51 protein-coding genes and 1 riboswitch (1 of these 52 only partly in view) are annotated in these 55,352 nt (G+C 72.8%); of the genes, 34 read left to right on the forward strand and 17 right to left on the reverse strand.

The window, feature by feature from the left end; genetic code table 11:
* Positions 1-136 precede the first annotated feature (136 nt).
* The 5 genes from ACGFJ7_RS24135 to ACGFJ7_RS24155 all read left to right on the forward strand — a co-directional run bounded on the left by ACGFJ7_RS24135 (position 137) and on the right by ACGFJ7_RS24155 (position 6,905).
* A complete protein-coding gene (locus ACGFJ7_RS24135) occupies positions 137-874 on the forward strand; it encodes an SIS domain-containing protein (protein WP_392643884.1) in 738 nt (245 codons plus the stop codon).
* The gene (locus ACGFJ7_RS24140) at positions 871-3,501 is read left to right on the forward strand and encodes an alpha-mannosidase (protein WP_392643886.1); all 2,631 of its coding nucleotides are present in this window, start codon (positions 871-873) and stop codon (positions 3,499-3,501) included. Before ACGFJ7_RS24135 ends, ACGFJ7_RS24140 begins: the two co-directional genes overlap by 4 nt.
* 190 nt (positions 3,502-3,691) lie before the next feature.
* Positions 3,692-5,068, forward strand: a complete 1,377-nt coding sequence (locus tag ACGFJ7_RS24145; RefSeq protein WP_392643888.1) for an extracellular solute-binding protein — start codon at positions 3,692-3,694, stop codon at positions 5,066-5,068.
* A 5-nt stretch (positions 5,069-5,073) separates the two neighbouring features.
* A complete protein-coding gene (locus ACGFJ7_RS24150; protein WP_360255543.1) occupies positions 5,074-5,988 on the forward strand; it encodes a sugar ABC transporter permease in 915 nt (304 codons plus the stop codon).
* On the forward strand, positions 5,988-6,905 hold the full coding sequence (locus tag ACGFJ7_RS24155; RefSeq protein WP_392643890.1) for a carbohydrate ABC transporter permease: 918 nt from the start codon (positions 5,988-5,990) through the stop codon (positions 6,903-6,905). Before ACGFJ7_RS24150 ends, ACGFJ7_RS24155 begins: the two co-directional genes overlap by 1 nt.
* Here ACGFJ7_RS24155 and ACGFJ7_RS24160 read toward each other — a convergent pair.
* Genes ACGFJ7_RS24160 through ACGFJ7_RS24175 form a run of 4 tightly spaced genes read right to left on the reverse strand, consistent with a single transcriptional unit; the run spans position 6,887 to position 9,585 of the window.
* Positions 6,887-8,554: an MFS transporter gene (locus tag ACGFJ7_RS24160; RefSeq protein ID WP_392643892.1), complete on the reverse strand. Its 1,668-nt coding sequence runs from the start codon at positions 8,552-8,554 to the stop codon at positions 6,887-6,889. The genes ACGFJ7_RS24155 and ACGFJ7_RS24160 overlap by 19 nt on opposite strands.
* Before the next feature lie 28 nt (positions 8,555-8,582).
* Positions 8,583-8,942 carry an STAS domain-containing protein gene (locus tag ACGFJ7_RS24165; protein ID WP_360249962.1) on the reverse strand — a complete coding sequence of 120 codons (360 nt, stop codon included), beginning with the start codon at positions 8,940-8,942 and terminating at the stop codon, positions 8,583-8,585.
* Positions 8,939-9,208 (reverse strand): GlsB/YeaQ/YmgE family stress response membrane protein, encoded by a 270-nt coding sequence (locus ACGFJ7_RS24170; RefSeq protein ID WP_360249959.1) that lies wholly within the window; start codon positions 9,206-9,208, stop codon positions 8,939-8,941. The genes ACGFJ7_RS24165 and ACGFJ7_RS24170 overlap by 4 nt, the downstream gene beginning before the upstream one ends.
* A complete protein-coding gene (locus ACGFJ7_RS24175) occupies positions 9,205-9,585 on the reverse strand; it encodes an SPW repeat protein (protein ID WP_392643895.1) in 381 nt (126 codons plus the stop codon). Before ACGFJ7_RS24175 ends, ACGFJ7_RS24170 begins: the two co-directional genes overlap by 4 nt.
* Before the next feature lie 100 nt (positions 9,586-9,685).
* Here ACGFJ7_RS24175 and ACGFJ7_RS24180 point away from each other — a divergent pair, with 100 nt between their 5' ends.
* From ACGFJ7_RS24180 to ACGFJ7_RS24190, 3 genes are read left to right on the forward strand one after another with little or no spacing between them, the layout of a single operon-like run.
* Positions 9,686-10,369, forward strand: a complete 684-nt coding sequence (locus tag ACGFJ7_RS24180; protein WP_360249953.1) for a response regulator transcription factor — start codon at positions 9,686-9,688, stop codon at positions 10,367-10,369.
* Entirely contained in the window at positions 10,366-11,691 is a 1,326-nt protein-coding gene (locus ACGFJ7_RS24185; protein WP_360249950.1) for a HAMP domain-containing sensor histidine kinase, read from the forward strand. The genes ACGFJ7_RS24180 and ACGFJ7_RS24185 overlap by 4 nt, the downstream gene beginning before the upstream one ends.
* The gene (locus ACGFJ7_RS24190) at positions 11,688-12,239 is read left to right on the forward strand and encodes a GerMN domain-containing protein (protein ID WP_360249947.1); all 552 of its coding nucleotides are present in this window, start codon (positions 11,688-11,690) and stop codon (positions 12,237-12,239) included. Before ACGFJ7_RS24185 ends, ACGFJ7_RS24190 begins: the two co-directional genes overlap by 4 nt.
* A 15-nt stretch (positions 12,240-12,254) precedes the next feature.
* Here ACGFJ7_RS24190 and ACGFJ7_RS24195 read toward each other — a convergent pair whose 3' ends face one another.
* The 3 genes from ACGFJ7_RS24195 to ACGFJ7_RS24205 form a co-directional block, all read right to left on the reverse strand.
* Positions 12,255-13,127, reverse strand: a complete 873-nt coding sequence (locus ACGFJ7_RS24195; RefSeq protein ID WP_360249944.1) for an alpha/beta fold hydrolase — start codon at positions 13,125-13,127, stop codon at positions 12,255-12,257.
* An 85-nt stretch (positions 13,128-13,212) separates the two neighbouring features.
* Positions 13,213-13,575, reverse strand: coding sequence for a hypothetical protein (locus ACGFJ7_RS24200; protein ID WP_360249941.1), 363 nt, complete (start codon positions 13,573-13,575; stop codon positions 13,213-13,215).
* 59 nt (positions 13,576-13,634) lie between these two features.
* On the reverse strand, positions 13,635-14,315 hold the full coding sequence (locus tag ACGFJ7_RS24205; protein ID WP_392643898.1) for an alpha/beta hydrolase-fold protein: 681 nt from the start codon (positions 14,313-14,315) through the stop codon (positions 13,635-13,637).
* A 146-nt stretch (positions 14,316-14,461) separates the two neighbouring features.
* On the opposite strand from ACGFJ7_RS24205, the gene ACGFJ7_RS24210 reads away from it, so the two are divergent.
* From ACGFJ7_RS24210 to ACGFJ7_RS24265, 12 genes are all read left to right on the forward strand, one after another.
* Complete coding sequence (locus ACGFJ7_RS24210; RefSeq protein ID WP_392643900.1) at positions 14,462-15,262, forward strand: alpha/beta hydrolase family protein; 801 nt, start codon at positions 14,462-14,464, stop codon at positions 15,260-15,262.
* A 159-nt stretch (positions 15,263-15,421) separates the two neighbouring features.
* Positions 15,422-15,622: a hypothetical protein gene (locus ACGFJ7_RS24215; protein WP_360249932.1), complete on the forward strand. Its 201-nt coding sequence runs from the start codon at positions 15,422-15,424 to the stop codon at positions 15,620-15,622.
* A 39-nt stretch (positions 15,623-15,661) separates the two neighbouring features.
* Complete coding sequence (locus tag ACGFJ7_RS24220; RefSeq protein WP_360249929.1) at positions 15,662-15,982, forward strand: metalloregulator ArsR/SmtB family transcription factor; 321 nt, start codon at positions 15,662-15,664, stop codon at positions 15,980-15,982.
* Positions 15,979-16,491 (forward strand): SRPBCC domain-containing protein, encoded by a 513-nt coding sequence (locus tag ACGFJ7_RS24225; protein WP_392643902.1) that lies wholly within the window; start codon positions 15,979-15,981, stop codon positions 16,489-16,491. The genes ACGFJ7_RS24220 and ACGFJ7_RS24225 overlap by 4 nt, the downstream gene beginning before the upstream one ends.
* 58 nt (positions 16,492-16,549) lie before the next feature.
* On the forward strand, positions 16,550-17,062 hold the full coding sequence (locus tag ACGFJ7_RS24230) for a SigE family RNA polymerase sigma factor (protein ID WP_360249923.1): 513 nt from the start codon (positions 16,550-16,552) through the stop codon (positions 17,060-17,062).
* A complete protein-coding gene (locus ACGFJ7_RS24235; protein WP_392643904.1) occupies positions 17,059-18,279 on the forward strand; it encodes a hypothetical protein in 1,221 nt (406 codons plus the stop codon). The genes ACGFJ7_RS24230 and ACGFJ7_RS24235 overlap by 4 nt, the downstream gene beginning before the upstream one ends.
* A 61-nt stretch (positions 18,280-18,340) precedes the next feature.
* Positions 18,341-19,915, forward strand: coding sequence for a gluconokinase (locus ACGFJ7_RS24240; protein WP_360249917.1), 1,575 nt, complete (start codon positions 18,341-18,343; stop codon positions 19,913-19,915).
* A gap of 44 nt (positions 19,916-19,959) precedes the next feature.
* Positions 19,960-20,082, forward strand: a riboswitch (cobalamin riboswitch).
* A 29-nt stretch (positions 20,083-20,111) separates the two neighbouring features.
* On the forward strand, positions 20,112-22,181 hold the full coding sequence (locus tag ACGFJ7_RS24245) for a VWA domain-containing protein (RefSeq protein WP_392643906.1): 2,070 nt from the start codon (positions 20,112-20,114) through the stop codon (positions 22,179-22,181).
* Between the two features lie 229 nt (positions 22,182-22,410).
* Positions 22,411-23,010: a cob(I)yrinic acid a,c-diamide adenosyltransferase gene (gene cobO / locus ACGFJ7_RS24250; RefSeq protein WP_392643908.1), complete on the forward strand. Its 600-nt coding sequence runs from the start codon at positions 22,411-22,413 to the stop codon at positions 23,008-23,010.
* Entirely contained in the window at positions 23,004-24,356 is a 1,353-nt protein-coding gene (locus ACGFJ7_RS24255) for a cobyrinate a,c-diamide synthase (RefSeq protein ID WP_360249908.1), read from the forward strand. Before cobO ends, ACGFJ7_RS24255 begins: the two co-directional genes overlap by 7 nt.
* A gap of 1 nt (position 24,357) precedes the next feature.
* Entirely contained in the window at positions 24,358-24,744 is a 387-nt protein-coding gene (locus ACGFJ7_RS24260; RefSeq protein ID WP_360249905.1) for a cobalamin biosynthesis protein, read from the forward strand.
* 154 nt (positions 24,745-24,898) lie between these two features.
* A complete protein-coding gene (locus ACGFJ7_RS24265; RefSeq protein ID WP_392643911.1) occupies positions 24,899-25,552 on the forward strand; it encodes a hypothetical protein in 654 nt (217 codons plus the stop codon).
* A 19-nt stretch (positions 25,553-25,571) separates the two neighbouring features.
* On the opposite strand, the gene ACGFJ7_RS24270 is transcribed toward ACGFJ7_RS24265, so the two are convergent.
* A complete protein-coding gene (locus ACGFJ7_RS24270) occupies positions 25,572-26,432 on the reverse strand; it encodes a PhzF family phenazine biosynthesis protein (RefSeq protein WP_360249899.1) in 861 nt (286 codons plus the stop codon).
* Positions 26,433-26,637: 205 nt separating this feature from the next.
* Here ACGFJ7_RS24270 and ACGFJ7_RS24275 point away from each other — a divergent pair, with 205 nt between their 5' ends.
* From ACGFJ7_RS24275 to ACGFJ7_RS24285, 3 genes are read left to right on the forward strand one after another with little or no spacing between them, the layout of a single operon-like run.
* A complete protein-coding gene (locus ACGFJ7_RS24275) occupies positions 26,638-27,459 on the forward strand; it encodes an alpha/beta hydrolase fold domain-containing protein (protein WP_392643913.1) in 822 nt (273 codons plus the stop codon).
* Complete coding sequence (locus ACGFJ7_RS24280) at positions 27,432-28,382, forward strand: sigma-70 family RNA polymerase sigma factor (protein WP_392643915.1); 951 nt, start codon at positions 27,432-27,434, stop codon at positions 28,380-28,382. Before ACGFJ7_RS24275 ends, ACGFJ7_RS24280 begins: the two co-directional genes overlap by 28 nt.
* Entirely contained in the window at positions 28,312-29,103 is a 792-nt protein-coding gene (locus ACGFJ7_RS24285) for a DUF72 domain-containing protein (protein ID WP_360249890.1), read from the forward strand. The genes ACGFJ7_RS24280 and ACGFJ7_RS24285 overlap by 71 nt, the downstream gene beginning before the upstream one ends.
* Here ACGFJ7_RS24285 and ctaD read toward each other — a convergent pair.
* Positions 29,100-30,845, reverse strand: coding sequence for a cytochrome c oxidase subunit I (ctaD, locus tag ACGFJ7_RS24290; protein WP_360249887.1), 1,746 nt, complete (start codon positions 30,843-30,845; stop codon positions 29,100-29,102). The two genes, ACGFJ7_RS24285 and ctaD, sit on opposite strands and share 4 nt — an antisense overlap.
* 82 nt (positions 30,846-30,927) lie before the next feature.
* On the opposite strand from ctaD, the gene ACGFJ7_RS24295 reads away from it, so the two are divergent.
* Complete coding sequence (locus ACGFJ7_RS24295; protein WP_360249884.1) at positions 30,928-31,179, forward strand: DUF3040 domain-containing protein; 252 nt, start codon at positions 30,928-30,930, stop codon at positions 31,177-31,179.
* 229 nt (positions 31,180-31,408) lie between these two features.
* The gene (locus ACGFJ7_RS24300; protein WP_392643918.1) at positions 31,409-31,879 is read left to right on the forward strand and encodes a GNAT family N-acetyltransferase; all 471 of its coding nucleotides are present in this window, start codon (positions 31,409-31,411) and stop codon (positions 31,877-31,879) included.
* A gap of 206 nt (positions 31,880-32,085) precedes the next feature.
* Here ACGFJ7_RS24300 and ACGFJ7_RS24305 read toward each other — a convergent pair whose 3' ends face one another.
* Positions 32,086-33,348: an NAD(P)/FAD-dependent oxidoreductase gene (locus ACGFJ7_RS24305; protein ID WP_392643920.1), complete on the reverse strand. Its 1,263-nt coding sequence runs from the start codon at positions 33,346-33,348 to the stop codon at positions 32,086-32,088.
* Entirely contained in the window at positions 33,345-33,866 is a 522-nt protein-coding gene (locus tag ACGFJ7_RS24310; protein ID WP_392643922.1) for an Lrp/AsnC family transcriptional regulator, read from the reverse strand. The genes ACGFJ7_RS24305 and ACGFJ7_RS24310 overlap by 4 nt, the downstream gene beginning before the upstream one ends.
* Before the next feature lie 94 nt (positions 33,867-33,960).
* On the opposite strand from ACGFJ7_RS24310, the gene ACGFJ7_RS24315 reads away from it, so the two are divergent.
* Complete coding sequence (locus ACGFJ7_RS24315; protein ID WP_360249870.1) at positions 33,961-35,139, forward strand: saccharopine dehydrogenase C-terminal domain-containing protein; 1,179 nt, start codon at positions 33,961-33,963, stop codon at positions 35,137-35,139.
* Between the two features lie 102 nt (positions 35,140-35,241).
* On the opposite strand, the gene ACGFJ7_RS24320 is transcribed toward ACGFJ7_RS24315, so the two are convergent.
* From ACGFJ7_RS24320 to ACGFJ7_RS24330, 3 genes are all read right to left on the reverse strand, one after another.
* Positions 35,242-38,670: an AAA family ATPase gene (locus ACGFJ7_RS24320; protein ID WP_392643924.1), complete on the reverse strand. Its 3,429-nt coding sequence runs from the start codon at positions 38,668-38,670 to the stop codon at positions 35,242-35,244.
* Positions 38,667-41,366: a LuxR family transcriptional regulator gene (locus tag ACGFJ7_RS24325; RefSeq protein WP_360250024.1), complete on the reverse strand. Its 2,700-nt coding sequence runs from the start codon at positions 41,364-41,366 to the stop codon at positions 38,667-38,669. Before ACGFJ7_RS24325 ends, ACGFJ7_RS24320 begins: the two co-directional genes overlap by 4 nt.
* Before the next feature lie 188 nt (positions 41,367-41,554).
* Positions 41,555-42,988, reverse strand: a complete 1,434-nt coding sequence (locus ACGFJ7_RS24330; RefSeq protein ID WP_360249864.1) for a gamma-aminobutyraldehyde dehydrogenase — start codon at positions 42,986-42,988, stop codon at positions 41,555-41,557.
* Between the two features lie 182 nt (positions 42,989-43,170).
* Between ACGFJ7_RS24330 and ACGFJ7_RS24335 the strand changes: the two genes are divergently transcribed.
* Genes ACGFJ7_RS24335 through ACGFJ7_RS24360 form a run of 6 tightly spaced genes read left to right on the forward strand, consistent with a single transcriptional unit; the run spans position 43,171 to position 52,899 of the window.
* Positions 43,171-44,649, forward strand: coding sequence for a serine protease (locus ACGFJ7_RS24335; RefSeq protein ID WP_360249861.1), 1,479 nt, complete (start codon positions 43,171-43,173; stop codon positions 44,647-44,649).
* An 8-nt stretch (positions 44,650-44,657) separates the two neighbouring features.
* Positions 44,658-45,632: an AAA family ATPase gene (locus tag ACGFJ7_RS24340; RefSeq protein ID WP_392643927.1), complete on the forward strand. Its 975-nt coding sequence runs from the start codon at positions 44,658-44,660 to the stop codon at positions 45,630-45,632.
* Positions 45,632-47,221: a trypsin-like peptidase domain-containing protein gene (locus ACGFJ7_RS24345; protein ID WP_392643929.1), complete on the forward strand. Its 1,590-nt coding sequence runs from the start codon at positions 45,632-45,634 to the stop codon at positions 47,219-47,221. The genes ACGFJ7_RS24340 and ACGFJ7_RS24345 overlap by 1 nt, the downstream gene beginning before the upstream one ends.
* Positions 47,218-51,807, forward strand: a complete 4,590-nt coding sequence (locus ACGFJ7_RS24350) for an AAA family ATPase (RefSeq protein ID WP_392643931.1) — start codon at positions 47,218-47,220, stop codon at positions 51,805-51,807. The genes ACGFJ7_RS24345 and ACGFJ7_RS24350 overlap by 4 nt, the downstream gene beginning before the upstream one ends.
* Complete coding sequence (locus ACGFJ7_RS24355; RefSeq protein ID WP_360249849.1) at positions 51,807-52,310, forward strand: hypothetical protein; 504 nt, start codon at positions 51,807-51,809, stop codon at positions 52,308-52,310. The genes ACGFJ7_RS24350 and ACGFJ7_RS24355 overlap by 1 nt, the downstream gene beginning before the upstream one ends.
* A 13-nt stretch (positions 52,311-52,323) precedes the next feature.
* Positions 52,324-52,899 (forward strand): DUF6518 family protein, encoded by a 576-nt coding sequence (locus tag ACGFJ7_RS24360; protein WP_360249846.1) that lies wholly within the window; start codon positions 52,324-52,326, stop codon positions 52,897-52,899.
* On the opposite strand, the gene ACGFJ7_RS24365 is transcribed toward ACGFJ7_RS24360, so the two are convergent.
* From ACGFJ7_RS24365 to ACGFJ7_RS24375, 3 genes are read right to left on the reverse strand one after another with little or no spacing between them, the layout of a single operon-like run.
* A complete protein-coding gene (locus ACGFJ7_RS24365; RefSeq protein ID WP_360249843.1) occupies positions 52,832-53,452 on the reverse strand; it encodes a cation transporter in 621 nt (206 codons plus the stop codon). The genes ACGFJ7_RS24360 and ACGFJ7_RS24365 overlap by 68 nt on opposite strands.
* Positions 53,452-53,778: a metalloregulator ArsR/SmtB family transcription factor gene (locus tag ACGFJ7_RS24370; protein ID WP_360249840.1), complete on the reverse strand. Its 327-nt coding sequence runs from the start codon at positions 53,776-53,778 to the stop codon at positions 53,452-53,454. The genes ACGFJ7_RS24365 and ACGFJ7_RS24370 overlap by 1 nt, the downstream gene beginning before the upstream one ends.
* Before the next feature lie 45 nt (positions 53,779-53,823).
* Positions 53,824-54,537 (reverse strand): LLM class flavin-dependent oxidoreductase, encoded by a 714-nt coding sequence (locus tag ACGFJ7_RS24375; RefSeq protein ID WP_392644025.1) that lies wholly within the window; start codon positions 54,535-54,537, stop codon positions 53,824-53,826.
* Positions 54,538-54,608: 71 nt separating this feature from the next.
* On the opposite strand from ACGFJ7_RS24375, the gene ACGFJ7_RS24380 reads away from it, so the two are divergent.
* On the forward strand, positions 54,609-55,226 hold the full coding sequence (locus ACGFJ7_RS24380; protein ID WP_392643936.1) for a helix-turn-helix domain-containing protein: 618 nt from the start codon (positions 54,609-54,611) through the stop codon (positions 55,224-55,226).
* Positions 55,223-55,352 carry the 5' portion of a DUF2637 domain-containing protein gene (locus ACGFJ7_RS24385; RefSeq protein WP_392643938.1) on the forward strand. The gene runs 530 nt beyond the window's last position, so the window shows 130 of its 660 coding nt (coding positions 1-130); the start codon lies at positions 55,223-55,225; the stop codon falls past the right edge of the window. The genes ACGFJ7_RS24380 and ACGFJ7_RS24385 overlap by 4 nt, the downstream gene beginning before the upstream one ends.

Below are 55,352 nucleotides of genomic sequence, written 5' to 3' on the forward strand. Positions count from 1 at the left end.
CGCGGCCTCAAGCCCACCGCGGGGCGAGCTCGCGGCCTCAAGCCCACCGCGGGGCGAGCTCGCGGCCTCAAGCCCACCGCGGGGCGAGCTCGCGGCCTCAAGCCCACCGCGGGGCGAGCTCGCGGCGGGAGGGTCGGTGGAGGCCGGAACGCCGACCGGGTTCGAGGCCGCGCGAATCGAAGTTTCGGCCGGGCTAGAAGGCGGGCTGGAGGCCGGGCTGGAACGCGGGCTGGAGGCCGGGCTGGAACGCGGGCTGGAGGGCGGGCTGGAGGGCGGGCGGGGGCGGATGGCGCCGGCCATGGTGCACTGGCTGGAGAACCATCTGGACGAGCACGTCGCCGTGGCGTCGGCGCTGGGGGAGCTGACCGCTGAGATACGGGCGGCCGGCGAGCTCATCTGCCGGCGGCTGGCCGGTGGTGGCACCGTCTACACGCTCGGCAACGGGGGCAGTGCGGCCGACGCCCAGCATCTCACCGGGGAACTGGTCGGGCACTTCAAGCGGGAGCGGCGGCCGCTGCCGGCCGTCACCCTCAGCACCGACCCCAGCGTTCTCACCTGTGTGGCGAACGACTTCGACTACGCCGACGTCTTCGCGCGCCAGATCGAGGCGCTGGCCCGGCCCGGCGACGTCGTGGTCGCCTTCACCACCTCGAGCCGGTCGCCCAATGTGGTCTCGGCGCTGGACACCGCGCGGGCGCGCGGGGCCGCCACGGTGCTGTTCGCGGGCGGAGCACCGGGCGCCGCCCGGGCCGACCGGGTTCTGCTCGTGCCGTCCAAGAGCACCCAGCGTGTCCAGGAGATGCACACCCTGATGCTGCATGTGATCAGCGAGATGGTGGACGCGTGGGCCGCCGGTGAGGAGCCGGGGCCGTGACCGCGCCGATGGCCAACGCGCCCAACGGCGACCAGCCGTCCTGCGGTCCCGGGGCCGAGCGGCCGCTGGCCACCCCGCACCGCACGCTGCACATGGTCGGGCACGCCCACCTGGACCCGGTGTGGCTGTGGCCGTGGCAGGAGGGTTACCAGGAGGCCCGGGCCACCTTCTGGTCGGCCATCCACCGTATGGACGAGTACCCCGACTTCGTCTTCACCTGCGACCAGGTCGTGCTCCTGTCGTGGGTCGAGGAGTCGGATCCGGAGCTGTTCGCCCGCATCCGGGCCCGGGTCGCCGAGGGCCGCTGGCAGCTGACCGGCGGCTGGTGGGTGGAGCCCGACTGCAACCTGCCGGCCGGGGAGTCCTTCGTGCGGCAGGGGCTGTACGGGCAGCGCTACCTCCGCGAGAAGTTCGGCGTCACCGCGAGCGTCGGCATGAACGTCGACCCCTTCGGCCACCACGGCATGCTCCCGCAGATCCTGCGGGGACAGGGCCTGAGCTCGTACGTCTTCATGCGCCCCGGACCGCACGAGACCAGCCTCACCGGCACCGCGTTCTGGTGGGAGTCGGCCGACGGTTCGCGGGTCCTGGCCTACCGGCTTCCGTACGAGTACTGCAGCCCGCCGGGTGAGGTGGGCGCGCAGGTCGACAAGGCGCTCGGGGCGGTGCCGCCCGGCGACACGATGATCTTCTTCGGGGTGGGCAACCACGGCGGCGGGCCGACCAGGGCCAACATCGAGAGCATTCACCGGTACGACCGGATGGGGTCCTACGGGCGCATGGTGATCTCCTCGCCGGGACGGTACCTCGACGAGCTGGCCAAGCGCCTGGGCGAGGACGGCCTGGCCGCGCTGCCGGTATGGCGCGACGACCTGCAGATGCACGCGCCGGGCTGCTATTCGGCGCACTCGGGCATCAAGATGTGGCAGCGGAGGGCGCAGGCCGCGATCCTGTCCGCCGAGCGCTGGGCGGCCGTGGGATCGGCGCTGTTCGGCCTGGGCGATCCGCGGGCCGACCTGACCCGGGCCTGGCAGCAGATCCTGTTCAACCAGTTCCACGACGTGCTGCCGGGCTCGGCCGTCGAGACCGCCTACGACGACGCCCGCGACCAGCTGGGGGAGGCCGTCGCGATCGCCAAGCGGGTCATCGCCCGTACCCACAATGTCATCGCCCGTCAGGTCGACATCCCCCTCGAGGAGGGGACGCAGCCGGTGCTCGTCTTCAACCCGCACCCGTGGGAGGTCACCGCGCACGTCGAGTTGCAGTACGGCGCCCAGCCGTCCGGCGTGCACGTCGACGGCGCGCTGTCGCAGCCGATCCAGCCGGTCGCCACCACCGACGACCTCGCCCGCGGGGCGGTCGTCTTCGAGGCGGCCGTGCCGGCGTTCGGCTACCGGCTCTACCGGCTGCGCCCGGGTGCCGTCGCCGTGCCGACCGCGCTGCGGGCCACGGAGGAGGTCCTGGAGAACGACCGGCTGCGGGCCGTCTTCGACCCGGCCACCGGCTGGCTGTCGTCGCTGCTGGACAAGAGGACCGGAGCCGACGTGGTGGCCGGCGCGCGCGGGGAGCACACCGCCGTCAGCCGGGATCCGACCGACACGTGGGGGCATCACGTCCGGTCGTACCGCTGGCCCGGCGCCGTCATGCCGGTCAGCCGGATCGTCCTGCGGGAGGCCGGACCGCTGCGGGCCCGGCTGCGGGTCGAACGCGCGTGGAACTCGTCCACGCTGGTCGAGGAGTTCCTGCTGGGCCACGACGCCGACCATCTCGAGGTGCGGGTCACCCTCGACTGGCGGGAGCGGGCCCACCAGCTCAAGTTGTGCTTCCCGACCACCGTGGGGTGCCGCCGGGCCACGTACGAGATCCCGTTCGGTGTCGTCGACCGCCCGGCCGACGGCGCCGAGAACCCCGCGCAGTCCTGGGTCGACGTCAGCGACGGCCGCGCCGGCCTGGCCGTGGTCGGCGACGCCAAGCACGGGTACGACGTCTCACCCACCGAACCGGCCGGGGTGAGCATCGGCATGACGGCGGTGCGCAGCCCGGTCTACTCGTGGCACGATCCGCGCGAGCTCGACCCGGACGGCTTCTACTCCTATCAGGACCAGGGGCTCCAGACGTTCCGCTACCTGCTCGTGCCGCACGCCGGCGACTGGCGGCGGGCCGGGCTGACCCGCCGGGCGGCCGAGCTGGGCTCGCCGGTGCGGGCCATGCTGGAGAGCTTCCACTCCGGCGCCCTGCCGCCGGCGCAGAGCTATCTGTCGGACGGCGCCGGGCCGGTGATGGTCACCGCGGTCAAGACCCACGAGGACGGAGGGTCCCTGATCGTACGGGCGGTGGAGACCACCGGCCGTACGCACCGGGCCGTTCTCGGCATTCCGCTGCTGGGCCGGACGGTGACGGCCGACTTCGGCCCGCACCGGATCCGCACGTTCCGGGTGCCGTTCGACGGCGGTGAGGTCCGCGAGACCGACCTGATCGAGTGGGACCGGCCGGACGCCGATCAGGTGGAGGCCGGGCCGTCGGCGGCCGCGCCCGGTGGCCGGCGCCGGGCCGAGCCGGACCGCGACGCCTCCAACGCCACTTCGCCCGCCGAACGGATGGCGCCCGGGCAGCGCGGTCGCGTTTAAGGAGCCGCCCACCGGGGATTCTTCGGTCGCGCCCCGGCCAGGTTGTGGAAACGTTGCCATACGCCCTAACGGAGCCTCCAAAGCCGCTCTGAAGTGCAGTGATACACAACGGTAATATTGATGCCTTGTGTGCCCCGTCACGCTGGTCTAGCGTCCGATCTGGGATGGATCCCACATCGGGGAGGCCACTATGGAGAGAAAACGTGCGGCCATAGTGGCCGCCGGCGTCGCCATCGTGCTCGGGCTGGGCACGGCCGGCTGCGGGTCGGGCAGCGGTGACGAGGGTGGCGGCGGTGACGCGGTGACGTTCGACGCCAACGCGTCCGGTGCGCTCAGCGCCTGGGCCTTCGACAACGCCGACGACGTCGGGAAGGCCCGCATCGACTACGCGGCCAAGCAGCTGAACGGCGTCACCGTCAAGATGGACCAGACCGGCTTCGACGCGCAGAAGTTCACCGCCCGGCTGGCCGGCGGCGACGTCCCCGACGTGGTGCAGATGGATCGGGAGTACGTGCCGACCTACGCCGCCCAGGGACTCATCGTGCCGCTGGAGAAATGCTTCTCGGCCCACGGCGTCGACCCCAAGCAGCGCTGGTACTCCAACGTGGTGGGCGACGTGACGTACAAGAACCAGGTCTGGGCCGTTCCGCAGTTCTACCAGCCACCGGCGATCATCCTGAACACGACGGTGATGGACGCCGCCGGCGTCACCCCGGAGCAGATCGACACCTCCAAGCCCGACGTGCTGCTCGCCGCCATCGCGAAGATGTACAAGGCCAGCGGCGGCGTCCCGGCCGTGCTGGGCTTCAACCCGCAGGCCGTCGGCCAGACCTACCTGTGGTTCATCAGCCAGGGCGGCAAGCTCGTGGGCGACAACGGCGCGCCGACGCTCGACGACCCGAGCAACGTCTACCCGCTCGAGACGCTCAAGAAGATCGTCGACGCCCAGGGCGGCTTCGCCAAGTACAAGAGCTTCACCGACGCGTTCGACGTGTTCGGCGACAACAACCAGTTCGTCAAGAACCAGGTCGGGGCCGAGGTCGACGCGCAGTGGTACCCGAACGTGCTGTCGCCGTACAAAGACAAGCTCAAACTCGGCGCGGTGCCGTTCAAAGGCAAGGACGGCCAGCCCGTCACCGTCGCCTACGGCGGCTCCTTCGTGATCCCGGCCAAGGCCAAGAACCCCAGTGCCGCCTGCAAGTGGGCGCTGGCGCTGACCGACGACGGCTCGTGGGACGCGGCGGCCACGGCCCGCGCGGCCACCATCGAGAAGGAGAAGTCGATAAACACCGGCCTGTTCACCGGATCACCCGGCCCGGACAAGGCGATCCGCGACAAGTACGTCAAGCCGAGCGGCAACGCCGGGTTCGACCAGGTGATCAGCACCTACTACGACGTGGTGACCAGCGGCAAGAGCGCCGGCGCGTCACCGGCCGGGCAGCAGCTCAAGCAGGAACTGACGAACGCGATCACCTCGGCCCTGCTGGGGAAGAAGACGCCGCAGCAGGCGCTGGCCGACGCGCAGACGGCGTCCATGTCGGCCTACCGCTCGATCGCGGGCGGCTGACGACGGTGGAGCAACTGAAGGCCCGCAAGTACAACCGCCGGGAGGCGATCGCCGGCTACCTGTTCATCTCACCCTGGATCATCGGGTTCCTGATCTTCACCCTGGGCGCGATGATCTACAGCCTGGCCATCTCGTTCAGCCACTTCAACCTGGCCACCAACAAGATGCGGCCGGGCGGGCTGGACAACTACCGGGCCCTGCTGGACGACCCGCGCGTCGCCGGATCGCTGAAGAACACCCTGTTCTTCGCGGTCCTGGCGGTGCCGCTGGAGGTCATCGTCGCGCTGTTCCTGGCCATCCTGCTCAATCGGGCCCGGCGCGGGGCGGGCTTCTTCCGTACGGTCTACTACCTGCCCAAGATGACGCCCGCCGTGGCCACCGCGGCGGTGTTCCTGCTGCTGCTCAACGGCAACAGCGGCGCCATCAACTCGGCCCTGCGCGCCGTCGGGATCGAGGGCCCGCAATGGCTGGTCGACCCGGCCTGGGTGCGGCCCTCGATCGTGCTCATGGCGCTGTGGGGTGTCAGCGGGACGATGGTCATCTTCCTGGCGGCGCTGAAGAACGTGCCCCGCGACCTGTACGAGGTGGCGTCGCTGGACGGCGCGAGCCCGGTACGGCAGTTCTTCACCATCACCCTGCCGATGATCTCCGGTGCGGTCTTCTTCAACGTCATCATTCTGACCATCGCCGCGTTCCAGGTGTTCGACCAGGCCTACCTGCTGTTCTGGCGCGACCAGACCAACGTCGCCCCCGAGTCGTCGCTGTTCTACGCGGTCTACCTGTTCCAGCAGGCGTTCCGCCAGTTCAACTTCGGCTTCGCGGCGGCCATGGCCTGGCTGCTGTTCGTCATCCTGCTGATCCTCACCGCCATCCAGGTCCGGATCGGCAACCGGTTCGTCTACTACGAAGGGGAGCGGTGATGGCGACGACCGCGCCGCCGGCGGCTGTCACTCAGGCCGGCCCGTCCAGCCTTCCCGGGCCGGCCCGGCCGAAGCGCCGCTGGTCGGCCGGGCAGGTGCTGCTCACGGTGTTGCTGATCGGCTTCGCCGCGCTGTTCCTGTACCCGCTGGTGTGGCTGGTGGCGGCCAGCCTGAAGCCGTCCGGGCAGGTCTTCGACAACGCGCTGATCCCGCACACGTGGCGCTTCGACAACTACGTCGAGGTCTGGAACCAGCTGCCCCTCGTGCACTGGATCTTCAACAGCGTGGCCATCGCCCTGCTCGCCGCCGCCCTGGTGTCGGTCTCGAGCTCGGTGGTGGCCTTCGGCTTCGCCTACTTCCGCTTCCCCGGCCGGAACATCCTGTTCGGGCTGGTGCTGGCGACCATGATGCTGCCGGCCTCGGTCACGATGATCCCGACCTACCTGATCTGGAAGCAGACCGGCCTGCTGGGCACGTGGGTGCCGCTGTTCGGCGCGAACCTGTTCGGCTCGGCGTTCTACATCTTCCTGCAAAGGCAGTTCTTCCTGGGCCTGCCCCGCGAGCTGTTCGAGGCGGCCCGGATCGACGGCTCCAGCTACTGGCAGATGTTCTGGCGCATCGCCATGCCGCTGTCGATCCCGTCGTTCATCATCGTGTTCCTGTTCGAGTTCCAGGCGGCCTGGAACAACTTCCAGGGCGCCCTGATCTATCTGAACGCGGGCTCGGTCGAGGGCTTCACGGCGCCGCTCGGAGTGGCCTACGCGATGACGAAATACAGCCCGACGGCGGGCGGACAGGCCGATTATCAGTACGTGATGGTGGCGTCCCTGCTCGTCACCTTGCCCATGCTGCTGCTGTTCAGCTTCGGCCAGCGCTACTTCATCGAGGGAGTGGCCACTCAGGGCCGCAAGGGCTGACGCCGCAGAGGCGAGAGGATCAGGAAGATCGGGGCGAGGGTGAGACCCACCGCGACGGCGGACAGGGTCAGGCGAACGCTCGACAGGGTGGCCAGCGCGCCGCCGAGCAGGCCGCCCAGGGGCAGAAGGCCCATGACCAGGAAGCGCATGGTGGCGTTGACCCGGCCCAGGATCGGCCGGGGTACCACCGCCTGGCGGTAGCTGAGCTGGGTGATGGCGTACACGAGCTGGCCGGCGCCGCCGACACAGATCCCGACGACGAAGAAAGAAAGCCGCCAGCCCTTGTCGGTGAACGGGATGAGCAGATTGAACGGGCTGGTGACGGTGACGGACAACCAGATGATCCGGGCCGGCCCCAGCCACCGCGCGAGCCGGGTGGCGACGGCCGCGGCCACCAGGGCGGCCACCGAGGCGGTCGAGAAGAGCAGGCCGGCGGTGGCGGCGCTGACCCCTACGGTCTCGACGAGGAAGTAGACGTTGAGGGCGTTGGCCGCCACGAAGAGCACGTTGGACAGTCCACTCGTGGCGGCGATGGCTCGTAGCACCGGATCGCCCAGCACGAACCGCAACCCCTCACGCACCTGCCCCACCATCACCCCTCCCCGGGTTGCCCGTTCCCGGGACGGGCGCTCGCGGTCACGCACCTGCCCCGCCGTCTCCTGGTCCTGGGTCGCGCGGCCCTGGGTCGCACGGTCCTGGGTCGCACGGTCCTGGGTCGCACGGTCCTGGGTCGCACGGTCCTGGGTCGCGCTTTCCTCGGGTGGGCGGTCGCGGTCGTACGCCTGCCCCACCGTCGTCTCGTCCTGGGGTGCGCAATCCTGGGATGCCCCGTCCTGGGACGCGCGGTCACCGTTTGCCTGGTTGCGGTTTGCAGAATTCGGCGAGGGCGAGGGCGAGGGCGAGGGCGAGGGCGAGGGCGAGGGCGAGGGCGAGGGCGAGGGCGAGGGCGAGGGCGAGGGCGAGGGCGAGGGCGACGGCGACGGCGACGGCGACGGCGAGGGCGAGGGCGAGGGCGACGGCGACGGCGACGGGGAGGGGGAGGGCGGGCGGGGACCGGAAGGTGTTGGGGGTGGTTCGGGGGTGCGGACGCGCCAGAGGAGGAGGGCGCTGACTGCGAAGCTCAGCGCGTCGGCCAGGAGGGCGTTGGCCGCGCCGGTCAGCTGGACCAGGGTGCCGCCCAGGGTGGGGCCGGCTATCTGGCCCGTGGCGCGGATCGCCTCCACTGTGGAGTTGCCCTGCACGAGGTGTTCGGGCGGGACTATCGAGGGCAGGTAGGTCTGGTAGCCGATCTCGAAGACGACGCGCATCAGGCTCATCACAGCGGCCACGGCCAGGAGCAGGGTGAAGCTCAGGCCGCCGGCCGCGGCGGTGATCGTCACCGCGGTCAGGGCCACTGCGCGGACCACGTCGGTGACGATCAGGACCGGGCGGCGACGGCGGCGGTCCAGGAACGCGCCGGCGGGCAGGCCGGCCACCAGGAACGCGCCGTTCTGGACCGCGACCAGGATGCCCAGCTGCCACGGGGTGGCGTCGAGCAGCAGCACGGCGGTCAGCGGGAACGCCAGTGCGCTGACCTCCGTGCCCAGCTGGGTGACGCTCTGCCCGGCGGTGACCAGCCGGAAGTCCCGGTTGTGCCAGAGCGCGGGCATCCCTCGCCGATTCCCGGAACGGGCGGGATCAAACGACGGTGGCCCTGCTCAAGGCCGCGTCGCGGTCGGGGAAGGTGATGAAGGCGCGGTCCAGGCGCATCGTGTGCAGGACCGTCTGGACGAAGGGGGACGGGGCGATCAGGGCGAACGCCGCTCCGTGCTGGCGGGCCTCCTGGCGGGCCCGGACCAGCAGGCCCAGGGCGGCCGAGTCGATGAACTTGACCGCTTCGAGGTCGACCAGCACGCGCGGGTGTGTCGCCGCCGCCTCCATCAGGTCGTCGCGCATGTGGCCGGCCAGTGTGGCGTCCAGGTCGGTCAAGGGGGTGACCAGCGCCGTGTCGTCCAGCGTGCGGACGTAGTACGACGGGCCGTGAGCGGGTGGGGTCATCGGGAGTACCGCCGATCCGCCGTCGCCGCCACCAGGGCGACCCCCGTCGCCGCCAGGACGACCTGCAGGAAGATCTCGACCGGGGCCACTCCCGACGTGTCCACGCCGGCGAAGCGGGCCACCACCGTGGCGAAGACGGCCGCGCCCACGGCCACGGCCAGCGGGACCCAGAACGGGACGCCCCGGGTGGCGGGCACCAGCCAGCGGGCGCCGGCGCCGAGCGCGGCCCCGACGAGCAGGGCGGTCACGAGACTGCTGACGGTCATGATCTCACCCTGTCGCGCGCAGTCGGCGGAACCTCGGCGGTCATATGACGGGCCGATGACAACATGGCCGCCACGCTCACGCCGGCGAACATCGTCACCAGGACGCCGACGACGATGTTGTTCCAGGCCACGGCCGGGTGGTGGCCGTATCCGAGGACGAAGGGCGCCGCCACCAGCCAGGCGCCGAGCAAGGTCAGCAGCACGCCGAGCGGGGCCGTCCGGCGTGGCATCAGCAGGCGTATCGATGCCAGGACGGCGACGGCCGCGCCCGTCGCCACGTCGCTCGTGGCCGCGTACGCCGGAAGGTCGGGGGCGAACAGGGGCGTCAGCGCGATCCACACCCCGGTCAGAACCGTGAAAACGCTGGTCGCTGTCATGCCTTCCACGATGACCGGGGTTTTTGACGGTTCCATGACAAGGTCACAGATCCTTGGGTACGAAGGTGCCGGCCCCGCCCGGACGGGGCATCATTCGCCTATGACCTCCGTGCTGCTGATCGAGGACGACGACCGGATCCGGCTGTCGCTGAGCCTGGCCCTGGAGGACGAGGGGTACACCGCGCACGCCGTCGCCACCGCCGAGGACGGCCTGGCCGAGCAGCGCCGGGTCGGGGCCGAGACCGTGCTGGTCGATCTGATGCTGCCGGGCATGGACGGCTTCGAGTGCATCCGCCGGCTGCGCCGCGACGACGACGTGCCGATCGTGGTGATCAGCGCCCGTGACGACACCCACGACATCGTGGCCGCGCTCGAGGCCGGCGCCGACGACTACCTGGTAAAGCCGGTGGCGGTGAAGGAGCTGGCCGCGCGGCTGCGCGCCCTGCGGCGGCGGGGGCGGGCGCCGGCCTCGGCGGCGCCGGCCATGCGGACCCTCGCCTTCGGCGACCTGGAGCTGCGGCCGGAGGCCGGTGAGGTACGCCTGCACGGCGACCAGGTGCGTGTCACCCGCACCGAGTTCCGGCTGCTGTGCGAGCTGGCCGACCACCCGGGCCAGGTGCTGTCCCGCCAGCAGTTGCTGCAGCGCGTCTGGGGGTACGAGATCGGCGACGAGCGCCTGGTCGACGTGCACGTCGGCCGGCTCCGTCACAAGATCGAGGACGTTCCGGGCACGCCCCGCCACCTGGTGACCGTGCGCGGGCTCGGCTACAAACTCCAGCCGTGAGGCGGGCCGGTCTCAGGACCCGGGTCAGCGCCGCCTTCGCGGTCGGCGCGCTCGCGCTCTCCGTGTGTGTGACCGTGGTGTCGTACGAGCTGACCCGCAGCACTTTGTTCCGCGAGCGGGAGCGGACGGCCGTGCGGGCCGCCTATTTCGACGCCGCGCTGGTCGACGCGAGTCTCAGCGGGGGCGCCACCAACGTGGCCGACGTGCTGGGCTCGCTCGACGCCGGCGGCGACCGGTACGTGCTCATCCAGCGGGCCGGGCGCTGGTACTCGCGCAGCGCCGACACCGACACCCACGCGGCCGTGCCGCCGGGGCTGCGGGAGATGGCGGCCGGGGGTGTGGCGGCGGCGCAGCGGATCCGCCGCGACGGCGCGCCCGCGCTGGTGATCGCGGTACCGCTCGACGGCGACACGGTGTTCTACGAGATCGTGGCTCAGCGCGAGCTGGAGCGCACCCTTCAGGTGTTGGCGCTGGCCCTCGCCGCCGTCGCGATCATGATGGCGGCCGGTGGGGCGGCGGTCGGCTGGTACGTCACCCGGCACGCGCTGCGGCCGCTCGGCGCGGTGGCCGACGCGGCCCGGGGCATCGCCGACGGCGACCTGGCGACCCGGCTCGACCCGGACACCGAACCCGACCTGGCCGCCCTCGCCGCGTCGTTCAACCACATGGCCGACGAGCTGGACCGGCGGATGCGGCGGGACCGGCGGTTCGCGGCCGACGTCAGCCACGAGCTGCGCTCGCCGTTGCAGACCCTCGCCGCCGCGGTGAGCGTGGTCGACCGCCGCCGGGACGGCCTGGACGAGCGGTCGGCGGCGGCCGTCGGGCTCATCGTGGCCGAGGTGAACCGGTTCCAGGAGCTGGTCGGGGACCTGCTCGAACTGGCGCGCGGCGACCAGCCGGTGACCCGGGAGCCGGTGGACATCGCCGAGCTGGTCACGCGGGTGGTCCGGGCACACGGGCTCGACCCGGGCATCGTCGAGGCCGGCGACCCGGGACAGTGGCGGGTGGACGCGCGGCGGGTGGAGCAGACGCTGGGCAACCTGCTCGAGAACGCGACGCGGTACGGGGGCGGGCCCACCGCGGTACGGGTGGGCAAGGGTTTTCTGGAAGTGGACGACGCCGGTCCGGGTGTGCCGGAGGAACTACGGGCGACGATCTTCGACCGGTTCGTGCGGGGGCCGGCGGCCGGTGCCCGCGGGACGGGGGACGGGACCGGGTTGGGGCTGGCCATCGTGGCCGAGCACGCGGCGGCGCACGGCGGCACGGCTTCGGTCCGCGAGCGGCCCGGTGGCGGCGCCCGGTTCCGGGTGGAGCTGCCGTGAGAACCGTACGGCTGACGGGAACGCTTGTGGGGGTTGCCCTGCTGGCGGCGTGTGGGGTGCCGGCGGAGGACTCGCCGCATCCGGTCGAGCTGCCCCGGGCACCGTTGATCGAGTCGGGGGCGCCGGCGGTGACCCCGGCCGGTGAGGTGGCGCATGTGCTGTGCCTGGTGCGTGGCGAGCGGCTGGTGCAGTCGGTGCGGCGGGCGCCGGCCTATCCGAGCGTGCAGCAGCAGATGAACGACCTGATCACCGGGCCGACGCCGGCGGAGAGCGCGAGTGGGCTGTCGACGGCCCTGGGCGGGCTCACGGTGGTGGCCACCGAGGGGCCGGGCGCGCGGGTCACGGTCGAGGTGCCCGCGGCCGAGGCCCGGCAGGACGACATCCTGGCGTACGGGCAGATGGTGTGCACGCTGACCGCGCGCCCCGACGTCGGCGCGGTGTCGTTCACCCGGGAGGGGCGCGGCCTGGAGGTTCCGCGCGCCGACGGGACCCTCACCGAGGGGCCGCTGACCTCCGGGGACTATGCGGCGCTGGTGGCGCCGGCCTAGGGTTTTTCCCGCGGGTCACGGCCTGACGGTGGTGTGACGGCTGGAGCTCGTCCTGCCGATGATCTCGTCGATCACCTGGGCCCAGACGGCCGCGGGCGGGAACTCGTGGCCGACGCCCTCGAGCCACACCAGCCGGGAGCCGGGGATCTCGGCGCGCAGGGCCCGGGCGTGGGCGGCGGGCAGGAACCGGTCGAGGGTGCCGTGCAGGATCAGCGTGGGCGCGCTGATCTCGCCGAGGCGGCTCCGCACCGAGGGGCCGCCGGCGCAGCAGTAGTGGTTGGTCTGTGACGCGGCCATGTCCTGCGTACGGTCGAAGATCCGCTCCGCCAGCCGGCGCAGTTGCGGGTCCTCGGCGGTGAACGGGCCACCCAGCCGGCGGGCCGTGGCCACCATGCTCCGGACGGAGGCCCGGCGGTCGGTCCAGTCGTCCGCGCCCGTGTCGTCGCCGGTGTCGCCCACCGGCAGGTCGTCGTCGAAGCCGGGCGAGGACGACAGCAGGACCAGCGACAGCACCCGGTGAGGGCGCTCGACGGCGAGACGCTGGGCGATCAGGCCGCCCATCGACAGGCCCACGAGATGAGCCCGGTGGACGCTCAGCGCGTCGAGCACGCCGAGCGCGTCATGGGCCAGGTCCACATCGGAGTACGGTGGTGCGCCCACCGGGAACGAGGTCGACCGCCCGGTGTCGCGATGGTCGTAACGGATCACGAACCGGCCGCCGGCCGCGAGGCGCCGGCAGAACTCGTCCTCCCACCAGTCCATCGAACTGGCCGCGCCGGCGATGAGCAGCAGGGCGGGATCGCCCGGCTCGCCGAACGTCTCCACACACAGCTCGATGCCGTCGACCGGCATCATCGTCTCGGTGACCACCCGCCCATTGTCGGGCATCGGACTTCACAGGCAGGTTAAAAGTCGGTCACCCACGGCTGTCTTTTTCGGTGTCCGGGCCTCGGCGGCCCGGACACCGGCCGGTTCAGCGGTTCGCGGTCACCGCGGCGGTGCGGGCCTGGGTCCGGACGACCCGCAGCGAGACACCGGTGAGTGCGATGGCGACCACGAACAGTGACAGATGCAGCCAGGGGCTGGCGATCGGGACGAAGCCGATGATCGCCACGGGGATCTGCACGACGGCGATCAGGCCGGCCAGCCACCAGCGGTTGCCGCCGCTCCACAGCAGGGCGGTCCAGACCGGCGCCGACACCACGACCAGCGTCAACGCGTCGAGCAGGGCGTGCAGGTAGGTGTTGTGCACGGCGTTGTGGGCGAAGGCCTGCGCGGGGGAGGCGATCCACAGACCGGCGAGAACGAGGGCGAGTACGGCGGCGGCACGACGCATGGGAGTCCTCCAGCGTGTTGGGACCGTTGCTCTGAGTCATTTACGGTACGGACGGCGCGTCAGTCCCGTAAAGCCCCGGCGACGAAGTCAAAACCTTCGGGTATGCACCGCGACCAATATCCGAAATGGTGCCGGCCCGGTCCCGAGCTCATTCGCGCGGGGCGTTCGGGCAGCTCAGCGGCCAGGTCTTCGACATCGGCGAGAAGGTCATCCTGCTCGCCGCACCACAGGCCGACCGGTGTGCCACGAAGATGACTGACTGACGTGAATACCTCATCTCCTTTTCGCACGGCCGGGGAAAAGGCGGCGACGGCCTTGGCGAAACCGGGATAGGCCTCGGCCAGGAGAAGGGAGCCGTAACCGCCCATCGACCATCCCCACAGGGCGATCCGGGTGGTGTCGAAACCGCGCCGGCGGCACCACTGCGGCAGTTCCTCGTGGACCATGCGCTGCGGGTCGTCGCCCTTGTCGGGCCGCCACCACAGGCGGTCGCCGGTGGCGCCGGCCAGGACGAACGGTGGCGCGCCCCGCCGTACGGCATCGGTCAGGAAACGCCCCAGACCGAGACCGGGGAAGTCGGCGGCGGTCTTGGAGCCGCCGTGCAGAATCAGGCAGACGGGCAGCCCGCGGCCGTCGCCGTGCCCGGCGGGCACGGCCGTGTAGAAATCGACCAGCCGCCCCCGCGCCCGGGAGTCCCGGCGGATCAGGCGCTCGTCACCGACCGGCGCGTGCGGGATCACGGGCTCCGGATCACCTGATCGGCTACGGTATCCGGCCAATGCGGCAACTCCGGCGACTGTCGCACCAAGGCCTACGAATGTTCGTCGTCTCATCGCCACCCACAACGGTGATCGCCCTCATGGCGTCACGTTCCTAGGCTCGCCATGTGCGCAGCGTCCCCCCGTCCCTCCGCGCGCCCCGCCGGCTGCGGCGCGCCGGTGCGGTGCTGATCGCGGTCGTGGTGCTGCTCAGCGGGTTCGGGCCGGCCCGGCCGGCCACCGCCGCCACCCGGGTGACGACCCGGACGTTGCTGCTCGCGCGGGGCGCGGACCGGCCGCTGCCGACCACGGTCTGGTATCCCTCGCCGCTGACCGGCCGGCACCCGCTGATCCTGTTCAGTCACGGGCTGGGCGGGACGCCGTCCGACTTCGCGCCGTTGATCGCCGGTTGGGCCGAGGCCGGGTACCTGGTGGCCGCCCCGGCCTACCCGCACACGAACCGCCGGGTGCCGGTCGTCCGGCCGGATGTGCGGTCGCAGCCGGCGGACGCCCTCTATGTGGTGGACCAGGTGCGGCGGCTCTCGGCCGTGCCCGGGGACGTGTTCTCCGGGCATGTGGATGCCGCGCGCTGGGCGGCGGTCGGCTTCTCGGCCGGGGGGACCACGACGCTGGGCCTGTTCGGGCCCGGGCACGATCCGCGCCTGCGGGCGGGGGTCTCGATCGCCGGGCGGGAGGCGCCCGCCGGCTTCGGCGGCTGGCCCGCTCCGTTGCTCTTCGTGCACGGCAACCGTGACCCGGTGGTGCCGATCGGCGCCGCGCGCCGGGCCTACGGTGCCGACCCGTGGCCGAAACGCTTCGTCACCGTCCGGGGCGCGGGTCACGGTGAGTATCTGCGGCCCGGTAACCCGTCGTATGACCGGATCGCCGGCCTGATTCGCGCCTTCCTGGCTGCTCAGCTGCCCACCTGAGGGTTTTCGGCTGCTCTTGTCCGCACGGTTGATCAACCCGAACCGATCGGGCCGATGATCACCGGCTGTCATGGTGGCTAGGCTGCGTTGGTGCATTTAACACACGTCGCAGTGGCCGCAGCAGTGACTCTGAGTGTTGCTGGCGTTTCTTACTCAGCGTTGAACCCGGAGGCGCTGAAGCGGAAGGCTCAGGTCGTCGCCGACGGGGCGACCTGCCGGACCGTGGACGCGGCGATCGTCGCCTACGCCGGGATCAACGGCACCCCGCCCACCTCGATCGCCGAGGTCGCCGATTACGTCAAGGGCGACATCTCCGCGTACCGCGTCGTGAACGGGCAGGCGGCCGGGCCGGGCTGTTGACCCTTGCGTATGCCTTGATAGTCATATAACCTTTGCGGCATGGACGCCTTCGCCGCGATCGCGGAGCCGACCCGGCGCCGGATCGTGGAGGCCCTGCGGTCGCGCGAGTGCACCGTCTCCGACCTAGTCACCACGCTCGAGATGAGCCAGCCGGCGGTCTCCAAGCACCTGCGGGTCCTGCGGGAGGCCGGGGTGGTCGCCGTGCGGACCCGGGCTCAGCAGCGGATCTACCGCCTCGACCCGGAGCCCTTCCGCGCGCTCGACGCCTGGCTGGCGCCCTATCGCCGATTGTGGGCCCATCATCTGGCGGCGCTGGAGCGTCATCTGGACGCGTCGCCCGACGTCAAGGGGGAGCAATGAGCCAGGAGATCGACACCGCGGAGCTCGTCGCGGCGGCCGGCGAACGGTGGACGCTCGTCTTCGTGCGGGAATTCCGGCAGGCGCCGGCGGTCGTGTGGGCGGCGCTCACCGAGCCGGAACAACTTGACCGATGGGCGCCGTTCGTCCCCGTACGCCATCTGGGGTCTCTGGGGGAGACGACCTTGACCATGGTGGACGGTGCGGTGCGGGAACCGGTGCCGGCCGTCGTGCTGCGGGCCGAGGCGCCGGTGGTCCTGGAGTATTCGTGGGGCGCCGATCTGCTGCGCTGGGAGCTCGAGGACAACCAGGGCGGAACCCGGCTGATCCTGCGGCATACTCTCTCCCAGCCCGGGAGCCAGGCCATGGTGGCGGCCGGCTGGCACCTGTGCGCCGACGTGCTGCGGCGGCTGCTGGACGGGCGGCCGGCCGGAGTGATCCGCGGGTCGGACGCGAAGAACCACGGCTTCGAGGAGCTGCGCGCGGCGTACGCGAAGAAATTCGGGATCTAGGTGCAACGCCGGGCCGCCGCCGACTGTCGTGAATGGTGACGACGGCGGAAGGACGGCGATGGCTTCAAGCCCACGAGCGGGCTTCGACGATTTCGTGCGCACCCGGTCCACCGGGCTGCTGCGAATCGCCTACCTGCTGACCGGCGATCGGCACGCGGCCGAGGACCTTGTCCAAGAGGTTCTCGAGCAGATGTACGTGCGGTGGCGGCGCATCGAGGGGATGCCCGAGGCGTACGCGCGCCGGGCGCTGGTCAACCGGTCGACCAACCGCTGGCGCCGCCGGGCGCTGCGCGAGGAGATCTCGATCGACGGTCATCTGGAGGCCCGGGTCGCGCCCGACCACGGCGACGACGTGGCGATCCGCGAGGCGGTGCTGGTCGCCCTGCGCGGCCTGCCGGCCCGGCAGCGGGCCGCCGTGGTCCTGCGCTATCTCGCCGACCTGCCCGTCCACGAGGTGGCGGCCGCGCTCGGCTGCACCGAGGGCACGGTCCGCAGCAACGCCGCCCGCGGTCTGGACCGGCTCCGTGAGGTGCTCGGCCCGGCCGTCGTCCCGGACGGAGGACAACGATGAGCGACACCGACATCCGGCAGGCCCTGGCCCGCGCCACCGATCACCTCGAGGCCCCGCCCGACCTGCTCGACCGGGTCCGCACGGGCGGGCGGCGGCGAGTCGTGCGGCGCCGCACCCTGCTGGCCGGTGGGCTGGCCGCCGGCGTCGCCGGCACGGCCGCCGCCGGCTGGTTCCATCGGCCGCCGTCCGCGGTTCCCGCGGCGACCCGGGGCGATCTGGCCGGCGACCGGGACCTGCTCCGGCGCGTCCTTCAGACCTGGCACGAGATGGCCGGCCCGGGCGGCGCGCGGGTGCACTGGGCCGGGTCCACCCCGGCCGGCCCCGTGGCGCTGGTCGCTCAGCGGATCCAGCCCGCCTACGACGCCCTCGGCTTCGTCTACTCCGACGGCGACCGGCTCCGGACCACCGGCAGCACGTTCCACGTCCCCGCCGGCACGGTGCCGCCCGGCGCCGTGCTGGCCGGGCCCGCCCATGACGTCCTGGTCGTCGCCACGGCCGGGCGGGCGGTCGAGTTCTCGCCCGACTACCGCTTCGGCGCCGACGGGCGGGTCGAGCGCGGTTTCGCCCCGCTGCGCGCCGACGCCGACGGCATGGCGATCCGGCGGTTCCCGGCGGCCGACGGTGTCGTGCGCGTCGCCCTGCGGCAGCACGGCGACGACCCGGCGGTGCCGCTGGCCAACCTGCACGACGTCGTCGACACCGGCGGGGCCGACAACCAGATCCCCGAGCGGATCACGCGGGACCTGCCCGGCTGGGAGCGGGCCGGACGGGCCACCGCCGGCGGATGGGACATCCGCACCCTGCCCCGGTACTCCGACCCGCACGGCTACCACGCCTGGACCGGGCCCACCGAGTGGTACCTGCGTGCCGCCACCCCGGACGGCCGGCGCCTCGTGGTGCAGACCGTGGCCCTGGACGGATCCGCGCGCGTGTTCTGGATGCACGGCCCCGCCACCTCGGCGCCCACCCCGCACTACCTGGGCCGGCTGGAGGACGGCCTGGCGACCGAGATCCCCGGCGGCCCGAGCGTTCTCCACGCGCGCCTTCCCCAGCAGCTGGGCGTGGCCGTGGCCGCACTGAACTGTGCCCTGCGCTATCGGGCCCACGGCGGCTCCTGGCTTCCGGTGACCGGTCCGGCCGCGCTGCTTCCCGGCGCGGCCACCGAGCTCGAGGTCACTCCCACGCGGGGGCGGCCGATCCTGGTGCCTCTGCCATGAGCGGCGCCGGGCGGGGCACTAGGTTGGAGGTCGGAAGGCGCTGGAGAGCTGGAGGCTGCGCATGGACGTCGTGATCGGGATCGACACCGGGACCACCGCGACGAAAGGGGTGGCGGCCGGGCCCGACGGGCAGTTGCGCGCGCTGGTCAGCGTTCACTATCCGCTCTCCGTGCCGGGACCCGGGCGCGCCGAGCTCGACCCGGCCCAGCTGCGCGACGCGGCCGTCAAAGCGCTGATCGACGTCGCCGCCGCCTGCCACGAGCAGGGCGACCGGGTCATCGCGGTCGGCCTCAGCGCGTTCCTGCACGCCCTCGTGCCCATGGACGGCGCCGGCGCGCCGCTCGGCCCCCTGGTCACCTGGGCCGACGGCCGGGCCGGCAAGCAGTGCGACGAGATCATCGAGGCCGGGCTCGGCAAGAAGCTCCAGGGGCGTACGGGCACGCCCGTGCACCCGATGTCGCCGCTGACGAAACTGGCCTGGTGGCGCGAGAACGACCCGGAGACGCTGCGGTCCACGCCGCGCTGGGGCGGGGTCAAGGAGCTGGTGCTGGCGGCGGTGGCCGACGAGCCGTTCCTGCTCGACCTGTCGGTCGCGTCCGGCACGGGGCTGTACGACATCCACGAGCGCCGGTGGGATCCCGAGGCGCTGGAGATCGGCGGCGTCCGGGCCGAGCAGCTGGCCGAGGTGGTCAGCACCACGCGGCGGCTGCGCCTGAACGCCGGCGTCGCCCGCGCGGCCGGCCTCGACCCGGCCACCCCGCTCATCATCGGCGCCGCCGACGGGCCGCTGGCCAACCTCGGCGTCGGCGCCACCCCGGCCGGGGTCGCGGCGATCTCGCTGGGCACCAGCGGCGCCCTGCGCACGGTGGTCGACCGGCCCACGGCCGACAAGGCGGGGCGGCTGTTCTGCTACGCGCTCACCGACGACCGGTGGGTGATCGGCGGCGCGGTGAACAACGCCGGATCGGTCGTGCGCTGGGCCGGCGAGAGCTTCGCGGGCGGGTTCGAGCGCCCCGGCGCCGAGGGCGAGGACGCCGACGAGCGCGACGCCGCCCTGCTCATCGAGGCCCAGGGGGTCGTTCCGGGCAGCGACGGGCTGCTCTGCCTGCCGTACCTGCTGGGGGAGCGGGCGCCGTGGTGGCGGTCCGGCCTGCGCGGGGCCTACCTCGGCCTGCGGCGCGAACACGGCCGGGCCCACCTGGTGCGCTCGGCCGTCGAGGGGGTCTGCCAGCAGCTGGCGCTGGTGCGGGACTCGTTCACGGCCGAGGGCATCGCGGTCACTGAGGTGCGGGCCACCGGCGGGGCGGTCGCCTCCGACCTGTGGGTGGGTGTGCTCGCGGCCGCGCTCGACCTGCCGGTGTCGGTGGCCGACACCCCCGAGGGCACCGCCCTCGGAGCGTGCCTGCTGGCCCGGCACGCGCTGGGTGAGCTGCCCGACCTCGACCACGCGGCCGCGCTCGTCCCGATCGGCGAGCCGACAGTGCCCGACCCGGAGAACGCGGAACTCTACGCCCGGCTGCGGCCGCTGATCGAGACGTCGGCCCTGGCCGTGCTCGACGTGGTCAAGGAACTCGACAAGCTGGCGCCCCAGCCGATCCCGGACACCGAAAAAGCGGTGAGCGACACCCCGCGTTGACGGCGCGGTGAGCCGTAGGAAAGCATGGCCCACGAGCGGTAGCGGAGGAACCCGGTGGAAATCCGGGACGGTCCCGCCACTGTGACCGGGGAGCGATCCGCCGAGAAGCCACGGCCGGCCAGGCCGGAAGGCGTGCGGGGAGCGCTGATCCGGGAGTCAGGAGACTCCGGCCGCTCGTGTCACTCATCGTGCGGGCGTGGACACCCGCACAGAAGGGATCCGCGTGACGCCGTACCCGTTCTCGGCCGTTGTCGGCCTGGCCGACCTGCGCCTGGCCCTGCTGCTCACCGCCGTTTCCCCCGCCGTCGGCGGGGTGCTGGTCCGGGGAGAGAAGGGCACCGCCAAGAGCACGATCGTGCGGGCCCTGGCCGCCCTGCTGCCGGACGTCGCCGTCGTGCGCGGCTGCCGGTTCGCCTGCGACCCGGCGGCGCCCGACCCCGCATGCCCCGACGGGCCGCACGCGCCGGACAGCCCCCACTTCCGCCGGCCGGCGACGCTGGTCGAACTGCCGGTCGGAGCCACCGAAGACCGCGTCGTGGGCACGCTCGACATTCAGCGCGCGCTCGCCGACGGGGTCAAGGCGTACGAGCCCGGGCTGCTCGCCGCGGCGCATCGCGGGGTCCTCTACGTCGACGAGGTCAACCTGCTTCCCGACCACCTGGTCGACCTGCTGCTCGACGCGGCGGCGATGGGCCGGGCCCACGTCGAGCGCGACGGGGTCTCGGTCAAGCACGCGGCCCGGTTCCTGCTGGTCGGCACCATGAACCCGGAGGAGGGCGAGCCGCGCCCGCAGCTGGTCGACCGGTTCGGCCTGGTGGTGACGGTGGCGGCGCCCCGCGACGCCACCGACCGGGCCGAGGTGGTGCGGCGGCGCCTGGCCTACGAGGCCGGCCCCGACGCGTTCGCGGCCCGCTTCGCCGGCGACGAGCGGGAGCTGGCGGCCCGGATCGCGGCCGCCCGCGAACGGCTGCCCCGGGTGGCACTGCCCGACCACGAGCTCGACCGGATCGCCCGGGTCTGCCTGGCCTACGGCGTCGACGGGATGCGCGCCGACATCGTGGTGGCCCGCTGCGCGGTCGCCCTGGCCGCCTGGCACGGCCGCGACGTGGTCACCGCCGACGACGTCCGGGACGCGGCCCGGCTCGCCCTGCCGCACCGCCGCCGGCGCGACCCGCTCGACCCGCCGGGGACCGACGAGGAGAAGCTCGCCGAGGCCCTGGCCGAAGCCGACGCCCAGCAGCAGGAGGCCGAGCGCGAGGCTCCACCGCGGCCCGGCGGCGCCACGGACACCGGCTCCGGTGACGACACGGACCCGGAGGACGACCCGCCTTCACCGGGCGGCGGGCCCGGCGGCGGAGGCCCGGGTCCCGACGACCGTGGCCCGGCGCCCCGGCCGAACGGCGGCGGCGACAGCCCGGCCGATCACGGCCCCGGCCAGGAACAGGCTTCGAAGCCGCCGGCCGGCGGCCAGGAACAGCCCTCCCCGGCGGCGGCCGCGCCCGCCGGCGCCGCCTACCGCACCCGGAACCTGAGCATCGCCCGGCGCGGCGTCGGCGGCCACGCCGGAAAGCGCTCCCCGGCCTACGCCCGGCGCGGGCGGGTGGTCGGCTCGCGGGTGCCTCAGGGCAAGCTCGCCGGCGCTCCCCACCTGCCCGCCACGCTGCGCGCGGCCCTCCACCGGCGCGGCCGGGACGCGCGGACCGGCAGCGTGGTTCATCCCCGGGATCTGCGCGAGGCGGTACACGTCGGGCGGGAAGCCAACCTTGTGCTCTTCGTGGTGGACGCCTCCGGGTCGATGGCGGCCCGCAAGCGCATGACGATTGTCAAGACTGCTGTGCTCTCGCTGCTGCGGGACGCCTACCAGCGGCGGGACCGGATCGGGATGATCACGTTCCGGGGGCACGAGGCCGAGCGGGTGCTGCCGCCCACGTCCAGCCACGAGGTCGGCGTCATGCGGCTGGCCAGTCTGCGGACCGGGGGGCGTACGCCGCTGGCCGCCGGGCTGCGTTCCGCCGCGGCCACCATCGCCACCGAGCGCCGCCGCGATCCGCGCCGGCGGCCGCTGCTGATCGTCGTCACCGACGGGCGCGCCACCAGCGGGCCCGACCCGGTCACGGTCGCGCCCGCGCTGGCCGGCGTGTCCACGGTGGTCGTCGACTGCGAGACCGGGCCGATCCGGCTCAACCTGGCCGGGCGGCTGGCCACGGCGCTCGGCGCCGACCTCATGCCGTTGGAGGCGCTGGAGATGAGGGGCGCGGCAGCTTGACCTCGCCGGCCGCGACCGGGTGGTGGACAGCCGTCGAGACGCCGGGCGGTTCCGGTCACGCCGAGCGTGCCCGCGCCGCCGACGGCCGTGCCGGAGGAAGCCGCCGGCAGCCGGAAGGTGCGCGGGCCGGGAGAGCGGACGACCCGCCTGGCGTGCGGGTCGTGCGGGAGGGTTGCGGGCGTGGCCCGGTCGGTGCCAGTGACGCGTACGGGAAAGGAAGTGGGGTCTGATGCCGCAAGGGAAAGTGGCCAGCGTGCCCGATGACGGGCTGACGACGCGGCAGCGGCGGCGGCAGGCTGTGCTCGCTGTGCACACGGGGCACGGCAAAGGCAAGTCGACGGCGGCGTTCGGGATGGCGCTTCGGGCCTGGAGTGCCGGGTGGCCCGTGGGGGTGTTCCAGTTCGTCAAGTCGGAGAAGTGGCGGGTCGGTGAGGAATCCGCGCTCAAGGCGCTCGGCGCCACCGGCGGGGCGCCCGTGATCTGGCACAAGATGGGTGAAGGGTGGTCGTGGATCCAGCGGGCCGGATCCGAGCGCGACCACGCGGCCGAGGCGGCCGAAGGGTGGGCGCAGATCAAACGGGACCTGGCGGCGGAGACGCACAAGTTCTATGTGCTCGACGAGTTCACGTACCCGCTGAAGTGGGGTTGGGTCGACGTGGACGACGTCGTGGCGACCCTGAACGAGCGGCCCGGCACCCAGCACGTGGTGATCACCGGGCGGGACGCGCCGCAGGCGCTGCTGGACGCGGCCGACCTGGTCACCGAGATGACGAAGGTCAAGCATCCGATGGACGCGGGCCGCAAAGGACAGCAGGGCATCGAATGGTGAGCATTCCCCGCGTCGTCATCGGCGCGCCGGCCTCGGGACACGGCAAGACCACTGTGGCGACCGGGCTGCTGGCGGCGTTCGCGCGGCGCGGTGTGCCGGTGGCGCCGTTCAAGGTCGGGCCCGACTACATCGACCCCGGTTATCACGCGCTGGCCGCCGGCCGGCCGGGACGCAACCTCGACCCGGTGCTGGTGGGGGAGGACCTGATCGGGCCGCTGTTCGCGCACGGCAGCCAGGGCGCGTCGCTCGCGGTCGTCGAGGGCGTGATGGGCCTGTACGACGGGCGGACCGGTGCCGGCGAGACCGGCTCGACCGCCCAGGTGGCCCAGTTGCTCGAGGCGCCCGTGATCCTGGTCGTCGACGCGGCCGCCCAGGGCCGGTCGATCGCCGCGCTCGTGCACGGTTTCCGCAGCTTCGGCACCGTACGGCTGGCCGGGGTGATCCTCAACCGGGTCGGCTCCGACCGGCACGAGTCGATCCTGCGTGAGGCCTGCGAAGAGGTGGGCACGCCGGTGCTGGGCGCGCTGCGCCGGGCCGACGCGGTCGCCGCGCCGTCCCGCCACCTCGGCCTGGTGCCGGCGGCCGAGCGGCGGGCCGAGGCGCGGGCCTCGGTCGACGCGCTCGCCTCGCTGGTCGCCGCCTCGGTCGACCTGGACGAGGTGGCGGCGATCGCCGCCTCGGCGCCGCCGCTCGCGGTGCGGCCGTGGGATCCGGCGTCGGCTTCGCCCTCCGCCGGCCGTCCGGTGGTCGCGCTTGCGGGTGGTCCGGCATTCTCGTTCGCGTACGCCGAGACGGCCGAACTGCTGGCCGGGGCGGGCGCCGAGGTGGTGACGGTGGACCCCCTGCGGGACGAGAAGCTGCCGGCGGGCACGCGGGCGCTGGTCGTCGGGGGCGGCTTCCCCGAGGTGTACGCGGCGGAGCTGTCGGCCAACGAACCGCTGCGCGCCGAAGTGCGGGCCCTGGCCGACGGCGGCGGCTCGATCGTGGCCGAATGCGCGGGCCTGCTGTGGTTGTGCCGCAGCCTCGACGGCGCCGACATGTGCGGGGTGATCGACGCCGAGGCGGCCATGACGCCGTCGCTGACGTTGGGCTACCGCGACGCGGTGGCGCTGGCCGACAGCCCGCTCGCCCCGGCCGGGACCCGAGTCACCGGGCACGAGTTCCACCGTACGGCCGTGCACCCCCGCTCGGGTCTGCTGCTGTCCCCGGCCGGCGGCGCGGCCTGGCAGTGGCGCGGCGCCGACCCCGAGGGTTTCGCCACCCCGTCGGTGCACGCGTCCTACCTGCACCTGCACTGGGCGGGCCACCGCGGCATCGCCGAACGCCTCGTCGGCTCCCTCACCTAGCGTGCCGGGCGACCTGGTCCTCGGCCTCGGCGCCCGCCGCGGCGCCGGCCCGGCCGCCCTCCGCGCCGCCGTCGATGAGGTGCTGACGGCGGCCGGGCTCGCCGTCGCCGCCATCGGCACCCTGGCGACCGTGGACCGGCGGGCCGCTGACCCGGCAGTACGAGACCTGGCTTCCGCCCGCGGCTGGCGTCTGGCCGGGCTGCCAGCGGCCGAGTTGGCGCGCCGGCCCGTACCCCATCCGAGCTGGACCGTGGCATCGGCCGTGGGAACCCCGAGCGTCGCCGAGGCGGCGGCGCTGTGCGCCGCCGGCCCGGACAGCGTCCTGCTCGTGCCCAAGACGGTCGTCGCGTCGGTCACCGTCGCCATCGCCCGGCCGAGCGCGACGTAGCCGATAGCCCTCACGATGACGTCCGTTCAGGCCTGTCCGTTCGTGTCGGCGACCGGTCGGATCTGGTCCTGGGGTGCGCGACCGGTCGGATCTGGTTCGGATGAGGCGCCATGCGTGAGGGGGAGCGGGTGTAGTCGAGCTCTTCCTCGCGCAGATGTGTCCGTTCCTGCCGACGCTCATCGGGGTCGTGCTCTATCTGGCCGGAACCCGTCTCGTAGGCCCCACCCACCGGCGGGCGGTCGCGGTCTCGGCCGTCGTTCTCGGGGCGCTGCTTCGGCCTTTCGTACCGATGACCTACGCGACCGTGCAGCTTCTCCTGCTCGCGGTCGTCGTGTTGGCGGCCACGGCCTGCCGTCCCTTGTGGTTCGTCGCGGCGTTGATCGGCGCTGTTCTCGTCACGGTCGGCGCCGTGGCGCAGATGCGCGAGCTCCGGGAGGTAGCACAGAGCTACGCCTTGTACGGGCTTCCTCGCGAGGTCGCCGTGCAGGTCGGCGGCGAGGTCACGATTTACTACCTCGTCGCGGTGGACGACCAGACCATCACGGCCATCACCGTGAATCCGGCCGCGGTCTGCGGCTTCCGGGCCGAGGGCACGTCCGTCCGGCTCGCCTGTCAGCACCACAGCCGAGGGGCATCGCGCAGCCTGATCAGCGTGGTCCTGCCCTATCGCGGTGGCACCGCCTGGTGCGGGGACCTCGCCGCCTGCCTGCGCGCGGAGCCGGCCCCGGCCGAGCGCGGCGGCAAGGCGGTGGTCGAACGGTGCCGGAAAGCCGCGACCGTGGCACCGTCGACCGCAGAGGATCGTTGACCGCCGCGGCAGGTGATCCTCAGGTCAGGCGCAGCTCGCCCTGAGCGACGATCAGGCCGGAGCCCGACAGCCGGACCCGGTCGCCGTCCACGTCGACCCGGATGCGGCTGGGCCGCCCCAGGTGGTGGCCCTGCTCGATGAAGACGGGCGACGCGTGCCCCGACCGCACGAGAGCGGCGGCGAGCGGACCCGCGGCCGTGCCCGTCGCCGGGTCTTCGGCTATGCCTACGGTGGGGTTGAAGAAGCGGGTGTACGCGGCGGCGTCGTCCCCCTCGGTGGTGTAGAGATAGCAGCCCTCGCCACCCGCCTCGGCCAGGATCGCGGCGAGGTCCCGGTCGTGCGCCACGGCCGCGTCGACAGCCTCCCGGGAGACGATCGGGACGAGCAGGTGCCCGACGCCCGTTGACACCACCTGCGCGGGGAAGACCTGCTCCTTGGCGAGGCCGAGTGCGCCGGCCAGCCGTGGGGTGTCGGTGAAATCCTTGCCGTACGAAGGGGAGCCCTGATCCATGACGATGCGATTGCGCCCAGCGGCCTCGCGAAGGATCTCCACGGCGAGCACCTCGCCGCCGATCCGCTGGCGCATCGTCACGGCCGGCTGGTCGCCGGTGAGCCCCTGGCCGGCCAGCCACAGCCATGCGCCGAGAGCGTTGTGCCCGGCGCCGTCGACCTCGGCCCCGGCCGGGGTGAACGAGCGCAGCCGCCAGTCGGCGCCGTCCTCGCCGGGCCGCAGCAGGAACGTCGTCTCGGACTGGTTGAATTCCCGGGCGATGGCCCGCATCTGTGGCACGGTGAGGTCGTCCGCGTCGGGAACCAGCGCCAGCGGGTTGCCGGTCAGCGGACGGTCCGCGAACACATCAACGAAGTAGAAGCGAATCATGGCCATCATTATCGACGTCTGCCCTCGAGCGGGGACGAATGCTTCGTGACGCCCAAGGCTGACGTCCGGTTGCGCCTGCGGCGCGCGGACGACGGGGCCGTCGCCACCATCCGCCGGGCACCGATCCGGCCCAGGTGAGCGTCCACTCCATATGCTCAGCTTCCACGACCGATTCCTTTGCGGCGGATCCGCGGTCGGTACTCACATGAATGCCATCAAGGACATGTACGCCCGCTGGGCCGCCGGGGACATGGGCGTGGACGACCAGTGGGGCGACGTGACGGCCGAGCCGCGCGGCCTCGACTACGCGGAGGTGTCGGCGGGCGGCGTACCGGCGATGTGGTTGAGCCCGCACGGCGCCGACCAGGACCGGGTGATCGTCGCCCTGCACGGGGGCGGGTTCGTGGGCGGGTCGCTCTACACGCACCGCAAGATGTACGGGCACCTGGCCAAGGCCGCCGGTGTGCGGGTGCTGCTCGCCACCTACCGGCTGGCCCCGGCGTACCGGTTTCCGGCCCAGGTCGAGGACGCGGTCACGGCCTACCGCTGGGCGGCGGGGCACGCGGACACGGTCGCGCTGGCCGGGGACTCCAGCGGCGGCGGCCTGGCGGTGCAGGTGGCCCGGCGCGAACCGGGTGTGGCCGCGCTTCTGCTGATGTCACCGTGGATCGACATGGATCCGGCGCAGACCGCCACCTCGTACGACGGGAACTCCGATCCTTTCTTCACCCGCACGATGGTCCGGGGGCTCATCGCGCAGTATCTGCCGGCGGGGATGAGCGGCACGGCGCCCGAGGTCAACGCCTTCCACGCCGACCTGAGCAAGCTGCCGCCGGTCTACGTGCAGTGTGGCGGCGACGAGAGCGGGCGGGGTGACAGCGAGCGCCTGGCCCAGCAGACTGGCGCTCGGCTGGACGTCTTCGACGGGCAGCCGCACACGTTCCAGATGGCCGCCGGGCGCGCGCCGGTGGCCGACGAGGCGATCGGGAGGATGGCAGCATGGGTGCGCCCGCGACTGGGACTCTGACCGAGGCCTTCGAAGCCGAACGCCGGGGGTTGCTCGCTCACGCGTACCGGATGCTCGGTGGTTTCCACGACGCCGAGGACATGGTGCAGGAGACCTATGTACGGGCGTGGCGCGGCTGGGCGGCGTTCGAGGGGCGTTCGTCCGTACGGACGTGGCTGTACCGGATCGCCACCAACGTGTGCCTGACCGTGATCGAGGACCGGGCGCGGCGTCCGCCCGTACCGGAAATCGGGCCTTTCCCGACCGATCCGGCCGACCTGGTGACCTCGCGCGAGAGCGTGCGGCTCGCTTTCGTGGCCGGGCTTCGGCACCTTCCGCCGCGGCAACGGGCCGTTCTGCTGCTGCGGGAAGTGCTGGCCTTCTCGGCGGCCGAGACCGGCGAGGCGCTGGGGATGACGGTGCCGGCCGTGAAGAGCGCCCTGCAGCGGGCCCGGGCCCGGCTGGCCGAGGTGGCGCCGGGCCGCGACGACCTGCTGGACGCGTCCTCGCCGCGCGCCCGGGATCTGCTCGCCGCCTACATGGCCGCGTGGGAGGCGTCCGACGCCGACGCTTTCCGGGAGGTGCTGCGGGCGGACGCGGCCATCGATCCGGTGGGCTCGCCGGGCTCGTACGCGGCCGGGCGGGAGGCGTGCCTGGCCTTCGCTGCGCCGGCGATGGGAGCGCCGGGGGAGTGGCGGATGGCGGCGACCGAGGCGAACGGCCAGCCGGCCGTGCTCACGTGGTTCCGCGACGAGCCGTACGGCGTCGCGGTGTTGACCGTCGCCGAGGAGGGAATCGTGGTCGTCACGCTGTTCGCGATAGGTTTCTGCGGTGGATGGGAAGCAAGGTTCGCGGCTGCATGTCGGATGCGCCATGTGGACGCACAAGGCGTGGGAGTTCTCGGCGGGTCCGGAGCGGCTGAAGGCGTACGCCGAATGGTGTGACGCGGTGGAAGGCAACACGACCTTCTACGCGACGCCGAGCCGGGAGACCGTCGCCGGCTGGGCCGGGCAGACGCCGGCGGACTTCCGGTTCGTCCTCAAGCTGCCGAAACCGGTGACCCACGAGAACCGGCTGGCCGGGGGTGAACCCGAACTCCGGCGTTTCCTCCACGCGATCGAGCCGCTCGGGGAGCGGGTCCACGCGTTGTGGGTGCAGCTGCCGGGGTCGTTCGGGCCCGGCGACCTCGACGTGCTCGCGGCGTTTCTGCGGCGGCTGCCCCCGGCGTACGACTACGCGGTCGAAGTCAGGCACCGGGGGTTCTTCGACGACCCGCGGGGGCTCGAGAGCGTCCTGGAGCGGGCGGGCGCCGAGTGGGTGCCGTTCGACACGACGGTGATGTTCGCCAGCCCGCCCACCAGTGACATGGAGCGGGACGCCTGGACGAAGAAGCCGCGGATGCCGCGCCGGACGCGGGCGCTGACCGCGCGGCCGATCGTGCGCTACCTGGGCCGCGACGACACCGCCCGTACGGTCGAGGGCTGGCAGCCGTGGGTGGAGGTCGTCTCGGGGTGGCTGAAGGAGGGCCGCTCGCCGACCTTCTTCATGCACACGCCCGACAACGTCGACGCGCCCGCGCTGGCCCGACGGTTCCACGACGAGGTGCGGCAGCGGACGCCCGGCCTTCAGGCGCTGCCCGAGCCCGTACCCACCACGCTTTTCTAAGCGTCGGGGTCCTCCTGGTAGCGGGCGCCGCCCGACGACTCCTCGGTCAGCGGGCGGGCGCCGCCCTCGGGCGGGCCGGCCACCGACTGGGCGCCCGCCGCGAGCTCGGGGAACTTGGCGTCGAAGGCCGGGCGCTCGGAGCGGATGCGCGGCATCTTGTCGAAGTTGCGCAGCGGCGGCGGGGACGAGGTGGCCCACTCGAGGCTGTTGCCGTGACCCCACGGGTCGTCGACGGTGACGAGCTGCCCCACCTTGTAGGACTTCCAGCAGTTGTAGATGAACGGCAGGGTGGCCAGGCCCAGCACGAACGACCCGATCGTGGAGAACGTGTTCAGGAACGTGAACCCGTCGCTCGGCAGGTAGTCGGCGTAGCGGCGGGGCATGCCCTCGGTGCCCAGCCAGTGCTGGACCAGGAACGTGCTGTGGAAGCCGATGAAGGTCAGCCAGAAGTGGACCTTGCCGAGGCGGTCGTCGAGCATCCGCCCGAACATCTTCGGGAACCAGAAGTAGATGCCGGCGAAGACGGCGAACACGATCGTGCCGAACAGGACGTAGTGGAAGTGTGCGATCACGAAGTACGAGTCGGAGACGTGGAAGTCGATCGGCGGTGACGCCAGCAGCACGCCGGACAGGCCACCGAACAGGAACGTGACCAGGAAGCCGAGGGCGAACATCATCGGCGTCTCGAAGCTGATCTGGCCCCGCCACATCGTGCCGATCCAGACGAAGAACTTCATTCCCGTGGGTACGGCGATGAGGAAGCTCAGCAGGCTGAAGAACGGCAGCAGGACCTGGCCGGTGACGAACATGTGGTGCGCCCACACCGACATCGACAGCGCGGCGATCAGCAGGGTGGCCGAGACCAGCCCCTTGTAGCCGAACACGGGCTTGCGGCTGAAGACCGGGATGACCTCGGTGATGATGCCGAAGAACGGCAGCGCCACGATGTATACCTCGGGGTGGCCGAAGAACCAGAACAGGTGCTGCCACAGCATCGGGCCGTTGGTCTCGATGTCGAAGACGTGGGCGCCGAGGACCCGGTCGGCCATGAGCGCGAACAGCGCGGCGGCCAGGAACGGGAAGACCATGATCACCAGCAGGCTGGTGACCAGGATGTTCCACGTCATGATCGGCATCCGGAACATGGTCATGCCGGGCGCGCGCAGGGTCAGGATCGTAGTGATCATGTTGACGCCGCCGAGGATGGTGCCCAGGCCGGAGAGCGCGAGCCCGACCGCCCACATGTTGCCGCCGATGCCGGGCGAGTGCAGTGAGTCGCTGAGCGGCGTGTAGGCGAACCAGCCGAAGTCGGCCGCGCCGCCCGGCAGGACGAAGCCCGAGATGGTCAGCGTGCCGCCGAACAGGAACAGCCAGTACGCGAAGGCGTTGAGCCGGGGGAACGCCACATCGGGGGCGCCGATCTGGATCGGCACCACGAAGTTGGCGAACGCGAACACGATCGGCGTCGCGAAGAACAGCAGCATGACGGTGCCGTGCATCGTGAACAGCTGGTTGTACTGCTCCGGGGAGAGCAACTGCATGCCCGGCCGGGCCAGCTCGGCCCGCATGATGAGCGCCATCAGGCCGCCCACCAGGAAGAACGCGAAGGCGGTGACCAGATACATGATCCCGATCTGTTTCGCGTCCGTCGTGCGCAGCGTGCGGGCCAGGGCCGAGCCCCGGAAGGTGCGCCGCACCGGGTAGGGCCGGGTGACGATCGGCTTCGGCACGACGGACGTCATGGGGAGTTCCCCCCTCGTGGGATCGATGCTTTGCTCAGAGTAGGACCGCTCACCCCCAGCGGTCCATCGGGATGGTGCATCGATGCTTGACGATCATGACCGTCGTGCCCTGGATGACATCGAACGACACTTGGCGAGCGAGGACCCCGCGCTGAGTGCCCACTTGGCCCCGCCGCGAACGCGGCGATTCCCCACCGTCTTCTTCCTCTGCGCGTGCCTCTACATCTGCGCGCCCATGTCCAAGTTCCTGTTCGGCTGGACCGGCCTCGAGGTCGTCGCCGCCACTTTCGCGATCGCCCTGGCCGCCGTGGCCGTCCACCGCCGACGCCACTGACAACGTCGCTGATCGCACGTTATGGTGCGTCTCATGACCTGCATCTGTCACTGCGCCGCAGCTGGGCGAACCCGCCGCTGCTGAGCGGCGGGCAACCTCCAGCCTTGCTCCGCCGCTTCCAGCGTCCCCGGCCCGTACGTGTCCCGCATGGGCCTTCGCCGTCATGGAACGGAGCACTCGCATGCCCGCACAGTCTCGCGCCACCGAGCCGTCGCCCCAGATTCGGCCGTTGACGCCGGTTGATGTGGAAGCTGTCGTCGACCTGTCTCTCCTGGCCTGGGAGCCGGTCTTCGTCTCGTTCGAGAACGTTCTCGGATTCGCGATCTTCGGCCTCCTGTACCGTCCGGAGTGGCGGATGGCTCAAGCGGTCAGCGTCCGAAGGAACTGTCTCGCGGAAGACGCCGAATCGTTCGTCCGGGCCACGCCCGAGGGCGTTGTGGCCGGTTTCGTGGTTCTCCAGCAGGACAAGGAGCAGTCGCTGGGGGTGATCGAGATGATCGCGGTACACCCGGAGCACCAGCGTCGTGGTCATGGCCGAGCTCTGCTGGAGTTCGCCGTTCAGCGGCTCCGGGATCAAGGGCTCAAGCTCATCAACGTGGGAACGGGCGGCGATCCCGGCCACGCGCCCGCGCGAGCTCTCTATGAGGCAGTCGGGTTCACAGGACTCCCGCTGGTGAACTTTTACATGACAGCTGACTAGCGCAGTAGTACCAGCGACCGTCTCCGTTGCGGCCTGTGCGGAGCCGGGCGGTGATCTGATCGCCCGGCTCCGGGATCGTCGTGGTGATGTGTTTGTCCCGCAACGCCTTCCGGGTTGGACCGCGACGAACAGGGTGTCGGCGGCTTGCCCCGGCGTGATCCGGTCCATACCGGTCGGGCGGGTCCCGCCACGGCGATCCACAGAACCTAACGGGCCTTCTCCAGGGAGTCGCGCAGGTTGGTGGCTCGCAGGCCCGCGTTGATGCCGAGCCAGCGCAGGGGCTCGGGCTCCCAGCGGCGGGAGCGGTGGCCCACCCAGGGCAGCGTGGTCAGGTCGGTCTCCGCGCCGCGGATCAGGTCGGACAGGGTGCGGCCGGCCAGGTTGGCCGCGGCGACGCCGTCGCCGACGTAGCCGCCGGCCCAGGCGATGCCGTCGGCCAGGCCCACCGAGGGCATCCAGTCGCGGGGGATGCCGAGCGGGCCGCCCCAGCGGGCGGCGATGTCCGGGCGGACGCCGAACATCTGCTCGAGGGTGTCGCGCAGCGCGTCGAAGACGGCCGGGACCTGGTCGTAGCCGGGCTCGATCCGTGAGCCGAAGTGGTACGGGGCGCCGCGGCCGCCGAAGGCGAGGCGGTCGTCGGCCGTCCGCTGACCGTAGATGATCATGTGGCGTTCGTCGGTGAAGGTCTCGCGGCGGGCCAGGCCCACCCGGTCCCAGAACGACGACGGCAGCGGCTCGGTGGCGATCATCAGGCTGTAGACGGGCGCCAGCGCGCGCCGGTAGCCGTCGAGCTGGGCCGTGTAGCCCTCCAGGGCCCGCACGACCGTCCCGGCGGTGACGACGCCGTGGTCGGTCACGACGCGGCCGCGGGCTATGCCCCGTACCCTCGTGCCTTCGAAGATCTTGACGCCGCGCCGCTCGACCGCCTCGGCCAGGCCGCGCACCAGCCGGGCCGGGTGCAGGGCGGCGCAGTCGGGGCTGTAGACGCCGCCCAGCACGTCCGTGGCGCCGCAGATCGCGCGGGCCCCGGCGGCGCCCAGGAAGCCGGGGGCGTTGCGGGCGCGGCGGAACTGGGCGGGGGATCGTACGAGGGAAATGGTCCCGCCCTTGGCGAAGTGGCAGTCGATGCCCTCGGCTTCGGCGGCCCGGCCCACCTCGTCCACCGCCCCCGCCAATGCAGAATGCATCGCCGCCGCCTGAGCGGCCCCGTGCCGGCGGGCCAGCTTCGCCTCCGACACCGGGAACAGGCCGGACGCCCAGCCGCCGTTGCGCCCGGAGGCGCCGAAGCCGCAATAGCGCGACTCCAGCACCACGATGGACAGCTCCGGGGCGGCCTGGGACAGGTAGTAGGCCGTCCACAGGCCGGTGTAGCCGCCGCCCACGATCGCCACATCGGCCGACCGGTCGCCCGGCAAGGCGGGGCGCTCGGTGATCGGGCCGAGAGTGGACAACCAGAAGGACGGCGTCATCGAGTTCCCCAGGCGTAGGTCTGTTTGGCCAGTTTCAGGTACATGAACGTCTCGCAGACGGCGACGCCCTTGATCGTGCGGACCTTCTCGTTGAGCAGGTCGAGCAGGTGCTCGTCGTCGGTGCAGACCAGCTCGACCAGCAGGTCGAAGCCGCCCGCGCAGATCACCACGTAGTCGACCTCGGGGATGGCGGCGATCTCGTCGGCGATCGCGCGCAGATCGCCGTTGACCTTCAGCCCGACCATCGCCTGCCGGGCGAAGCCGAGCGTCAGCGGGTCGGTCACCGCCACGATCTGCATCAGGCCGCCGTCGAGCAGGCGCTGCACGCGCTGGCGTACTGCCGCCTCGGAAAGCCCGATGGTCTTGGCCAGCGTCGCGTACGACATCCGCCCGTCGCGCTGAAGGTGCTCGATGATCTGCTTGTTGATCTCGTCAAGTGCCACGTCCGCCGTCACGCCGCGATTCTTCCCGCCGCTGGCGGCCGGGGCAATCGCCCGGATGGGCTCGGCGTTCGGCATACCTGCGTTTATCGCAGAGTTGATCGCTCTTGACAAGCTTTTCCGGCGCGAAGAGGCTCTGTCGACACGGTTTCAGTGATCGGGAGGGTTCTTCATGCGCATCCTGACCATCGGCGCCGGGGGTGTCGGCGCGGCCGCCGCCCGCATCGCCGCCCGCCGCTCCTTCTACGACCTGTTCGTCGTCGCCGACTACTCCCTCGACCGCGCCGCCTCCGCCGCATCCGCCGATGACCGTTTCGTGGCCGAGCGGGTCGACGCCTCCGATCCCGCCGCGGTGGCCGCCCTGTGCCGCGCGCACGGCATCACCCACGTACTCAACGCTGTGGATCCGCGGTTCGTCATGCCGGTCTTCCGCGGCGCCCTCGAGGCCGGCGCCGACTACCTCGACATGGCGATGTCACTCAGCCACGCCGCCACCGGCGTCAAACTCGGCGACGAGCAGTTCGCCGAGGCCCCGCAGTGGGAGGAGGCCGGCCGGCTCGCTCTCGTCGGCATCGGCGTCGAGCCCGGTCTGTCGGACATCTTCGCCCGGTATGCCGCCGATCACCTGTTCTCCCGGATCGACGAGATCGGCGTCCGCGACGGCTCGAATCTGGTCGTCGACGGCTACGACTTCGCCCCTTCGTTCAGCATCTGGACCACCATCGAGGAGTGCCTGAACCCGCCCGTCGTCTACGAACGCGACCGCGGCTGGTACACCCTCGAGCCGTTCAGCGAACCCGAGGTCTTCGACTTCCCCGGCGGCATCGGCCCGGTCGAGTGCGTCCACGTCGAACACGAGGAAGTCCTGCTCATCCCCCGCTGGGTGCAGGCCGGCAAGGTCACCTTCAAGTACGGCCTGGGCCGCGAGTTCATCGACGTCCTCAAGACCCTCCACAAGCTCGGCCTGGACCGCACCACCCCGGTCCGCGTCGGCGGCGCCCCGGTCTCCCCGCGCGACGTCGTGGCGGCGGTCCTCCCCGACCCGGCCACCCTGGGCGACCGCATGACCGGCGTCACCTGCGCCGGCACGTGGGTCCGCGGCCTCGGCACCTCCGGCGAACCGCGCGAGGTCTACTTGCACCACCTGGTCGACAACGAGTGGTCCATGCGCGAATACGCCTCCCAGGCCGTCGTCTGGCAGACCGCCGTCAACCCCGTCATAGCCCTGGAACTCCTGGCCGCCGGCACGTGGGCGGGCAAGGGCGTCCTCGGCCCGGAGGCCTTCGACCCCGTCCCGTTCCTCGACAAACTCGTCGAATACGGCAGCCCTTGGGCAATTCGGGAGCAATAACTTCAGAAGTACGAATCCTCGAAGGGCACCCAGGAGCTCACGGCGATCGAAGCCTCTGGCCAGGGCCGTCAGGCCACTTTCGCGTGGGGCGCGGGGCCGCGGTCAGAGCTTCTCCGGCGGCTTGGCCTGGTCGAGGCGTTGCAGGGCCGCGGGTAGTTGGGCTCGGCTCTTCACACCCAGTTTGGGAAACGCCCGGTGCAGGTGCGTGCCGACCGTCCGGTGCGACAGGTGCAGGCGCTCGCCGATCTCACGGTTGGTCAGGCCCGTAGCGGCCAGCCGCACGATCTGCTCCTCGTGCGAGGTCAGGCCGGCGGCCGGCGCGCTCGCGGCACCGCCCGGCGAGACGGCCACACCGGCCGCCCGCAGCTCCAGCGCCGCCCGGTCGGCCAGCCGGGACGCCCCGGCGTCCCGGAAGGCCCCCAGCGCGGCGTTGAGGAAGTCCCGCGCCCGAACGATGCGGCGCCGCCGCCGAAGCCACTCCCCGTAGGCGAGTTCGGTCCGCGCCCGCTCCCAGACGTTGCCGGCCTCACGCGCGTACCGCAAGGATTGCTCGAAACTGCGCTCAGCCTCCGGCCCCGCGGTGATGATTGCGCGCGCCCGATGTACAAGCGCCCAGAGGTGAGCCGACCCAAAGGCGGCGGCCTGATCCTCCGCGGCCGCCACCCGAGCCTCCACGTTCGCTTCGGCCATAGTGCCCGCTTGGGCCGTCGTGCCCGCTTGGGCCGTCGTGCCCGCTTGGGTCGTCGTGCCCGCTTGGGTCGTCGTGCCCGCTTGGGTCGTCGTGCCCGCTTGGGCCGTCGTGCCCGCTTGGGCCGTCGTGCCCGCTTCCGGCCTCGACTCTGCTTCCAGCTCAGTCACTGCTTTCGGCCCGGTTACCGCTTTCGGCTCGGTCACTGCTTCCGGCTCGGTTACCGCTTTCGGTTCCGTCACCGCTTCCGCGCTTGCGACTGCCTTCGGCTTGGGCTGCGACTTGAGCTCGGGCGCGTTGTCGAGGTGCTGAGCGGCCTCGGCCAGATCCGCGATCGCCCACAGGCCGGTCGTGGGGTGGGCGCTCACTTCGGACAGTTCGCGCCAGGCGTCGGTATAGCGCCCTTCGGCCAGCGCCAGAATCCCGGCCGCCCAGCGAACCCGCGCGGTGATCACCGTGGGGTACCCGCCGGCGGTGACGTGACCGGTCGAGGTGGTGTCGGTGTGTGACGCGGCCGCGGTGGCATGACCGGTCGAGGTGGTGTCGGTGTGTGACGCGGCCGCGGTGGCGAGATCGGTCGAGGCGGTGCTGATGTGGAGGGCGGCCGCGGTGGTGAAACCTGTGGCCGCGGTGAGGTGGGTGGCGGCTTTGGGGTGGTCGCCACGGTGGGTGTGGGCCAGGGCTGAGACGGCGGAGGCCAGGGCGGCCAGGGCGGGGAGGTGATTTGCCTCGGCCAGGGCTGACGCTTGTTCGCTGTCGGCGGTGGCGGCGCGGAGGTCGCCGGTGAGGATACGGGTCAGGGCGCGGCCGGTCAGGGCGGTTGCCTCGTCGGCGGTGGCGGCGGCGTGATGGAGGGCGGACAGCTGCTGCCAGCAGCGGGCGGCCAGGTCGGGGTCGTGTTGGGCCTCGGCGGCGTACGCCAGGAGGAGCAGCCACTGACCGCGGCCTGTCTCTTGTTCGCGGCCGGCGCCGTCGAACGCCCAGGCGAACGCCGTGTCTTGGCCGGTGCTCCGGCGGTGCCGGATATTTCGGGCATGTGCGGGAGGGTTACCGAGGGCGTCGGCGATGTCGCGTTGCCAGGACACCGGGCCGGGGGCGGAGGGGCTCAAGGTCTGGCCGGTGGTCCAGGCGCGGAAGGCGGCGAGGGCCAGCAAGCGGAGTTCGCCGGCGGCGGTGAAGGCGGTGCTGGACGCACCGACGGAGGGCGCGGCGCTGGGCGCACCGACGGAGGGTGCGGCGGTGGGGGTGGCCGCGGGGGGTGCGGTGGTGAAGGCGGCGCTGGGCGCACCGACGGAGGGCGCGGCGGTGGGGGTGGCCGCGGAGGCTGCGGAGGTGGGGGAGGGCGCGGAGGCTGCGGCGGTGGGGGTGGCTGCGGGGGGTGCGGCGGTGGGGGAGGGTGCGGCGGTGGGAGGGGTCGCGGAGGGGGCCGCGGCGCGAGAGACGGCAGCGGGTGCGGCGCCGGAGGGCGAGGTGGAGGCGGCCGTTGGGGTGGCGCTGGAGGAGGACGTCAGGGTGGGGAGGGGGTGGTATGGGGCGCCGGTCTGGAAGGACAGCAAGGTCTGGGTGGCGGCCTGGGCGACCGCGTCGTCGGGGGTGGACGGTAAGGAAGCGGCCTCGGTCAACAGGGACTGGGACTCCGCGGGGAGGGCTGAGCGGCGAGCCAGCTCCGCGGCGACCGTCAGGCGGTGTGCGCGGGCGGGCTCGGTGGGGGACAGGGCCGCGGCGCGGCGTAAGGCGGCCACCGCCTCGTGGGTGGCTCCACGGTGGGTGGCTATCGAGGCGGCGGCCTCCAATGTGGTGGCTACCGCCTCGTCAGGGGTGGTGGTTGCGGCGGCTCGGTGCCATGCCGCGCGGACCGGGTCGGTGGCTACCGCGGACAGGGCGCGGTGGGCGTCGGCGCGCTGGGTGGGGGTGGCGGCGCCGTAGGCCACCGACCGGATCAGTGGGTTGGTGAACGTCACGGCCTGGGGGGTCAGGGTGATGAGCCGGGCGTTCTCCAAAGGGGCGAGGTCCTGGGGGGTGGCGCCGGTTCGGGCGCCGGCGGCCAGGATCTCGGGGAGCGACGTGTTCTCGCCGGCCGCGGCGGCCAGCAGCAGGAGGGTGCGGCTCGGGGTGGGCAGGGCTTCGGGGAGGAAGGCCCGTTCCAGGCGGCGGCTCACCGGCAGGCGGGGCGGGGCCTCGGCTCCCGTGCGGTGCAGGGCGGCGGCGGTGGCCGCGTACTCGCGCAGGGCCAGCGGGTTTCCCCCGGCCTCGGCCAGGACCCGGCGGCGGAAGGGGGCGCTCAGCCGGGGTGCGATCAGGTCGGCTAGCTGTTCGCTGTCGGAGCGGGGTAGCGGGCCGAGGCTCAGGTGGACGGCGTCCTCGCCGGGGAACAGCGGGCCGGAGCGGACGGTGGCCAGGACGGCGACGGGGGTGCCGGGGAGGCGGCGTACGACGAAAGCGAGCGTGGCCCGGCTGAGGCGGTCCCAGGTGTGCGCGTCGTCGACGACCACCAGCGACGGGTGGTGGGCGAGCAGGCTCAGGGTGGCCAGGTGGACCAGGAGCGGCTCGGGTGGGGCGCCGGCGGACGGATCGAGGACGGCGCGGAGGGCGTCGCGTTGCGGGGTGGGCAGGGAGGCCGCGGCGGGGGCCAGAGGCAACAGCAGAGCGCGAAGCCCGGCGTACGGGTCGGGGGCGCCCCCGATGCCGCGCAGGACACGGCCGGGTGCGGTACGGATGAAGGCCTCGGCCAGGGTGGTCTTGCCGATGCCGGCGGGGCCTTCGAGGACCACCGCGCGGCCGGGGGTGCCGAGGACGGCGGTCAGGGTGTCGAGGTCGGCCCGGCGACCGATGAGAGGGCTCAAGACTGCTCGAGGGCGGAGCTCAGTTGGGAGCGGCGGGAGATGCCGAGCTTCAGGAAGGCTCGGCTCAGGTGGTCGGCGACCGTGCGGTGGGAGACGTAGACGCGGTCGGCGATCTCGCGGTTGGTCAGGCCCTGCGCGGCCAGCCGGGCCACCTGCAGCTCCTGCGAGGTGAGCAGCTGGCCGGCGTCGCGGCGGGCCTGGCGGCCGCCGGAGCCGCCGCCGGTGGCGCCCAGTTCGGCCTCGGCCCGGGTCGCCCAGGGGGTGGCGCCGGCGGCGCGGAGCAGGTCGACGGCCTCGGTGAGCTGGGTGCGGGCTTCGGCGATGAGGCGGTCGCGGCGCAGCCATTCGCCGTACGCGAGTCTGGTGCGGCCCAGATCGAGCGGGGAACCGGCCCGGGCGCCGTGCGCGAGCGCGGCCTCGAAGTGCGCGCGGGGCTCGGTGCCGAGCAGGGCCAGGGAACGGTCGCGGGCCTGGGCCAGGCGGTCGGGGAAGGGCGAGGCGGCGATGGCGGCCTCGGCCAGTTCGAGCCAATGGCCGGCGGCGCCGGGGCGCTGGGCGCGGACGGCCGCCTCCACCAGGTCGGGGCCGGCCCACAGTTCGACCGGCGGGTTCACGGTGGTGCCGGCCAGGGCGGTCAGCGCGTCCTGGGGGCGGCCCTCGTTGAGGGCGAGCAGGCCGGCGGCCCATGCCATCACCGCCTGGACGCGGGCGAACGGGGCGGAGCCGAGCAGTTGCCGGGCCTGCTCCAGGGCCGCCGCCGCCTCGCCGTCCTCGCCGCGGACGGCCCGGGCGACGGCCACGGCGGCGGCGGCGATGGCGCCGACGATCTGCAGGTCGAAGTCGAGGGACAGCCGCAGCGCCTGCTCGCTGTCGGCCAGGCCGTCGGCGATCCGGCCGGTGGCGACGCGCATCATCCCGCGCCCGCAGACGGTGACCGCCTCGTCGCTGATCCGGCCGGACGCGTGGTGGAAGTCGACGGCGGCCGTCCAGCAGCGCTCGGCCGTCTCGAAGTCTCCCAGGCCCTCGGCGGCGAAGGCGAGCACGTTGACGATCTCCGCCTGCTCCTCGAGGAGGCGGGGCAGGATCACGCCGAGGTCGGAGCGGAGCGCGTCCATGCCGTGGCGCGGGTCGAGCAGGACGAAACCGATCTCGCGCAGCGGCTCGTCGCGGGTCTCGGCCGGGGCCCGCTCCAGGGCGGCGCGGACCTCTTCCCGCACGTCCGGCGGCTCCTGCAGGATGAACGCCTTGGTGGCCGCCCACAGCAGCACCTCGACCGGGCGGTCGGAGCCGGGGCCGGCCAGCCGGACCAGGTCGCGGGCGCCGCGGCCGGGCAGGCTCGCGGTCATGCTGAGAAGCCATTCGGTACGGGCGAGGGCGCGCACGTCGGCCGGTGTCTCGGCCGCCGGCAGCGCCTCCTGCAGAACCTCGGCCGCCTCGGCGGTCAGGCCGGCCCGGCGGGCGGCCTCCGCGGCCTCGGCCAGGCGGTGCACGCGCCGGTCGGCCGCCGGTGACAGCTCGGCGGCCCGGCGGTAGGCGACCATCGCCTCGTGGTGGGCGCCGCGCCGCTGCGCGGCCAGTGCCACGGCGTCCAGGCCGGCCGCCACGTCCTCGTCCCAGCCGTAGGTGGCGGCGGACCGGTGCCAGGCCACCCGCACCGGGTCGGCCGACACCTCGGCCAGCGCCCGGTGGGCCTCGGCGCGGGCCACCGACGACGCCGCGCCCTGCACGGCCGAGGCCAGCAGCGGGTGGCGGAACACCAGGCGGCCGTTCACGATCCGCAGCAGGCCGGTGCGTTCCACCCGGTCGAGGTCGAGCCGGTCCAGGCCGAGCACACCCATCGCGGCCACCAGCTCGGCGGCCGTCGCGTCCTCGCCGGCCGCGGCCAGGCGCAGCACCCGCTGACCGGCCGGGGGCAGCTGGCCCACCTCGGACAGGAACGCCTGCTCCAGCCGCTCGGTCAGCGGCAGCCGGGACGAGCCGGGCAGGTCCCGGTCGCGCAGGGCCGCCGGCAGCTCCTGAAGGGCGAGCGGGTTGCCCGAGGACGCGCTGAGGATCCGCTCCCGCGACGGCGCGCCCAGTCCGGGAGCGACCCGGTCGAGCAGTTCGCCGGAGTACTCCTCGGAGAGCGCGTCCAGCGGCAGCACGTGCGGGAAGGAGCCGCTCCAGTCGGGGTAGGAGCCGTCGGTACGGGTCATCGCGAGCAGGGTGACCGGGACCGCCCCGAGCCGGCGGGCCAGGAAGGCGACCACCTCGGCGCTGGACCGGTCGAGCCAGTGCAGGTCCTCGACCAGGATCAGCAGGGGCCGGGTGGACGCGCTCTCCTCGAGCAGGCTCAGGGTGGCCAGGCTGATCAGCATCCGGTCGGCCGCCGGGCCCTCCTCCTGGCCGAAGGCGACCAGCAGGGCGGACCGCTGCCGCGGCGGCAGCAGGGCGACCCGGTCCAGGATGGGGTACAGCAGCTCGTGCAGGCCGCCGAAACCGGCGCCGGCGGTGCTCTGCACGCCGCGCGCGAGCAGCACCTGGAAGCCCCGCTCGCGGGCCCGGGCGGCGGTGTCGCGGGCCAGCGCGGTCTTGCCGATGCCGGCCACGCCCTCGATGAGCAGAGCGGTGCCGCCGGCCGGGGTCTCGAGGAGCAGCTTGCCCAGGCGGGCCCGCTCATCGGTGCGGTCCACCAGGTCGTCCGGCGGCAGCGGCATGATCACTTGTTCACGTTAGCGGGTGGGTCCTCTTTCAGCGCGGCCCCGCGCCCCACGCGAAAGGGGCGCAACGGCCGTGACCGGACGCTCAGGCCGCCCCCGAGCTCCCCGGTACTGCCCGAGAAGGCGTACCCCTTCTGCCTATAAGGACGGCCCGGACCGAAAACGGCCCGGGCCGTCTCAGGTGTTCACCCGAGGCTGTGCATGACGTGCTTGAGGCGGGTGTAGTCCTCGAGGCCGTAGACCGAGAGGTCCTTGCCGTGGCCGCTGTGCTTGAAACCGCCGTGCGGCATCTCGGCGACCAGCGGGATGTGGCAGTTCACCCAGACGCAGCCGAAGTCGAGGCGCTGGGTCATCCGCATGGCGCGGCCGTGATCGGTGGTCCAGACCGAGGAGGCCAGGCCGTACTCGACACCGTTGGCCCAGCGGACGGCCTCGTCCTCGTCGGAGAACTGCTGGACCGTGATGACCGGGCCGAACACCTCGTCCTGGATGATCTCGTCGGTCTGGCGCAGGCCGGAGACGACGGTGGGGGAGTAGAAGTAGCCGCGGTCGCCGACGCGGGAGCCGCCGGCGCTCAGAACCGCGTGGTCGGGCAGGCGGTCGACGAAGCCGGAGACCCGGTCGAACTGGCGGGCGTTGTTGAGCGGGCCGTAGAGGACGTCCTCGTCGTCGGCGGCGCCCGTCCTGGTACCCTTCGCGGCCTCGGCCAGGGCGGCCACGAAGTCGCTGTAGACCCGGGGGCCGGCCAGTACGCGGGTGGCCGCGGTGCAGTCCTGGCCGGCGTTGAAGTAGCCGGCCTCGGCGATCGCGGCCGCCGCCGCCTCCACGTCGGCGTCGTCGAAGACCACGACCGGGGCCTTGCCGCCCAGCTCGAGGTGGGTGCGCTTGAGGTCGGCGGAGGCGGCCGAGGCGACCTCCATGCCGGCCCGGACCGAACCGGTGATCGAGACCATCTGCGGGGTCTTGTGGGTGACCAGCTGCCGGCCGGTGTCCCGGTCGCCGACGACCACGTTGAACGCGCCCGCGGGCAGGAACTCGGCGGCGATCTCGGCCAGCATCACGCTGGTGAGCGGGGTCGTGTCCGACGGCTTGAGCACGACGGTGTTGCCGGCGGCCAGCGCGGGCGCGATCTTCCAGACGGCCATCATGAGCGGGTAGTTCCACGGCGTGACCTGGGCGACCACGCCGATCGGCTCGCGGCGCACGTAGCTCTCGTAGCCGTTGAGGTACTGCCCGGCGGAACGGCCCTCGAGCAGGCGGGCGGCGCCGGCGAAGAAGCGCAGCTGGTCGACCGCCGGCGGCAGCTCCTCGCTGGCGGTCAGGCCCAGCGGCTTGCCCGTGTTCCGCGACTCGGCCTGGACCAGGTCGTCCGCTCGGCGCTCGACGGCGTCGGCGAACTTGAGCAGGGCCCGCTGGCGCTCGCTGGGAGTGGTGTCGCGCCAGGTCTCGAAGGCCTGGGCGGCGGCCTCCATGGCCCGGTCGACGTCGGGCTGGCCGGAGACGGGAGCGGACGCGAACACCTCGCCGGTCGCGGGATCGATGAGGTCTTCGTATCGGCCCTCGGCCGGCGCGGCCGACTCGCCGCCGATGAAGTTGTGCAGCACGGTCTTGGCGGTCACACGGTCTCCAGACGCAGGATCTCCACTGTTCGCGTGCCATCTTCCCACTGATTCCGTAGCTGACAAGAGGGTCAGGCGACTCGATCCGCGCTCCCGGCCGGTGGGCCGGGCCGGCCGGGCGAGAGGCAACCATCCGACTCAGCGGCCGGTCCGGGCGGTTCCCGGCCGTACGCTTCGGCGTGATGCTGGGCCATCACGGGATCGTCGAGCTAGTGCGCGCCGCCACGGTCGTCATCACGTCCGAGAAGGCCGGCGGGCGGGTGCCGTACGGATCCGGTTTCTTCGTCGCACCCGGATGGGTGCTCAGCTGCGCCCACGTGGTCGCGAAAGCGACGCGCCCCCGGGTGCTGTGGCGAGGCTCCGAGCTGACCCCGATCGAGAAGCACGTCCTGCCGGCGGCCGCCGACGCCGACGAGCGGTTCGGCTTCCCGGACGCGGCGCTGCTCAAGGTCGAGGTGCCCGGGCCGGAGCAGGAGATCTGCGTGCCGATCGGCACCGATCTGCCGTCGCCCGGGGAGGAGGTCTGGGCGTACGGGATGAACCGGGTCCGCACCGGGCGCCCGGAACCGGACGGGTCGCGGCTCACGGTCGCGAACGCGCGGGCGGGCCAGTTCATCCGGGTGCAGCAGGGCCAGCTCGCGCCGGGCATGAGCGGCGGGCCGGTGCTCAACCTCGGCACGTACGAGGTCTTCGGGATGGCCAAGGCGACCCAGGGCCGGGACACCGAGCTGGGCGGGTGGATCACGCCGATCGCGGACGCCCTGGCCATCGTGGCCGAGCCCCTGGCCCAGCGCAACGCGGAGTTCCACGCGGACACCCTGCGGGCGGTCCGCAACGGCCAGGCCATGCTGGGCCGCCTGCCGGACCGGGTCCTGGCCCAGCTGTTGTCCCACGAGGGCGCGGTCAGCCTGCTCGCGAACCGGCTCGGCCCGCCGCCCACGGTGGCCGCCGCCGACATCCCGGAATGGGTCGCCCGGCGGCTGTTCTGCCTCACCCTGGACGACCTGGCGGCCGCCCTGCTGGCGGCGCGCGGCGCCCTCGACCCCGAGTCGATCATCTTCATCTTCGACCACGTCGCGTGCAGCCTGGCCATGAACCGGCCGCTCGCCTGGTGGGTGCCCGGCGACGCCGCCCACCTCGTCCGTGTCGAATCGGCGGCCGACGAGCCGCGCGTGCTGCGGGTCGGCACCGACGAGGAGGTCACGCTGGGCCTGCTGCTGCGCCGCGCGGTCGAGGACGACACGTGGGAGGTCAAGAAGCCCGGCGGGCCCTCCTCGGCCGCCCGTGCCGAGCCGCGACGGCCACCGGACGAGCTGGTGCGGGACGTGCGTACCGAGATCCTGCGCTGCCTCGGCGCCGGGGAGCGGGAGTGGCAGAAGTTCCGGGACGCGTTCCGGCAACGGCTGCGCACCCAGAACGTCTACCTCCAGGTACGCGTGGACGGCGATCCCGACACCGCCTTCCTGTCCGCGCTGCGCACCGAGTTCCAGGGGTTCCGGATCCTCATCCGCAAGCGCGACGTGGTGCTGCCGGACGGCGCCGACGACATCCTGCTCGACGTGGTGCCGGCCATCGACGCCGACGGCGAGTGGTGGGGTCTCAACTCCCGCAAGGACCTGCTCGAGCAGATCGGGCTGCCGACGGATCATCGGGTCACCTAGGAGGAGCCATGACCAGTACCGGCGGCTACCGGCCGCTGTTCGATCCCCGCCTCGAGAAGCAGCCGTTCGACCAGAAACGGGCCTATCGGCTCGGCGATCGCGGTACGAGCGACTCCCTGCCCTACGTGTACGACAACGACATCGTCCTGGCCGTGAACGTGGCGCTGGCCGCGGGCCGGCCCCTGCTCGTGCGCGGCCATCCCGGCACCGGCAAGAGCACGCTGGCCCGCAGCGTGGCCGAGCGGCTCGGGTGGCGGTTCTACGCCGACACCGTCTCCTCGCGCACGTCGGCGCGGGATCTGCTGTGGACGTTCGACACCGTGGCCCGGCTGGCCGACGCGCAGGCCGTGCGCGAGGGCGAGCCGATGCCGCCGCGCGCCGCCTACCTGCAGCCCGGCGTGCTGTGGTGGGCGTTCGACCCCGACCTGGCCCGGCGGCGCGGGCTCGACCAGAGCGCCGGAGACCTCCAGCCGGCGCGGGACCCGGCGATCGTCAACCCGGCCGCCGAACGCGCCGTGGTGCTCATCGACGAGATCGACAAGGCCGACCCGGACGTGCCCAACGACCTGCTGGTGCCGCTCGGCAGCTACCAGTTCCGGGTCACCGACGGCCCCCGGGTGGTGGCCCGGCGGGTGCCGCTCATCATCGTCACCACCAACGAGGAGCGGGAGCTGCCGCGGGCGTTCCTGCGCCGCTGCGTCATCCTCGGCCTGCGCCAGCCCGACCCCGACCGGCTCGACACGATAGCCCGGGCCCACTTCGAGGACCTGACCGATCCGCTGCTCGAGGCCGTGCGCGGCGAATACCTGCGGCTGCGGGCGGAACGGATCGCCCAGTACGAGCCGCCGCCCAGCGTCGCCGAGTTCCTGGACGCGCTGGCCGCCTGCCGCGGCCTCGGGCTGGACACCGGCTCGGCGGCCTTCAAGGAGCTGACCGGGCTGCTCCTGGCCAAGATGATGACCATTCAGCCCGAGGAACGCTGATGACCGGCCGGCCCCTGTCACCCCCGCCGGCGGTCTGGCTCGCCGACGCGGTGCGGGCGGCGCGGCGCCTGAGCGCGGACCCGGCCACCACGCGGCGGATCCTGGAACTGCTCGGCCTGATCGGGGCGCCGCCGGCCGGTCCGTCGCCGGTGGGCACGGCCGGGGAGGCGCCGGCCGCCGGTTCCGCGCCGGTGGTCGCCCGGCGCCGCTCGGCGCCGGCGGCGCCGCCGACCGCCCGCGAGGTCGCCCGGTCGGTGTCGACGCCGCCGGAGGAGCCCGCCGGCCGTCCCCTGGTCGAACGGGAGCCGGGCAGCACGGGCGCGCGGGACCACCCGCCGCGGCGGCTGCCCACCCTGGCCGACGTCCTCGACGACCCCCGGCTGCGCGGGGACGGCCTCGCCGATCTGGTCCGCGAGGCGACGGTCGCGATCGTCTCGGAGCAGGTGGCCGGATCCGGCTTCTTCATCGCTCCCGGAGTGGTGCTGACCTGTGCGCATGTGGTCGGCCGGTCGGCGCGCCCACGGGTCCGGTGGCGGGAACACCTTCTGGATCCGTTCCGCGTGGAACTGTCGCCGGCCCGGCCGGACGCCGGCGGACGGTTCGCCCTGCCCGACGTCGCGGTGCTGTGGGTCGCCATGCCCGCCGGTACCTCCGTTCCGCGACTGCCGATCGCCACGGAGCCTCCGGCGCCGGGTGAAGCTCTCCTGGCGGTGGGTGTGAACCCGGCCGGCCCTCTCCTCGGCGGCGCCGTCGCCGCCGAGGTTTCCGGCCCACTCGTCCGCCTCCAAGACGCCCAGCTTCCGCCGGGGACGAGCGGCGGGCCGATCCTCGGCCTGGAATCCCACGCGGTCGTCGCCATGGTGAAGGAGACCGAGTGGGCCACCCTGATCTCGCCCGCGCTGGCCATGGCCGGTATGACGAAGCTGCCTGATGACACCCCGGCCGCCCGCCTCGAACCGGGCTCGCTGCTGCCGCCGGGGCGGCAGCGGGCGATCCTGTCCGCACTGTGCGGCGGTCCTGTCGCGACCGATGCGATCGACCTCGACGAGCTGGTCGACCGGATGGCGCGCCGGGAGCCGATCCGGGCGCTGCCCATGACGGTGACCGTGACGACCCGGCGCGGCCTGCAGGTGCTGGTGGACTACGGGGACGGGATGCGCCCGTTCGTCAACGACCAGGACGAGGTCGTCCAGCGGCTCGAGCGCATCGCCGGGCCGGACGGCTTCGAGGTCCTGCGGTTCGCCACCACCCCGCTCGACCCGCCGGGAGCGGGACCCGGGCCGGTCTGGACCTGGCGGCAGTACCGGCCGCCGCTGACCGGGCAGCCGGTCATCGTCCTGTCCGACCTCGGCGCGTGCGCGCCGGCCGGCCGGCGGGCCGAGGTGCAGAACCGGTGGCGGCTCTTCGCCGGCCGCCTGCGCGAGTCCGGGCACCAGGTCGTCGCCCTGGCCCCGCTGCCGACCCGCCGCTACCCGCCGGCGCTGCGGGCCGTCCTGCCCATCCTGACCTGGGACCGCGGCACCAGCGTGGCCGACGCCATCCGCACCGCGCGCACCGGGGCCGGCCGGGTGGCCGGCCGGGGACGATGAGCACCCCGCCCGGCCCGGCCGGGGCCGCCGTCGCGGCGGTCGCCCGGCTGCGTGCGGCCAGCCCGGCCGCCGCCGATCTCGCCGTGCTGCTGTCGACGGCGATCCGGATCGAGCCGGCACTGGTACGGCAGATGCGGCTGCTTCTTCCGCACGCCGACGTCGGGGCCGAGGCGGACCTGTGGACGAGCGAGCTGCTGGCCTCGGCGTCGCCGGTCGCCCTCTCGTTCCGCCCGGAGGTCGCCGAAGTCCTTCAGGCCGAGCTGGCCGGGCCCGGATACGGGCCGCTGCGCGACGCCGCGTGCGACGTCGTGGCCACCCTGCACGCCGACGACCACTGGTCGCTGCGGCTGGAGGAGAAGATCAACCGGCTCCTGGTCCAGGACGAGCCGGACGGCCCCGAGCGGGTCGAGCAGCTGCTGCTTGCCGCGACCGCCTGCCTGCGCACCGGCGACGCGCCCGGCACGGACCCGGTCTCGACGGCGCGCTGGCTGCTCGGCGCGCTCGCCCGGATGCCGCGCGCCGCGGCCCGCACCGAGGCCGGCGTCATCGCCCGGCTCAGCGCCGGCACCCGCCTCGACGGGCGCCTCGACCTCGACGAGCGCCCGGCGATCGCCGGCGCCTGGATGCCGTGGCTGCTCGGCGTGGCCGGGATCCGCCCGAGGCCGGTGCCGGTCCGGTTCACCGCGGCCGGCCTGATCGTCAACGCGGCGGCCGAGGACGCCGTCTTCATCGAGGTGCCGGACACCGACCCGATGGTGCTGGAGGCGCACTGGCACGACACCGTGCGCACACACCACCGCCGGGTGCGGTTCCGCCGTGACGAGCAGGTGCCGCTCGAATTGCGGGTGGACAGCGTCGAACTGGAGGCGCTGACCGGCGACAAGTTCCGGCTGACCCGGCCCGGCGGGGTGGCGCTGGGCTCGGCCACGCGCGGGATCGACTTCTCGGCGGCGCGGGCCGCCCTGCGCCCGTGTCTCGGGCGCGAGCGGGAGATCGAGGAGATTCTGGAGTATCTGCGCCAGCCGTCGTGGGTTGTCATCACCGGTCTGCCCGGCATCGGCAAGAGCGTCCTGCTCGGCGCCGTGCTGGACCGGTTGCGGCGTGACGGTGAGCCGGTGGCGCAGCACTTCTACGGACATCGGGCGACGTGGGACCGGCCGGACCGGGTCGACGCCTCCCTCGACGCGCAGCTGGCCGGCGCCGCCTCTCGCGGAACCGTCGCCCTGGACGGCGTTTCCGGTGTGCCGGAGGGCCTTCCATGGGCGGATCGCCACGACGTGGCGGTGCTCCTCACCTGCCGGGACGGCTATCTGATCAACCGCCGGGACACGGTTGTCGTCCGGCTCGACCCGATGAACAGTGGCGAAGTGTGCCAGGCGATGCTGTCCGAGCGCCTGGACGAGCTCCGGCTGGTCTTCGGCGGTACGCAGGCGGCCCGCGCCGCGTTCGCCCGGCTCGTCGACCGGGCCGGCTCCGTGCCGGGCCGGCTCGCGGCCATCGTCGACTGGCTGGTGAGCCAGCCGGTGGGTGCGGCCGGGCTGGACACGATCCCGGTGTCGCTGACGTTCCAGATCCACGCGATCTTCGACGGGTACGCCGATCCGGCGATGCGGCGCGGCCTGGCGGCGGTCGTCGTCGCCCAGCCGGGCTTCACCGGCGTCGACGCGCGCCTGGTCACCGGCGACGACGCGGTGGTCCGGGCCATGGAACACGACGGCCTGGCCCGCCGCGACGGTGACGAGTGGACGCTGACCCACCCGTCGGTTCGGGACGCGTTCGTGGAACGGTTCGGCGCGGACGGGATCCGCGACGGCCACGCGGCCCACGCCGGCGCCTTCCCGCACCGGGACCCGGCCGCGGCGACGCCCTATCAGATCGCGGCGGCCGTGGTGCACCACATCGGCGCGATCGGGTCGGTGGAGGAGTCACTGGCCGTCAACGCCGCGTTCCTCGACCGGCGCCAGCGGCAGGACGGGGTCGGCGCGGTGCTGGCCGACCTCGACCTGCTCGGCTCTGTCGGAGGGGACGGCAACCCCACGTTCACAGGCAGCTCGCGGGAGAACGCCAGAACCGTCGCCCGGGCCGTCCGGGTCGTGGCGCCCGCCCTCGCCGCCGAACCCGGGCGTTTCACCGACCTGGTGGCCAACGCGCTGTATCAACTGGGCGCCGCCGACCTCGCCGACGCCATGGTCGCCGACGGCTGGCCGCCGGCGCTGCGGGTCCGCGTGGTGTACGACCTCGATGCCCTGGCCCCGGCCTGGAAGCACACCGGGCCGAACAGCGTGGCCGCCGTCGTGGGATCCCGCGGCCTCGCGGTCGCCGGCGCCTGGGGCGTACTGGGGGAAGGGTCTTTCCCGGAGACCTCGCTCGGGCCGGTCACGCTGTCGGGGCCGGCCGCGGCGGCGGACTGGGACGGGTCACTGGCCGTCGCCGACGGCCCGGCGGTGTACATCGCCGGTTCGGCCTCGGGGCCGCCTTCCCGGTTGCCGGCCGAGGCGGTCCTGCCCTGCCCGGTCGCCAGTCTCGGCGCCGGGCAAGGCTTGCTCGTCGCGGGTCTCGACGACGGACGGGTGGCCGTTCTCAGCCGCCGGGCGGACGGCTCGATCGCCACCCGGGTGATGCTGGGGCACGCGGCGCGGGCCGGTGCCGTGGCCGTCACCGGCGCGGGTCTGGTGTCGGCCGGGGACGACGGGACGGTCCGCGTCTGGAACCCCGCCACCGGCGTGTGCCGGCGCGTCTACAGCCGGCACCACGCGGCCGTTCGGCACCTTGTCGTGCTCGGCGGCGGCGCGGTGGTCACCGGTGACGCCAAGGGCGGGCTGCGCTGGTGGGATCCGGCGACCGGAGCCGACCTCGGCGTGCTCTCCGGTCACGAGGCCGCGGTGACAGCGGTGGTACCGGTTGCGGCGGAGCCCGGCACCGAGGTTGTGGTGACGGCCGGAGCCGACGGGGCGCTGTACCGCTGGGAGCTGCGGGGCCGGACCGTCGGCGTCACACCGCTTCAGGCGGCCGGTGGGCCGGCGATCGAGCACGCCGTCTGGTGCGACGGCTCGCTGACCACCACCGGCAGCAGCGGGCGGCTGACCGCCTGGGACGCGGCTGGAGCGCGGGGACTCGACGTCCGCCCGGGCGGGGTGGAGCCGCCCGTCCACGGCCTGGCCTGGAGCCCGGCCGACGGGTGTGTGGTCGTCATGCACGCCGGTGGCGCCGCCGCGTTCCCGGTTCGGGACTGGCCACCGCCGGCCGGCCCGGTGGCGCTGGGGGCGCTGGCCCTCTCGGCCGGCGGCCGCCGCGTCGCCTACGGCACCGCTCGGGGCGCCGGCTCGCTGTCGCTCGACAACGGTCAGTTGTGGATTCCGTACGCCATGAGCGAGTCGCCGCCGCGAGCCGTCGGCCTGATCCGGGAGCCCGGCCCCGCCGGCGAGGACACGCTGGCGGTCGTCTGGCAGGACGGCCGGCTCCTCCACCAGAACGAGGAGTGGCCGGGTGACGACAAGGAACTCCTCGCCGTCGAACGGCCGGACCGGCGGCGGTTCTGGGTCTACGACCGGGACGGCCGCCTGGACCGGTGGGAACCGCGCGCCGGCGGCGCCGCGATGTGGATCCCGAAGGACACCCGGGCGCTGGCGGTGACGGTGGCCCGCGCCGGCAAGAGCCCGGGGATCGTCGCCGCCGGGGCCGGCGTGACGGTGATGCGGTCGGACGGCGCCTTCATCGCCGCCGGTACTCCGCCGGTCGAGGCGGTCGCCTTCGATCAGGAGGCGACGACGGTCTACGCCGGCACCTCCGACGGCGTGCTGTGGCGGGTTCCCGTGGACGGGCCGGACGCCGCACCGGCCGGTGGCCACACCGGAGCCGTCACCGGCGTGGCCGTCGGCGGGCGGACGGAGCAGGGCGTGCTCACCACGTCGGCCGACGGGACGATCCGGCTCTGGGACCACGGGCATCGGGGGCTGCTCGGCGTCGTGGCCGGGCCCACGCCGTTCCTGGCCGTCGACGCGGTGCACGACACGGCGGTGGCCCGCGACGCCGACGGCCGCCTGTGGGTGCTCGAGCTCGACGTGCCGCACCACGACCCCGTACCGCCGGCCCTGGAAGTCTCTCTGGGCGGCGACGAGGACAACGAGATCGAGCTGCGCGGTCCGGGGACCATGCGGGTACGGCTGCGATTCGATGTCGTGCCGCCGGTTCCGGTCGAGCTGCGGGCCGTACGGATCATCCTGCCCCTTCAGCCGCGCCAGTTCGACATCGCACCGAACCATCTCGAGATCCGCCGGCCGCCCGGCGGGCCCACCGACCCGGTCACGGAGGACGGCCGGCTGGTGATCCCCCGGCGGCTGGCGGCGGGGAACACGGCGTCGATCCGGGCCGCCGTCTCCGTCTACAACATGCGGATTCCCCCCGGCGTGCCGGTGGCGGCCCTGCGCCTGACCTTATACGACCCGGTACGGGACGAGTGGCAGCTGGACGTCGGCGCGGTCTTCGAGCCGCGAGGGGAGTCGGCCTTCAAACCGGCCACCGGCGCCCGGGTGTTCCGGCCCGGGCAGCTCGACGAACCCTGGAACGACGACGAATCGGAGGCGTGATGACTGGCAACGACGACCCACCGGCGACCGGCCTGAAATGGACCTGGCAGTTCACCGTGGCGGTCATCCTGATCGTGCTCTTCCTGGTTCTGGCCGCCCTCATGTTCTTCGGCGCCGACACCTCGGAGACGGTGTGGCAGCGCCGGGTCTACGTGTTCGGCGCCATCGAGGCGATCGTCTTCACCGCTGTCGGCTGGATCTTCGGCAAGGAGGTCCACCGGGCCGAGGCCGAGTCGGCCAAGGCGGAAGCGTCCGAGGCCAAGCAGGAGGCGAAGGAGAACGCGGACGCCGCCGTCGACGCGTCGGTGAAGCTCACGGCCGAACAGACCAAGGGTCGGATGGCCGCGGCGGCGGTCCGCCACATGAACACGGGCGCCGGCGGCGCCCGCATGGGCGGCGGCAGCGGCAGCGACATCAACCTGGACGACGAGGCCGCGCCGGGCGACGGGCGGGCGGTGACCGACCTGAAGGCCTTCTTCGACGAGCTGTACCCGGGCGGTTAGCCTGGGCGGAATCATGATCAGGATCTTCGGGGTGGCGCTGCTGTTCGGGGCGCTCGGCGCGCTCGTCAAAGGTGACCACGGCGGGGTGCGGGACACCGTCGGGAACCTCAGCACGCCGTGGCTGCTGGTGGCGTTCATCCCGGGGATGTTCGCGCGGTCGGTGTGGCGGGGCGCGGCGATCGGGCTGGTGGCGACGCTGGTGGCGCTGCTCGGGTTCTACGTGGTGGTGACGCTCACGCTGGACGATCAGATGCCGGACATGCGGGATCATCTGCTGCACGTGCTGCGGCTGAACCGGCGGTGGATCTGGTCGGGGCTGCTGAGCGGGCCGGTCATGGGCGCGTTCGGGGCCTGGGCCGGCCGGCGGGCGCTGCTGCCGGTCACGGCCGTGCTGCTGATCCTGGAACCGATCGTGATCGTCTCGGCGCGGATCGTGCCGGGGTGGCGCTCGGTGATCCACTGGACGCTCGACCCTCGTCCCTACGTCGCCGAGGCCGCGCTCGGGGTGGTCCTGCTCGGGCTCAGCAGCATCCGCAGGCGTCGCCCCGCCACGCCTCGCGACCCTCTCGAACCGCCACGGCCGCGATGACCAGAGCGGCGACCGGATCGGCCCAGTGCCAGCCCAGGGTCGCGTTGAGGATCAGGCCGACCAGCAGGATCGCGGAGAGGTACGTACACAGCAGCGTCTGTTTCGAGTCGGCCACCGCGCTCCGCGAGCCGAGCTCCCGGCCCGCCCGGCGCTGCGCGTACGAGAGGCCGGGCATGACGGCGAGGGACACCGCGGCCAGCACGATGCCGGTGGTCGAGGGGCCGGCCTCATGCCCGGTGATCAGCGCCCGGGCCGATTCCGCGGTGACGTAGGCGGCGAGCGCGAAGAACGAGACCGCGATGATGCGCAGGGCGGTCTTCTCCCGGGCCTCGGGGTCGCGCCCGCCGAACTGCCAGGCGACGGCGGCCGCCGACGACACCTCGATGACCGAGTCGAGCCCGAAACCGATCAGCGCCGTCGAGCCGGCGGCCGTCCCGGCGCCGATCGCCACGGCCGCCTCGACGACGTTGTAGGTGATGGTGGCCGCGACCAGCAGCCGGATCCGCCGGGCCAGCACCTCGCGGCGCCGTCGAGTGGTCAGCGAGATCTCCATCAACAGCACCCGTCGGCGGCGTCGGGGCAGGCGGTGGGGTCGACGGCCAGCACCAGGCCGAGCAGGTCGGTCAGAGCATGCGCGATCCGCGGGTCGGCCAGCTCGTAGCGGACCCGGCGGCCCTCGGGCACGGCCACCACCAGGCCGCAGCCGCGCAGGCAGGCCAGATGGTTGGAGAGGTTCTGCCGGGTGGCGCCGAGCAGGCCGGCCAGGTCGGCCGGATAGCCGGGCGCCTCCCGCAGGGCCAGCAGCAGACGGGCGCGGGTCGGGTCGGACAGGGCGTGGCCGAACCGGGAAAGGGCCTGGCCGTGGGTCACCGTCTCCATGGAGCTGACAGTACAGCGGATGCTGTACTCCGAGAAGCCGGGGTCTCAGGAGAACTGCGGTACGACTTCCTCGGCGAGCCGCAGCAGGTGGCTGTGGTCGTAGGCGACCCGGGGGACGTAGAACAGGACGTAGTCGGCGCCGGCGTCGGCCAGGCGTTCGACGTGGGCGATGGTGTCCTTCGTGGACTGGTTCAGGTCGAGCTCGATCGTCGTCGACTTGCGGATCCGGCCGTAATCGCGGCCGAGGCGGTCGCAGTGCGCGCGCAGGACGCCCAGCTTGTGCTTGACCACGGCCGGGTCGCCGCCGCCGACGTTGCAGCCGTCCGCGTACTGGGCCACGAGCTTGAGCGTGACCTTCTCACCGCCGCCGCCGAGCCAGAACGACGGCTTGCGCCTGGGCTGGTTGATCGGCGCGTCGATCGAGAAATGCTTGCCCTGGTGGACGGGACGGTCCTCGGTCCACATCTTGTTGATGATCTCGACGGCCTCGCGGAACTCGGCCATCCGGGTGGGCACGTCCGCCCACTGGTAGCCGTACGCCTTCCACTCGTGCTCGTACCAGCCGGCGCCGAGCCCGGCGTAGAGGCGGCCCTTGCTGGCCACGTCGACGGTCGAGGCGATCTTGGCGTAGAGCGAGGGCTGCCGGTACCCGTTGCAGCCCACCATCTGGCCGATGTTGACCCGGCTGGTGTCGCGGGCCAGGGTCGAGGTGGCGGTCCAGCACTCAACTGTGCGGGTTTCACAACTCGCCGGTTGGATGCCGCCATGTAAAGCGGCCCCGGCAAGCGTTGCAGCGCCGCCAGGGCCAGTGACGGTGAGGAGACACCGCCGTGAGCAACAGTACCGAACTGACGCCTGCGCAACCCCTGGCGTCCGGCCAGCTAGTGAAGGCTGCCCTACTGGCCTCCCGTGACCTCAAGCGGACCGAGCGGGACGTCATGGTGACCATCGCCGCCCACGGCAACGGCCAGGGTGATTCGTGGCCGTCGGTCGAGACCATCGCGGAGTACGTCGGCAAGTCTGTCCGGACCATCCAACGGGTTCTCGCCCACCTGGTGAAGCTGGGCCGCATCGTGGCCCGACTGCGCAGCGGTGCAACCACCGTCTACCGCCTCACCAAAGCGGCGATTGCTGCCGTAGCCAAGGTGACCACCAACCCCCGACAGAACGGCGGCCAGGGGGTGACAGATCACGGGACTAGGGGTGACAGCCAGAACGGCGATGTGTCACCCGAAGTTGCTTTGGAAGCTGGGAAGCCTAGTAAAGGGGCCGCTACGCGTCCCCGCTGGTGGCCCAAGGGCCGTCAAAGTCAAAACCAGGCACCGACCCATGAGACCTACCGGCCGCAGCGTGCCGCCCTCTGTGTGCGCCACGGGGGCCGCTACGCCAGGGGTGCCGTTGACTGCCGTCCGTGTGCCGTTGACGCCCGTATCGGTGGTGCCGCATGAGGTCGATCAACTGGCTTGCCGTAGCGGCCCGAGGTTCCGCCGCCGTCGTCGCCCTGGTCGCTGGTGCCTCATCCTTCCGGCACATCGCCGATGTGGCCGTTCGGTACGGGGAACATCCGGCCGTTG

It is taken from the genome of Actinoplanes sp. NPDC048988 (assembly GCF_043197815.1).
Lineage (GTDB): Bacteria > Actinomycetota > Actinomycetes > Mycobacteriales > Micromonosporaceae > Actinoplanes.

Excerpts from the sequence above, each read along its gene's own strand:
- ACGFJ7_RS24240 (WP_360249917.1), top strand. The coding sequence starts at position 18,341 with ATGGACGTCGTGATCGGGATCGACACCGGGACCACCGCGACGAAAGGG.
- ACGFJ7_RS24335 (WP_360249861.1), top strand. The coding sequence starts at position 43,171 with ATGCTGGGCCATCACGGGATCGTCGAGCTAGTGCGCGCCGCCACGGTC.
- ACGFJ7_RS24295 (WP_360249884.1), top strand. The coding sequence starts at position 30,928 with ATGCTTGACGATCATGACCGTCGTGCCCTGGATGACATCGAACGACAC.
- ACGFJ7_RS24170 (WP_360249959.1), bottom strand. The coding sequence starts at position 9,208 with ATGACCGTCAGCAGTCTCGTGACCGCCCTGCTCGTCGGGGCCGCGCTC.
- ACGFJ7_RS24310 (WP_392643922.1), bottom strand. The coding sequence starts at position 33,866 with ATGCCGAACGCCGAGCCCATCCGGGCGATTGCCCCGGCCGCCAGCGGC.
- ACGFJ7_RS24235 (WP_392643904.1), top strand. The coding sequence starts at position 17,059 with ATGAGCGACACCGACATCCGGCAGGCCCTGGCCCGCGCCACCGATCAC.
- ACGFJ7_RS24325 (WP_360250024.1), bottom strand. The coding sequence starts at position 41,366 with ATGCCGCTGCCGCCGGACGACCTGGTGGACCGCACCGATGAGCGGGCC.
- ACGFJ7_RS24160 (WP_392643892.1), bottom strand. The coding sequence starts at position 8,554 with ATGCCCGCGCTCTGGCACAACCGGGACTTCCGGCTGGTCACCGCCGGG.
- ctaD (WP_360249887.1), bottom strand. The coding sequence starts at position 30,845 with ATGACGTCCGTCGTGCCGAAGCCGATCGTCACCCGGCCCTACCCGGTG.
- ACGFJ7_RS24365 (WP_360249843.1), bottom strand. The coding sequence starts at position 53,452 with ATGGAGATCTCGCTGACCACTCGACGGCGCCGCGAGGTGCTGGCCCGG.
- ACGFJ7_RS24315 (WP_360249870.1), top strand. The coding sequence starts at position 33,961 with ATGCGCATCCTGACCATCGGCGCCGGGGGTGTCGGCGCGGCCGCCGCC.
- ACGFJ7_RS24360 (WP_360249846.1), top strand. The coding sequence starts at position 52,324 with ATGATCAGGATCTTCGGGGTGGCGCTGCTGTTCGGGGCGCTCGGCGCG.
- cobO (WP_392643908.1), top strand. The coding sequence starts at position 22,411 with ATGCCGCAAGGGAAAGTGGCCAGCGTGCCCGATGACGGGCTGACGACG.
- ACGFJ7_RS24200 (WP_360249941.1), bottom strand. The coding sequence starts at position 13,575 with ATGCGTCGTGCCGCCGCCGTACTCGCCCTCGTTCTCGCCGGTCTGTGG.
- ACGFJ7_RS24225 (WP_392643902.1), top strand. The coding sequence starts at position 15,979 with ATGAGCCAGGAGATCGACACCGCGGAGCTCGTCGCGGCGGCCGGCGAA.
- ACGFJ7_RS24355 (WP_360249849.1), top strand. The coding sequence starts at position 51,807 with ATGACTGGCAACGACGACCCACCGGCGACCGGCCTGAAATGGACCTGG.
- ACGFJ7_RS24350 (WP_392643931.1), top strand. The coding sequence starts at position 47,218 with ATGAGCACCCCGCCCGGCCCGGCCGGGGCCGCCGTCGCGGCGGTCGCC.
- ACGFJ7_RS24165 (WP_360249962.1), bottom strand. The coding sequence starts at position 8,942 with ATGACCCCACCCGCTCACGGCCCGTCGTACTACGTCCGCACGCTGGAC.
- ACGFJ7_RS24195 (WP_360249944.1), bottom strand. The coding sequence starts at position 13,127 with ATGCCCGACAATGGGCGGGTGGTCACCGAGACGATGATGCCGGTCGAC.
- ACGFJ7_RS24285 (WP_360249890.1), top strand. The coding sequence starts at position 28,312 with ATGTGGACGCACAAGGCGTGGGAGTTCTCGGCGGGTCCGGAGCGGCTG.
- ACGFJ7_RS24345 (WP_392643929.1), top strand. The coding sequence starts at position 45,632 with ATGACCGGCCGGCCCCTGTCACCCCCGCCGGCGGTCTGGCTCGCCGAC.
- ACGFJ7_RS24270 (WP_360249899.1), bottom strand. The coding sequence starts at position 26,432 with ATGATTCGCTTCTACTTCGTTGATGTGTTCGCGGACCGTCCGCTGACC.
- ACGFJ7_RS24265 (WP_392643911.1), top strand. The coding sequence starts at position 24,899 with ATGTGTCCGTTCCTGCCGACGCTCATCGGGGTCGTGCTCTATCTGGCC.
- ACGFJ7_RS24220 (WP_360249929.1), top strand. The coding sequence starts at position 15,662 with ATGGACGCCTTCGCCGCGATCGCGGAGCCGACCCGGCGCCGGATCGTG.
- ACGFJ7_RS24340 (WP_392643927.1), top strand. The coding sequence starts at position 44,658 with ATGACCAGTACCGGCGGCTACCGGCCGCTGTTCGATCCCCGCCTCGAG.
- ACGFJ7_RS24175 (WP_392643895.1), bottom strand. The coding sequence starts at position 9,585 with ATGACAGCGACCAGCGTTTTCACGGTTCTGACCGGGGTGTGGATCGCG.
- ACGFJ7_RS24255 (WP_360249908.1), top strand. The coding sequence starts at position 23,004 with ATGGTGAGCATTCCCCGCGTCGTCATCGGCGCGCCGGCCTCGGGACAC.
- ACGFJ7_RS24145 (WP_392643888.1), top strand. The coding sequence starts at position 3,692 with ATGGAGAGAAAACGTGCGGCCATAGTGGCCGCCGGCGTCGCCATCGTG.
- ACGFJ7_RS24370 (WP_360249840.1), bottom strand. The coding sequence starts at position 53,778 with ATGGAGACGGTGACCCACGGCCAGGCCCTTTCCCGGTTCGGCCACGCC.
- ACGFJ7_RS24280 (WP_392643915.1), top strand. The coding sequence starts at position 27,432 with ATGGGTGCGCCCGCGACTGGGACTCTGACCGAGGCCTTCGAAGCCGAA.
- ACGFJ7_RS24230 (WP_360249923.1), top strand. The coding sequence starts at position 16,550 with ATGGCTTCAAGCCCACGAGCGGGCTTCGACGATTTCGTGCGCACCCGG.
- ACGFJ7_RS24275 (WP_392643913.1), top strand. The coding sequence starts at position 26,638 with ATGAATGCCATCAAGGACATGTACGCCCGCTGGGCCGCCGGGGACATG.
- ACGFJ7_RS24155 (WP_392643890.1), top strand. The coding sequence starts at position 5,988 with ATGGCGACGACCGCGCCGCCGGCGGCTGTCACTCAGGCCGGCCCGTCC.
- ACGFJ7_RS24180 (WP_360249953.1), top strand. The coding sequence starts at position 9,686 with ATGACCTCCGTGCTGCTGATCGAGGACGACGACCGGATCCGGCTGTCG.
- ACGFJ7_RS24305 (WP_392643920.1), bottom strand. The coding sequence starts at position 33,348 with ATGACGCCGTCCTTCTGGTTGTCCACTCTCGGCCCGATCACCGAGCGC.